Below are 49,804 nucleotides of genomic sequence, written 5' to 3' on the forward strand. Positions count from 1 at the left end.
TAAATTTCCCAATACAATGGACATTTCAAACCCGCAGATGGGAACAATGTCATTCATAACCAACAAAATAGTAGTGAACACGCCAGTTGATGAAGCGATCTTCAAAAAACCGGTAAAATAGCTTTTTCAAATCCCAAGAAAAAAGCGTTGCGCGAGCAGCGCTTTTTTTTTGTGCGTGAATCGTAAATAGTTGTATAATTGCAGAAGGTATTGAAGAAATTATTACGTCGGAATTGAAGAAATAGTACGCATTCCTGCCCTCCTCATAAGCATTCGCGCTCGACAGCCCTAAAACACAGACTTGTCCCTTAGCATAGATGAAGCAGATTTTACTTGTTGAAGATCACGCTATAGTAAGACTGGCTACTAAGTTCCTCATACAGGATCTTCTGAACCCGGTAACAGTACATGAAGCAGCTTCATTTGGCGAAACCCTGGTACAGGTTGCCGCACACCCGCTTGACCTTGTGTTGCTGGATATCAGTATACCTGACGGCGAAGGTTTCAATATGGTACCCCGGATCCGGGAAATCCAGCCTAAGGTTTTGATCCTCGTGTTTTCCAGCCTGGAAGAACAGATTTATGCGCTGCATTACATCAAGGCGGGTGCAAACGGGTTTCTCTCTAAAAATTCCTCCCAGAATGAGATCCGTAAGGCGATTACTTCCATGCTTGAAAATGGACATTATCTGAGTGATGCGGTACAGCAGCAGCTTCTTCGCAATACGCTCGAAAGCAAAGCAAGCTTTGAAAATCCGCTCGAACAACTCTCCCAGCGTGAGCTTGAAGTAATGGATATGCTCATCGACGGCTACTGGACCAAAGAAATCGCGATCCATTTGAACCTGACCGAAAGTTCTGTCAGCACCTACAAAGCGCGGATTTTCGAGAAGCTGAATGTAACTACGTTGATCGAAATGTTTAAAAAAGTGCAGTTCTACAAGGCCCAGCACGCGGGATACTGATACTCTAGCCACCCTCACGCAGCCCATTTTTCTTATAAAGAAATTCATTCTTCTGTTGTATATATCTACGAGACTTTCGTAGATTTACGAAAACCTCGTAACAATGGACAGACTAACACAACAGGAAGAAGATGCCATGCAGGCAATCTGGAAAGTAGGTGAAGGGAGCGTCAAGTCATTTATGTCTGAAATGGCAGCTCCGGTTCCACCTTATACTACACTGGCTTCTACCATTAAAAATCTGGAAAAGAAAGGCTTTGTTGGCAGCCGGCTGGTTGGGAATGTAAATCTGTATGCACCGACAATCACAGAAGAAGCCTACAAGCAACGATTTATGGGAAATGTGGTCAAAGACTATTTTGAAAATTCCTATAAAGAGCTTGTCAGCTTTTTTGTACAAAAAAATAAGATTTCAGCGGAAGATCTTAAAGAAATCATCGGATTGATCGAAAACAAGAAATAGCAGCCTAAACCTTTTCTGCCATGTCGCCTTTATTCGAATATCTCATCAAACTGTCGGCCAGCCTGGCTGTCGTCGCGATTTTCCACTACCTGTTTCTCCGCCGGCTCACTTTTTACAACCTCAACCGCATTTACCTGCGGTTCTATTCCCTGCTCTGCTTTGTTGTTCCATTTATCAGCATTGAAGCAACAGTCGAGCGCATTCCGGCGATAGGTAACGCAAGTGTTTTGAAGCAAATGCCGGTGGTTTCTACAATCCAGCAGCCGCAGGTTACAGCCGGAACCGTGCAGCCGATGAATACTGCAGAATTCGATATTGAAACCTGGATTTTCAGATTGCTGGTCGCTGGTATGGTGGTGATGCTGGGGCGTTTGTTATTGCATATCGTTGCTTATGTGAGAATATTGCGGCAGGCGCAACTGGTTTCAGATGAAGACGTTCGCATTTACCATATAGAGAAGAAAATCAGTCCGTTTTCGTTCGGTAATGCAATTTTCTACAATCCTGAAATGCATAGCGAGGCGGAGCTGGCAGAGATTATTTTACATGAGTATATCCATGTGCGGCAGCGGCATACGCATGATGTGATCTGGGGAGAAATTCTCTGCATTCTCAATTGGTACAATCCATTCGCCTGGCTGATCCGGCACGAGATCCGGCTCAACCTGGAATACATTGCGGACCAATGCGTTCTGGAAAATGACGTGGATGCGAAACAATATCAGTACCTGCTGCTCAAATGCGCCGGCGGGCCGGACTTCCGGATATCCAATGCATTCAACATCTCTTCATTGAAGCAACGGATCGTGATGATGAACAAAAAACGTTCTTCGCGGATCTTCCTGATCAGCTTTGTGTTGGCCATTCCGCTGCTCGTCGGTTTGCTTATCTTTTTCGGGCCGGGCAAGGCAACGCAGGAAGAAGATCCGTTTACGATGTTCTTGCAGGACAGCAAGGGAAATTTACGAGAGCCAAGCGTTTTATCAAAGGAGATCCACGCAGCCGGGCTGATCCTGGAAGCACGAACCGGCAAGCCGCTGGCGAATATTCCACTTGAAATATCAAGATATGGAAAGCACATCAAAACAGTGAAGACAGACGCGCAAGGTTACTACTACGCCTTGCTTCCGGCCAAAACCTCGAATGTAGGATTCGACCCGAAGAAGTTTATGCCCAACAGCTATACAATCTCCTATGAGGGCGGCAAGTTCAGTTCGTTTAGCTTATCGGAATTCCCGATTTATGATACTTTCGATATGGGTTCTTTCTGGGTTGTTTTCGAGAAGGAGGGCCTGGGAGGCGTACAGTTTTATTCTGTTAACAAAAAACCACTTCTCACCACGTATAACGGGAACAATATCGAAACAGAAATAAGAGCTTTTATAAAGAGCAGCGTATCGCCTTTTTTAGCCGAGCATAATCTCAGAGCTGAGTTCAAGGAAAAGGTCGCTTATCCCACCGAAGTTCTCACCAAGTATAAAAATGGACTTTTTGACAGAAAGAAAACGCTGGTAGGCTACGACGGGCACATTAAGCTGTACCTGGATGGTAAGCCGGCCACTTACAAGGAAATCAATGAAGCCTTTCAAAACTATCCCTACATGCTTGATGAAACGAAAGAACACCGTGACTGGGAGGAAAACGGACTATATAAATCCATCGCTTACCTGACTTTCGATCTGTATAAAACGCCTCCACCGGCTAAGCTGCTCGCGAACAATGTAGAATGGCATCGCATTGAAGATTTTGATCTGGACAAACTAGAAAAGGAAGCTTACTTCCTGGATGGATTCCGTCAGATTTTTGGAGTGGGCAGCAACCTGAGGCCGCTCAAAAAAGAAATCCGCAGAATCGCGTTGTTCAAAGGTAGGTTGGCCAAATACTACGACCCAAAACTGGAACGTGTCTGGTGGATTGAGACGCGGCCAGAGGCGGAAGTTTTTGAGAGGCCTGATTTGGCGTTAGCTCCTTAGTTATGCCACGAATGCGCGATTGAGTTTCGTGAACATTCGCGCATTTGTGGCATTCAAAGATCAATTAAGGCATACCAGGAAGCTTCAAACCCGAACTCCTCAGTCCTTCCATAATCTGCTCCTGGATTTCCATTTTGGTATCAACAAAACCGTGTGCATTGAGCCACACGTTGATCATTACCTTGTATCCGTCCGGCTCAATGGAGGATATTCCAATGCGTCTTTCGGGGATTTTCAGGGCACTTTGAGCACGATCCAGTACATCGTTGATCGTATTTTTAACTGTCTGGAACTCGATTGCATTGCTGAATTTAAGCTCCACATCCAGCCGCCTGCTCCCCGATCCGCTGATATTGATGATCACTTCATTTGAAAGCTTGCTGTTTGGAATTACAACCATCCGGTTATCAAAAGTGTTGACGATCGTGTAAAAGATCTTGATCGCCTGCACGGTACCCTCCTGCCCCTGCGCCAGTATGTTATCCCCCACTTTAAAGGGTTTCAGAAGTAAAATGAGGATACCACTTGTAAAATTCTGCAACGTACCCGATAACGCCAGACCAGCCGCCACACCAACCGCACCGATAATGGCGGCGAAAACGGTCATCTGTATACCGATAATCTGCATTACGGAAATGATCAGCAGCACACGTAACACCGTGACCGTCAGACTGAGCAGAAATGGCGTAAGCGATGGATCTACTTTGCGGCGATGGAGGTGATTGGTCATCCATCGTGACAGCACTTTAATCAGCCAAAAACCGATAATCAAAACAGCGATCCCCAGCAGGAAAGAAGGGCCCGTGCGCAAAATCCAGGCATAAGCCTGATTATAGAATTGTTGAAGCTTCATTGTTTATAGTGGGTTCTTTTCACAGATAAGCCGAAACTTAAAAATCCGTTCCAAGCCCGCATTCTGCCTTTTCAAATGCCCGTACGTTTCTGCATGGCATATTTTTTGAAATAATAAATAAGCATTGACGAACATGAATCGGCAATGCTTCAACTTTAAACTAACAGAGCAGAATATGGAACCCGACAGAAAAAAAGGAAAGATTGGAACATACATCATCGTTGCATTACTGATTGCAGCGACTACTGGCCTGGCCATTCATTTCTTTACACCGGAGCCTGTGGATGTTGCTTCCAATGAAAATATGACGCTATTTATCAAAAATAAAATCATTGATATTGACCAGAAGCTAAGCAAAGGTGAGGATGAAACGGATATCGCGACAAGACTTTCATGGCACAAATCCAACACCGCACTTTACAATGAAGTGAAAGACGTTAAAGACGAAACGATCAATGCAGAAAAAGAAGAGTTGAAGCAGAAGATTGTGAAAATACAGACAAAAGAATTTCCCGAATTACGCAATGCGTATGTGGATTCCAAAAAGGAAGTATTAGGTCAGGAGCACATTGACATTTCATTGTCCGGTGAAAAGAACGACGTGCTTACTTTTACCGGCGAAATGTTTGAGCCGAAGAAAACCCAGAAGGATTTCATGAAAAACATCCGGGATATCGTATACGATCTGCGATTCAAGAAAGTGGTTTACAAATGGTCTGAAAATAAGAGCGACATTGCAGACTATGAGATAGCGTCAAAAAGCGACACTGAAATTTAGGAGTAATTCAAACCGGCAAAAGCCGACTCAGTTTTTAGCTGCGTCGGCTTTTTGCATTTCAGAAGTTTCGCCGAATTCGGTTTTATATATTTTGATCAAAAGCAAAAGGATACTGATCATCAGCGGGCCGAAGATAAATCCCCAGAAGCCAAAAAGACGCAAACCCACAATTAACCCTAATATCGTCGTGACCGGATGCACATCCCCGATCTTTTTCAGGAAACTAACCCGGGCGAGATAATCAATATTACCTACTACAACACCGCAGTAAATAGCCAAGCCGATCGCTTTCCCATTATCGCCTGTTGAAAACATAAAAATCACAACGGGTAACCAGATCAATGCGGTACCTATTACAGGGAAGAATGCACAAATGCCAGTTACCAATCCGAGCAAGACAAAATCTTCTACCCCAAAAATCCAGTAACCCAGCACAGCGACAACGCCCTGTATGATCGAAACAAGCGGAATCCCGATCGCATTCGCCCGCACCATACTGATCGTTTCGTCTGCCAGCAGGTCTATGTTTTTACGGTTTAAAGGAATGAACTTCCGCACATTCTTTTCCATCGTATGACCATTGGTGAACATAAAAAATGCCAGGAACAAAATCATTAGCAAATTTCCGAGCATTGTAGCAGAGCTGTTCAGGACGCCGGGAATAATGCCACCTACTTTTTCCCTTACATTGGAGATTGCATTCTTCGTAAGCAGGTCCTGCCCGGTCCATTCTTTCAGCTGCTTGGAAACCGCGTCGAACGCCTGGTTCACTTGCGTCGGATCTTTAATGATTGCCTCGACTTTGGTATAAACCATTTGAAGGGAAAAGTAAATGGGCGCTACAATGCAGGCAAAGAACAAAGTCATGAAAAGCAGCGCAGTCAGGCTTTTGTTCCAATTCTTCCTGACGGTTAAATAGAAATAATACTTCCTGCAAAGAATATAAAGCGTAAGCGCGCCGAGGAATCCCGGGAAGAAGATGTAAAGCTCTTTGAAAATAGTGATGGCAAGCGCAATTACAATGATTAAATAGAAAACCTGCCTCAACCTGAAATTAAAATCGGGAACCATGTACTTTGAATTTAGTTACTGCAAATACCTTTCTATTACGCGTGTTAAAGCAGCGAATCAAAATGGATAGGTAACTGGTTGATCCGCTTGCCCGTGGCGTGGTAAATCGCATTGGCGATGGCAGGCGGCATTGCCACAAGACCGATTTCGCCGACTCCCTTGACCCCCAATGCGTTTACAATCTCATCATTTTCTTCAACAAAAATCACATCCAGCTCATGAATATCCGCGTGTACCGGTATATGATATTCGGCGAGGTTCTGGTTCATGTATTTACCCAGGTTGTAATCCTGGATCGTTTCTTCACGAAGCGCCTTGCTGATTCCCCATATCATCCCGCCGAGGATCTGGCTGCGCGCTGTTTTCGGATTGATGATTTTGCCGGCAGCAACAGCCGTTATCGCCCGGGTCACATTCACGATCCCGAGCTGCTCGTCCACTTCCACCTCCACGAATGCGGCACTGTGGGTAGCACGTGAGTATTTCTTTTGTTTCAAAAGCGAGGGCACCGAAAACTTCGAAACCTTGATCGGCTTCCCTCCATTCGCTTCAATAATTTCCAGGAAAGATACCGACTTGGAGCGGTCGCTTTGCAGAAAGATCCGGCTGTTTTCAAACACAAGGTCCTTAAAATCAGCTTTACTTAGCGCTGAATCCTTCATTTTTTTAGTGATCGAAAATAGCTTTTTCTTCAAAGCAGCGACTGCAACTTTCACCGCCGATCCTACTGTTGAAACCGTAAAAGAACCGCCCTGAATGGGCGCAAAAGGCTTTTTACTATCTCCGTACAGGAATTCAACGTCTTCCATTTTCATCCCGAGCTCGTCTGCGGCGATCTGCGTCATGACGGTCAAGGTACCTGTCCCAATATCTGTGACGGCGCTGTTCACTCTCAGCTTCCCGTCGGTAGTAAGGATCGCATCCGCATTGGCTGGCAGCTGATTAGCCTCCCAAATGCCCGTCGCCATTCCGTACCCGACCAGCTTATTGCCGCGTCGCATACTGCGCGGCTCCGGGCTGCGCTTGTCCCAGCCGAATTTCTCGGCTCCCTGCAAGTAGCATTGCCGAAGCTCTTTGCTGCTGTAAGGCCGGTTGAGGCTCACATCATCGTCCGAGTAGTTGATCAGGCGGAGTTGCAGTGGGTCGATTTTAGTCTTGTACGCCAGCTCATCCATCGTACCTTCGATCGCGTGCATTCCCGTGCTTCCACCGGGCGATCGCATATCGAGCGGACTGTATACATCCAGCTCCACAAGTTTGTATTGCATCAGGGTATTTGCCGCCGGGTAAAGCATGTGCGACCAGTTCACCACCACTTCGGTATAATCCTCAAAACGCGACGTTTCTCCTATCGCCAGGTGGTTCATTGCAGTCACCTTACCGTCCATATCTGCGGCAAACCGCGTGTGCTGAATGGTAGGCGGCCGATGACCGAAAGTAAACATCTGCTGCCTGTCCAAAGTCACCAGTACCGATCTTTTCAGTTCCAATGCCGCCATTACAGACAAGAAAAGCTGGTACTGCGGCCGCAAAGCCGAACCGAACGCCCCGCCTACGTAAGGCGATATCACACGCACGTTCTTGTATTTCAAGCCAAAAATATTGGAAACATAGAGCTGGCTGTTGATCGTACCCTGCGTTTTATCGTAAATGGTCAACTTGCCTTCGCCTTCATAAATGGTGGTTGTGGCAAACAGTTCCAGGGGATTGTGGTGTTCGGTACCGTGGTAATATTCAGCTGACACCTGCGCAGGCGACTCCTGATAAGCTTTCTCAAATTTGCCTTTAGGCTTTGCCGGAAGTGGTTTCAGCATTGTTGCCATTCCGATCTTAGGAGCGCGCGCCTTCGAAGCTTCTTTCTTCAAATCTGTTTCAAATGCCTCTTGCTCATAGACTATATCAACAAGCGTAGCCCCGTACCGTGCCAACTCGAAAGTTTCGGCAACTACCAGTCCGATCGGTTGTCCGTTGTACAATATCTCTTCATCCTGCAAAGGCCGGAACGGCGAACCCGGAGGCGCATCCATATCTGCATACTGCAGGTCAAACCACGCCAGCGATGGCCGGTTTTCGTACGTAAACACTTCCAGTATCCCTGGTACCGCTTTGGCGCGGCTTGTGTCCAGGCGCGTGATCTTGCCTTTGGTGATTGTGCTGTTGATTACGTATCCATATAGCAGACCGGGCGCCTGATAATCGCCTGAATATTTGGCTGTGCCGGTTACCTTAAGTTGGCCTTCCAGCCGGTTCAGCGGCTGGCCAACTTGTTTTTGAGATGGTTCCATTGTTGATGTATAAGGTTAAGCAGAAGGCAACGCGCCTGGTACTTGCGTTTCAGGATGCAGCGCCATCATTCCATTTCGCATAATGGCCCTTTTCGCTAGCTCAATTTTAAAGTCATTGTATTGGTAACCCTGCGCGCCGCTGAGTATAATATCGGCTGCCTGGGCGAAATTTGCTTCCGTAGCTGCTTTACCAACCAGAAAATCCTCGGCCTCGGGCACGCGCCAGGGCTTATGTGCTACCCCGCCGAGCGCAATCCTCGCGCTGCTGATCACATCTCCTTCCATTTCCAGACCGGTTGCTACCGAAACCAATGCAAATGCGTAAGAATTACGGTCTCGCAGTTTGAGGTAAGAATAGTTTTGTGAAAAACCCAGCGGCGGCAGGTCGATGCTGGTGATGATCTCGCCGGGCAAGAGGTTGTTGTCCAGCTCGGGTGTATCTTCCGGCAAACGGTGAAAGTCAGCGAACGCGATACTTCTGGGACCACCTGGTCCTTCTACATTGACGATCGCTCCCAGCGCAGCAAGCCCGATGCACATATCCGAAGGGAAAACGGCAATGCAATGCTCGCTCGTTCCGAGGATCGCCATAATGCGGTTATACCCCGGAATTGCCGAGCAGCCTGAGCCTGGCTCGCGTTTGTTGCAAGGTACATTGGCGTCATAAAAATAATAGCAGCGCGTGCGTTGCAGCAGGTTACCTCCATTGGTAGCCATATTCCTGATCTGCGCGGATGCGCCTGCGAGTATTGCCTTTGAAAGCAATGGGTATCGCTGTTCAACCAATGGGTGCCAGGCAGTATCGGCATTCGTGGCGAATGCGCTCAGGCGGAGCCCGCCATCTTCTGTATCGGTGACCGGGTCCTGGCTTCCTGCCTTGTTGATATCTATAAGTGTAGTCGGGTGGGCAAGGTCGTACTTCATGAGATCCAGCAGGTTTGTGCCGCCTGCGATGTATGAAGATTGATCGCTTCCTTCGGATTTGCCGATCGCATCCTGGATGTCCTCAGCTTTAAGAAAATCGAAGTTATTCATGAGCGCCCTGGTTTTGAACCTCCATAATGGCGTCGATGATATTGGTGTTGGCGCCGCAGCGACAGAGGTTTCCGCTCATCAGCTCTTTGACCTCCTCGCGCGTTTTGGCTTTTCCTTCCTTCATCATGCCGATCGCACTGCATATCTGTCCGGGCGTACAGTACCCGCATTGAAATGCGTCGTGCTCGATGAATGCTTTCTGTAAGGGGTGCAAATCGCCTTCCGGCGCGACGCCTTCGATCGTGGTGATCTCCGAACCGTCTTTCATCATTGCGAGTGTCAGGCAGCTGACAATCCGCTTTCCATCGCATATCACAGTACACGCACCGCATTGTCCGTGGTCGCACCCCTTTTTCGTGCCTGTAAGCCCCGCGTAATCCCGTATTGCATCCAGTAAACTGACCCAGGGAAGCAGGTTTAATTGTACCGGACTGCCATTTACTTTCAAGCTGACCTGTCCACTTTTGATCAAACCTGGCTTTTCTACAATTTCAGTTAACATGGTGAGTTAGCATTAGTAAACACCAATGCTGGTTATAAGAATTATGCCAAGTAACTGCTTACAGCCAGCAGCTATGAAGACATGTAATGCAGCCGCCTTACATTTTAATTGCGAGATTTACTGAATCTTCTCTCCAACAAACTATTGTTCGAATTGCATTCAAACGGAATAGGATAGCTGTAAAAAAAGAAATCCATTTCCTTGCAGAAAATGGATTCAATTACCTGTAATAAAAACTTGTTGTTCCAGAATTAATGAAGCTTATTCAGCTGCAACATCCTTTTTAGGCTTGCGGCCGCGCGGCTTTCCGGTATACTCCGGCTTTGGCTCGGCAGTACCTAATGCGAGCTCGTAACCCACTACGCCTTCTTCGTAATTGAAGATCGTGATTTCAAATGTATATTTTGTCTTTTCGAAATCCACTCCACCTTTTTTCAGAATTACGTCCAGCGGAATTGAGAAACCGCGGCCGCTTTTTGTCATTGCAAAAGTGCCTTCCGTTTCCGAGCTAGGTATCAGATAAAGATATTTCAAAGTTCTTTTGCCATCCGGAGCACCTATTTTGAAACGGGTAGTCAAAGGTTCAACGCCCAATTCTTCAAGAGTTTTAGGAGGTAAAACCAACTTACCTGTTCCCGAAATGTAACCGGTAGGTTTAGTTTGTGCCTTCGCTTTCTTTGTAACCGGCGCATTCTCTTCCGGAGAAAAGAACTTGATAGTGTTTGCTTTCATAAAATTAATCTCTGGGTTATTGTGATTGTTACCTGCAAAAATAACAACGAAATGTTCTTATTAAAACCTTTCTCATTAATTATATCAAATTGAAAATAGCCACTCTCTGTATTACCTCAACGCAATTAAATTTAAATTAAAAATCAGCTGTTTTTCAGGTTCAATTTCCCTAGGAATTAACGTTCAACTTTCGCGTAAATGCAACCGTTTGTTAATTAATAAAAACATTTAAAACACTGATGCTAAATAGCTTAATAAAACCGAAAAATAATTGACTGTTAGAAAACCTGATTGATACTGCCGCTTAATGGTCAGACAAAAGCAATGTGTCTTTGTGATACTTATACGCAAATGTAAACCCAAGCTCCGTGTCGGATAAAAGCCGGCGAAGACGAATGAACGCGCACTTTTTTCAGGAAATAACATTATGCATTCCCATCGCACAAGAACTGGTAGCTTTTCAAACCGGGTAAATAATTACCTCGCAAAATCAATCGTGGCAGACGATTATTCCAATATGGAATGCAGTTCGTCCAGGAACGCGGCTTGTTTCTCGTTTATCTTTTCACGCGCTTTTTCGATCGTAAACCATTCTGCTTTATCAATTTCGGGAAAAGTTTGCCGCTTGCCTGAACGCGGCGGCCACTCTATTTCGAAAATATTACTCACGATTTTCTGCGTGTCAATATCTCCTTCCACCGCCCAGGCCTTTACTTCTTTTCCACCTTTTTGTTTGATCGGTGTCAATGCTTTTGCTTCTCCATTTACCGCATAACCCGTTTCTTCCAGAAATTCCCTGCGGGCTGCATCGAGCGGATCTTCGCCATTTTCATATTCACCTTTTGGAATGGACCAGCTGCCCAGATCTTTCCTGCTGAAAAACGGCCCGCCGGGATGTACAAGCAAAACCTCAATTGCTTCTCTCAACCGGTACATCAAAATACCCGCACTTTTATTAGCCATAGTTTATTCGATTTTAGAAATACACTGGTGTTACGATACGCAAAAGGAATTAGAAAAATAAGAAGCTGTCAGTTTTTTATCAGAATATTGCTATATTACCATTATACCATTTCCTGTTAATTTATGACCAGACGTTTCCCACTGATTACCGGCGCCGGTCGGTTTCTTACCAACATCTCCAAAATGACACTGCTCTTCGGAGTAGCTGCATTTACATTCCAGGATAGTCCGCCCAAGCCTGACGACAGCCGCTTTACCCCCATTGTTGTGTCCGACAATCTCGACGAGCCGATGGTTTTTGAGGTACTTACAGACGGTTCTGTTTTCATCGCAGAAAGAAAAGGGGCTTTAAAAAAATACAATCCTTCCACCAAATCCACCGACCTGATTGCCACCATTCCGGTAAATACCAAATATACAAGCGCAGAAGGTGTGGTACGTGAAGCGGAAGAAGGATTAATGGGTCTGACAATGGACCCGAACTATGACAAAAACCATTGGATTTACCTGTACTACGCACATCCGACCGAGAAAAAACACATTCTGGCCCGCTGGGAAGTGAAAGACGAGCAGCTGGTAGAAAGTACAAAAAAGGTCGTGCTCGAAGTGGATACGCAGCGCGAAGTCTGCTGCCACACTGGCGGCGGAATGACCTGGGACAAAGCAGGCAACTTATATCTGACCATCGGCAACAATACCGGTAACCAAAAAGCCGCACAGACCGACGAAAGACCAGGAAGAGCCAGCTGGGACGACCAGGGACATGCTGGAAATACGAATGATTTGCGAGGTAAAATCCTTAAAATCCATCCTGAACCAGATGGTACCTACACCATCCCGAACGGAAACCTTTACCCAAAGGGAACACCGAAAACACGTCCGGAAATTTATTCAATGGGACATAGAAATCCGTGGCGCATTGCGGTTGATAGCAAAACAGGCTACTTGTACTGGGGCGAAGTGGGGCCGGATGCAAGTGAGGATTCGGAGATCGGTCCAATGGGCTACGACGAGCTGAACCAGGCGCGCAAGCCGGGCAATTTTGGCTGGCCGTGGTTTGTAGGAAATGATCAGGCTTTCCCTGTTTACGACTATGCAGCCAACAAGCCGCTCGACAAGAAGGACCCAAAAAATCTTGTGAATACATCACCGAACAACACCGGTTTGCGCGAATTGTTGCCCACTGCGCCGAGCTTCATTTACTATCCTTATGGTATCTCCGAGAAATTCCCGCTCGTAGGTTCCGGCTCGCGCAGTGCTACCGGTGGACCGATTTATCACCGTGCAGACTTCAAGGCACCAAAACGTCCGTGGCCGGCTTATTACGAAGGCAAATGGATCGCCGCCGACTTCTCCCGCGGCTGGATTATGGCTATATCAATTGATGAAAAAGGTGATTATGCAGGAATGGAGCGCGTTGCACCTAACTACCACCCTGTTCAGCCCATTGACATTAAATTCGGTCCAAATGGCGACTTGTATGTACTGGAATACGGCAGCAACTGGTTCAAGAAAAGTGACAATTCGCGCCTGATCCGCATTGAGTATAATGGCGGAAACCGCAAGCCGGTTGTGCAGGTATCTACGGACAAAAAAGGCGGAACTGTTCCGTTCAAAGCGACCCTATCGGCCGAGGGTACCAAGGATTTTGACGGGGATGCATTGAAATACAGCTGGAAAGTAATGGGCCCGGGCGGCGTTGTGAAGAGCTATAACACTGCAAATCCGACTGCAAGCTTTGACAAACCCGGCATTTACACCGCAAACCTGACCGTAACCGATTCCAAAGGCGCCACAAACAGCCAGTCACTGAAAATCGTCGCAGGCAACGAGCCGCCGAAAGTGGCGGTGAATATCGAAGGCAATAAAACCTTCTTTTTTGCAGGAAAAGCAATCCCATATTCCATCGATGTGAGCGACAAGGAAGACGGCAGTCTTTCCGACGGGAAGATCAGCGCTGATCAGGTTGCGGTGAGCATTGACTATGCTTCCGAAGGTTTCGATTACGCAGAAATCATTCAGGGACAGCGCAGTGTAGATGCTTCCACACAGTTTGCTGTCGCCAATGTACTGATTAATAAAAGCGATTGCAAAGTGTGCCACCAGCCGGAAACCAAGTCAGTCGGACCTTCTTTTGCTGACATTTCGAATAAATACGAAGGTCAGCCCGGCGTTACCGAAAAGCTCGTGAAGAAAGTACTTGAAGGTGGCTCCGGTGTGTGGGGCGAAGTAGCGATGGCGGCCCACCCTGCCCTGCCGGTTGCTGATGCAGAAGTGATTGTTAAATACATTCTGAACAGTACTGACAAAACGCTCAGCACCCTGCCGGTAAAAGGGGAATACACACCCAAGATCCCGGCCCAGGATAATGGAAGAGGAACTGTACTGATCCGGGCGGCATTCACAGATCGTGCGGTAAGCGGCAGTAAGGCGGTTCCTTCACAAACAACGGAAGAGATGATCGTACTCCGCAGCCCTGAGCTTACGGTGTCGGATGCAGCTGTGGTGAAAGGCGCTGACATGAAGGCAATAGGTTCACAAGGCGCAGGTTTCCTGGCAATGCCTTTTGCAAACAGCTTCCTGGCATTCAACAACATCGATCTGACCAGCATTGATAAGCTGGAAATTACCGCGACTGCTCAGAAACGGGAAGGCGCCGTAGGCGGAACAATCGAGCTGAGACTTGGCTCGCCCACCGGAACGATGATCGGCAAAAAAGAGGTAGAGCTTGCTCCGGAAGTAGATATGGCCAAAATAATGGCGGAACTCGAAAATCAGAACAAGAACCTGAAACCGGGCGAAAAGCCGAAAACCTTTTCACGCCCGGCACGCAAGCCAGTGGAAATCGACATTGAACCGACCAAGGGTAAACACGATATTTACCTGGTATTCAAAAATGACAGCGCACAGCCCATTCAGCCGTTGATGTCACTGACGAAAATCAAGTTCATTCAATAACAAATGGAGTCTACACCAGCATAGAAAAGTGATCAGCCAGGTCGGCGTTAATACCCGGCCGGCTGCGCTTTTCGTGTGGTAAGGTGTAAAAATTCACCCGGACCCCTATATTCCCCTGCTTTCTCTCCAAAGTCACTTTCAGAAATCCGTGCTTGGTATCGCAATGGTTTTCGAGCGCTACGCCTTCAAATAGCTTGTGTTTTTCCGTAAATCGCGTGTCATAAGTGGTAGCCACGGGATGCAGCTCATCGTAACCGCCGCCGCCTGCTACAATGAACGGAACGGTCTTGCCGTCCGAATAGGTTTTGGTAAAACGCTGGTAATTATGGACGTGCCCGCTGAAAACAATATCCGGACGCACACCAGCTTCTGCAAATGCTTTATCCAGAAAATCGATCATATACAAGCTTGATCCGTGGTTAACATCCGCTGAATAAGGCGCGTGGTGGACAGTGAGCAAAATGGCTTTTCCGGGCCGCTGCTGGTCTGCGCTGCGGAGTTCGCTGATCAGCCACTCACGTTGCTCGGGTGTGATTATTCCAAACTTTGTCACATTCCCATACATACCAATGACGGACGCAATGGGCGTTTCGAGTGTCCAGTACACATTCGGCTGTACCATACTTTTACGTTCCGCGCCATTGCTGAATGGAACTGCGGCCGGTTTTGGTGTACAAAAAACGGTAGTGAACGGATCAAGGCTTTTATACCTGACTCTGGAATCGGGATTTACATCACTGTCATGGTTGCCGGGAATAGCAAAAACAGGTCCGGGATACTTTTGAAAAGGTTCGAAAAACTGTCGGCTATATTGACTTGCCTCGCCGTAGTTGTAGACAATGTCGCCCAAATGATACAAAAACCTGGGTTTATCTTCCATATCGTCCTGCGCCTCATACTGCTTCACCATTTCAGCTACGACCAGCTTCTGGTAATCAGGGTTATGTACGCTGCCGGTATCGCCCAGCATGTGAAAAACCAGTTTGTCGGGATCAACTTCGGGCAGTACCGTTTCGAGCGCCAGGTGGTAGGGGTACTCGCCGGTAGGTTTTGGAAGAGGCTGGAATTTGTAGGAATCGTCGGGTTGGTTTTTCTTCAAAACCGGTGTGGTGTGCTTCTGAGGCCAGTAAGATTTCATCATGAGTAACGGAGTTCGCTCACAATTTCAACACAATTTCCCGGATTTTAGTTGAAAGAATAAAACACAAATGCCGGCACTATCACCGGCATTTATCTAAAACTACTCAAAAGCTGCTCTTTGCCAGTAATCTAGCTACTGCTCAAAATACATCCAGTCGATATGGAATAATGGGCCTTTTACTTTTTCATTTTTGAAAATAAAGTACAGATCACGCAGGCCCGGTGTCCCTTTCACGGGCACAACAATCTCCTTCCAGCCAATTTTCAGATCTTCCAGAAATCCCCCGGCAATCTGAGTTTGTCCGACCAGCAATCCATCTTTCGAACCCTGGCGGATTTCAATGGTACCCCCTCCCCCATGTTCCTGCACCCGCAAGCGGATCGCTTTCACATCTTGAAGGTCGATATCCGTGAAGCGGACGAATTTTCCGTTGGTGATATTAGCGATGTAGGAGTTGAAGCCGGTATTCAATGTAGCCACAACCACACCGGCATTGCCTTCGTAGTAATCTTCCATTTGTATCAATGGATTTTTAAGTACCAGGTGACTGGATGTACTGAGCGGCGCGATTCCATTTGCGCCAAGGTCTGTATAACTAGCCAGCAGTACATAGGCGCCTTCATTTCCTTTTCCCTGATGTTCGTCCAGCTTGATCTTGCCGCTTAGCGGCCGGCTCGCCTGCTGGCGCGCGAGGGAAAGAATGTAATCCGCAATCTCCCGCGCATCTTTTTTCGGGAGATCGGCGTGTGGCGGCATCGGGTAAGATCCCCAATTGCCGCTGCCGCCCGAAATGATCTTGGTAGCCAGCATATCCCCTGCTTTCTCGTCCGTTGCGTACCGTTTTGAGATGTCCTTCAACGCAGGTCCGATCGACTTGGTCTCCATGGTATGGCAGGATTTACAATCCAGCGACGCGTAAAGCTTTTCAGTGGCGGCAAACTGCATATTACCGGCAGGCGAGCTCAATGCACCGGCAAGATCTTTTCCGAAAGGCAGATAACTGAATGTCACCGTCACCTTTTCAGGCTTAATCTGCCCATCCTCTTTGTCTTTAACATTTACCTTATAACTGAGCTCACTGTCTTCCCAGTAGAAACTCCTGTTTCCGGAAGTCCCGATTGCTACTACCGGCGGCGTGTTGCCGATCCGGAACTCGGTTGTGGCAGTACTTTGCCCGCCATGCTGGTCCGTTACGGTAAGCACCACATTGTAAGTGCCAGGCTTTGTAAAAGTGTGCTTGATGTCCATTCCGGTCACCTTTTTGTTGCCGATCTTCCATTCATAGGTAAGCTTGTCACCGGGATCGTAGTCCCTTGAACCATTTGCTGAAAGTGTGGCTGTAAATGGCGCAGCGCCAATCCTGCTGCCCGTTGCGACTGCCGCCACGGGCTTTCTGTTGCCTTCCGAATATTCCACGCGGATAATGCCGGAGTTAGTATTTCTTGCAAACCAGTTGGTACCGTAAGCAAGCAGGTAAATGGCGCCGTCCGGTGCAATCTGCATATCAATGGGCGCCACAACCTGCAACTGCGGCAAGAAAGGCTCCATGCTTTTGTAATCTCCATCTTCGTCCATTGTTACCGCCATGATCCATTTCCGGATCCAATCAAAAATGAAGAGCTTTCCATTGTAGTAATCAGGCAGCTTGTAAGGTGCATTCGGATATTGATCACTGTAAAATACCGGCCCCGCCATCGCGCTCGCTCCGCCTTTGCCAACCTGCGGCCACTTTTTGGATGGACCTTTTCCGTACCAGATGAATGCAGGCTGAGCCGGTGGCAGCTCTCTTACACCCGTGTTGTTGGGTGAATCGTTGATCGGTTTCAACGGATTTTTTCCAGGACCTTCTTTCTTTGTCTCAAAATCATAATCGGGGAAAACTTCATTATCGCCCAGGAAATAGGGATAGCCGAAAAAGCCCGGCTTTCGGGCCTGGTTGATTTCGTCGTAGCTCAGCTTTCCCTCGCTTGCCGCTATTTCCGTATCAGGTCCCACGTCTCCCCAGTATACATATTTTGTTTTTGGATCAATCGACACCCGAAATGGGTTTCGCAATCCCATTGCATAAATCTCAGGCTTGCCTTTTGAACCATCTTTTGGAAAAAGGTTACCGTTGGGAATGCTGTAAGTCCCGTCCGCCTCGGGCTTGATCCGCAGGATCTTACCTCTGAAATCATTGCTATTGGCTGTCGAAGCCTGGTCATCGGCCAGCTCACGTCCGGGGCGCTCGTCTATCGGATTGTGACCTTCGATCTCTTCCGCGTTCGTATTGTCTCCGATGGACAGATATAACAAACTGTCCGCATCGAATGTAATATAACCGGCTGAATGACAGCAGTACTTACGCTGCGTGGGCACTTCCAGCAATACCTTTTTTGATTCAGTGACAAGCTTCCTGTTACGGAGCTCAAAGCGCACCAGCTGACTCACCGGCTTATCGCCTGCCACACCATAATAGAAGTACAGCCAGTTGTTGTTCCTAAAATCCGGGTCCGCCGCGACACCCAGCAAACCGTCTTCAATGCCGCTGAAAACATTGAACTGTGCGATAGTAGATAACTCTTTGGTCGTATTATCAAAATACCGGACTGCCCCTTTCCGCTCCGCAACGATAATGTCATAATTCGGCAGTATTGCCATTTCCATTGGCTCGTCGAGACCGGATACCAATGTGTTGTAGCTAAACCGGCTCGTATCCGGGCCGCTCTGCGGATTGATATTGACGCGAATAGCCTCCTGTTTGATACCGGCATCTGGTACCGCACGAAAAAGAGGAGCCCGGTAACCGGGATTGGACGCAACGGAAATTACAGCCGTCGCAATGAAAGTTGCGAGAGAGAAAAGTCTATTCAATGTTTAGTCTGGTTTAGGATTCGGACGGGGACATTCAAGTCGGAGGACCGCCTGTTGCAATTTCCAAAAATTGCCGGAGATGTGGGCTGCTTCTGCTCAAATGTTTTTCAGGCATTTAAGTAACCATTTTAACATTATTTAACACAATGCGAACAGCCTCAATGCGTTACCCAACTATGTTCCACCTTTACCATCTCAACAATGAAAATTGTATCCTTGCTTGCCGCATTCCTGCTGGTAACTTCTCAAATCAGTTTCGGACAGAATAACGACCAGAAAATCGGGTATGTCGACCAGCAGCACATTCTCGAAAATATGCCGGAGTTCAAGAAATTAAACCAGGAAATTGTTGTCAAAGGCGAACAATACGACAAGATCCTGAAAGGTAAGTACGACGAGTTCAAGACGAAATCTGACGCCCTGGAAAAGCTTGCCGCTTCGAAGGCTGATCAGGCAATTCTGCGCGACAAGGCTATCGAACTGGAAAACCTGAAAAAATCATATGAGGATTTCGAAGCCAATTCAATGGCCGAACTCCGGAATTTCTATTCCAAAAAGTTTGAGCCTATTAAGCAAAAAGTCAATGAAGCGATCATTTTCGCGGGCAGGCAAAAGGGATATGCATTTCTTTTAAGAATGGATTTGAATCCGAATGGAGGCGATATCTGGCCGGTTGTGTTATATGCAAGGGATTCTACCAGTAATCTCACAACCGATATCATGAAAAATCTGGGAATTAATGCAGCAGCAGCTTCAACACGTAAAACGGGATTACCACAAGTGTTACAGCAGAAATAAAAGCCGTTTGGTCAGCAAAATGTCCTTCACATAGATTGAGAAGGACATTTTGTTTGTTCGTTATTTTTAAATTCAATCAACCAAGCTCAGGCTCCGGTCCGTGCAGTGATTGATTGGTTGCAGTTGAATTAATCTTCACAGGCTTCCCTTCTTTTGCGGATTGATAAATGGCTTCCATTAATATATGGTCCTGCAAACCTTCTTCTCCAGGTGTAAATGGTCGCTTGTTTTTGATAATACAATCTGAAAAATGATCCATTTCCAGTGCAAACTGGTTTTTCTCGGCCAATCCAATATTCTGCTGCAATTCCATCAGCCCGTCTGCCTTAGCCGACATCAGATCCTGGCCTTTGTAGGCGTAAGCTTTGTTCATATCCAGCCAGCCGCGTTCGCACATCACGCGGTAGCGTCTGCTTTCGTGGACATTGTAATGCGTTGCACAACTCGCCACGACGCCGGACGGAAACCGCATTTGCCAGGAAACCATTTCCTCTACTTCTTTGAACAATGGATTCCCCGGGGTACTGTACTGGTAAGCGAAAACCTCCGTTGGCTCCTCGCCTAAAACAAACCGCGTGGTGTTCAGGCAGTACAAGCCGATATCCGGCAGTGCACCTCCACCGGCCAATGCCTTTTTATGCCGCCAGTGATCCGGATTTGCGCTGCTCTGACAATTGAATGCATCCACGAATTTGACAGGCCCGAATTCCTTCTTCTGAACCAGCTCCCGCAGCTTGCGATTGTGCGGCTGGTACTGAATGCGGTACGCGACCATTAATTTAACTCTCGCTTTATTGCAAGCATCAATCATTTCCCTGCATTCTGCCGGACTGACCGCCATTGGTTTTTCACACAAAATGTGCTTCCCTGCCGCGGCGCCCCTCACTGTATATTCTTTATGCATACTGTTGGGCAGCACGATATAGATTACGTCCACGTCCTTATTGTCTTTCAGCTTGTCATAGGTTTGATAACTGTAACAATTTGATTCAGCAATCCCGTACTGCGCCGCAACTTTCTTCATTTTATCCGGCGTGCCGCTTACCAATGCAACCAGCTTCGACTTCTTGCACGAGCCCAATGCAGGTAAAATTTCCTCCAATGATAAATGCCCCAGTCCCACTACCGCGTAGCCAATGCGGCGGTCTGGCGGCAGTGGCGTAGGTACCGGCCCGCTTTGCTGGTCGTATTCCGACTTCCACTTTTCAAGAACAATGGGATCTTCGACGTCTTTGGGAATATTGACGGTAGTCTGCGCCTGGGCCTGATCGGCTTTAATGGAAGCGGCGATGGTCCCGATAGCTCCTGCCGCGAGGTATTTACCAGTCGCGGACAGGAATTTCTTTCGGGAAAAATGATCGGTATTCTTGTTTGTGTACGGTGTAGCTGAATGCATCTCTTTCGTTTGTTGATGATAATATTGAAAGAGACTTGGCAATTACTGTGCCTCAGCAATCACTTGATGGTATACCAGTCGCGCAAACGCACGTCGATGGACTTGTTGCCTTCATTTACCAGTTTCTTGAAAGCTTCCGTATCGCTTAGTCCATTCTGGCCGCGGTAGTGATATGGATAAACGATTTTGGGCTTGAAGTCGAGCACCGCAGAGGCCGCCTCCTTGATGTCCATCGTATAAGGCAAATTCATGCAGACGAAAGCTACGTCGATGTTTTTCAACGCGCGCATTTCAGGAATGCCCGAAGTATCCCCGCTGATGTAAATGGTTTTGTCACCAAACTTCAACACATACCCATTGCCCCGCCCTTTGGTGTGCCGCGAGTCAGCCGATTCAGGCAGGTTATACATGGGAATAGCCGTAATGGAGATATCCAGTTTGTTGATCGTCTGGCCGTTGGCTACGCTCACAGCCTTCGCCTTCATTGTTTCCGACATTTTTTCAATCACTGCGGGAGGCGCGATGATGATTGCTTTATTCAGGTCAATCGCGTCTAAAGTAGCCGGATCAAAATGGTCGCCGTGAATATCTGATATCAATACCAAATCGGGCGCGGCGATTCCCTGGAAAGTTTTGGCACCACCGTATGGGTCTGCATAAATGGTCTTTCCATTCCACGTCAGTGCCATTGTTGCGTGGTTCAAAGGCTGCACTTTCAACGGACCTTTGGAGGTTTTCAGATCATCAGCCGCAGGAAGCTGCGACCATGCAGCTGTGCCGATCAGGAGCAGTAAAAAGCTTAAAACTGTTTTCATTTCAGTAGTATTTGAGTTACCGCGGAAAGTACTGGTTTAAGCTTGTATTTACAATTTTCCATTGAGCAACCGGCTGATAAATGGGAGGCAGGTATTCTGCAGAAGTTTATAGATTTAGACTTGGAAATTCACGAAAATCCATACTTTTGTTCACTATTAGTAAACTTACATGTTTAACATCATTGCCCGACACACACTATTGACCTATTGTGAACTACATCCTAACGCCACAAATGCATTAAGAGAATGGTACAGCCAAAAGATAAAGAGCGATTTTACAAACTTCCATCAGGTGAAGGCTCTATTTGGAAATGCTAGTCTTGTAGGTGACAATCGGGTCGTATTTAATATTATGGGAAATCATTACCGGCTTGTAGTCAGAATTGTTTTTGAATACAAAACCATCCAGATTAAATGGTTCGGGACACATGCCGAGTACGACAAAATTGATGTAAAAACGATTAACTACAAACCTTAAAGTGAACTATGGAATTGAGACCAATCGAAACCAAGGAACAACATGAACAAATGTTGGAATGGGTTGACCGCCAGTTTGATATTGCCCCAGACCCGAACAGTCCTGAAGGAATTAAGTTGCAAATCGCATTAATTCTTATCAAAGCGTTTGAGGATGTACACTACCCTATATCTGCTCCTGATCCGATTGAGGTTGTGAAGCAAAAAATGGACGAGAAAGGTTTGAAGAGTAAGGATCTCGTAATTTGGATCGGGAGCAAAAGTTATGTTTCAGCTCTTTTAAACCGAAAAAAACCTCTTACCCTCAAAATTGCCCGCATTCTCCACGAGAAGCTCGGGATTCCAGCGAAGGTATTTTTAGGTTAGCCGTTTTGCCTTTCTAAAAACTCGTTTACCACATAAGCTGTGAATTCCGGCAATCTGCTGCCTTGCTGGAACGTGCAGATCTCGCCAATACATTCGCCATGCACGCCTGGCATAACGAGCAGCTCCGCATTTGGAATAAGTTCCGAGATTTCCGTAGTATGCGCAACGGTCACTACGTCCCGGTTGCCGGTCATGATCAAAGCAGGAACGTCAATGGCGCGCAGACTTTCATCCGGCCAATCCTTGAATGCACGCATTCTGTCACGGTCTTTATCGTGCATGACCTGCAAACCTTCCTTGTTTTCTGCTACCGCCAGGTAAGCTTCCTGCAAAGGCGCCGGCATATTGTCGAGTGACGCAGTTTCCATGAATTCGAAAAACCCTGGCATCAATCCGGCACGTTTTGTACACGCAGCTACTGCGATCAGCTTGCGTACCAATCCGGGATGCCGGATCGCAACTTGAAGTACCGAGCTGCCGCCATTGCTGAATCCCATAAAATCAGCCTGACCGAAACCCAGGTTGCTCAGAAGCGCTGCTACATCATCTGCATCCTGAGCAAAAGTGACACCCGCTTCCCTATCGCCCGTGCGGCCGTGGGCTTGCAAATCGACACCAATTAACATTCTGTTAGCTGCAAGAAAAGGTATGATGTTGGAAAATGTGGTTTCGATCGTCGACCCGCCGCCATGCACCAATACAAGTGGAATAGCTCCCGATCCGTAAATCTGATAATACATTTTCAATCCATTAACAATCGAGTAACCACTTTCAAATTGCATTGTCCATCTTGATTTACATCTCTTACTAAACCAGCAGCGGCTTCACCACTTTTCCATGAACATCCGTAAGCCGGTACCTGCGCCCCTGGTGCTTAAATATCAATTGTTCGTGGTCAATACCCATTAAATGCATGACCGTCGCCTGAAAGTCATGAACGTGCACGGGATCTTTGATCACATTATAACCGAAATCATCTGTTTGTCCATACACAAATCCCTTTTTGACACCTGCGCCCGCCATCCAGATTGTGAAGCTGCGCGGGTGGTGGTCGCGACCGTAGTTATCTCTTGTTAATTTCCCTTGTGAATAAGCGCCCCGGCCGAATTCACCGCCCCAAACCACCAGCGTTTCGTCAAGCAAACCTCGCTGTTTTAAATCGGTGATCAAAGCTGCGGAGGCTTGGTCTACGCTTTTGGCCATGATTTTAATATCATTTGGAAGGTTCCCGTGCTGGTCCCAGCCCTGGTGATACAGCTGGACAAACTTCACATCTTTTTCGATGAGCTTGCGCGCGAGCAGGCAGTTAGCCGCGAATGTGCCCGGCTTGCGGGACTCTTCTCCGTACAGGTCAAAAATGTAGTCGGGTTCTTTGGAAATATCCATTGTTTCCGGCACGGCAGTCTGCATGCGATACGCCATTTCATACTGCGCCATCCGGTAGTTAATTTCGGGATCGAGTATTTTCTCAAATTGTCCTTGTTGCAGCTTGGCCAGCGAATTCAGCATTCTTCTGCGACTGCTTTTGTCAATTCCTTCTGGATTATTGAGGTAAAAAACGGGATCCGGACCGGAGCGGAAAACGACACCCTGGTGAATGGAAGGCAAGAATCCATTGCTCCACAACTTGGCATAAAGCGGCTGGTCCCCCGCCCTGCCTTTTGAAAGCAGCACCACAAACGAAGGCATATTCTTGTTATCAGACCCCAATCCATAGCTTACCCACGAACCCCAAGAAGGCCGCCCGCCCTGCTGACTGCCCGTTTGAAAAAAAGTAACCGCAGGATCGTGATTGATCGCCTCGGTAAACATCGATCGGATGAAAGTGACATCGTTGACAATGCTGGAAGTGTACGGCATCAACTCACTGATCATCATATCATTGTCGCCGTGCCGCTGGAATTTGTATTTGGAAGCCGCCAGCGGAAAACTGCTTTGTCCCGCTGTCATTCCGGTAAGCCGCTGACCTTTTCGCACAGATTCAGGCAGGTCCTGGCCCCACATTTCTTCCAGCTTGGGCTTATAGTCGAACAATTCAAGCTGCGAAGGCGCGCCGCTTTGGAAAAGGTAGATCACACGCTTCGCTTTCGGTGCAAAATGCGGGTGCCCGAGCGGTAAGCCTGCTGCTTCTGCGGCCTGCGCGGGCTTTTTAGCCAGCAGACTGTCAGCATTCAAAAGAGAAGCCATCGCCGCGGCACCTAGTCCCATACTGGTTTTAGAAAGAAAATTCCTCCTGCTCAGCTGTTCATGGACGTGGTTTTCGAATTCGTTATATAAGCTCATGCTGTGATTTTTACCTTTTGATTAAAAATTCATCAAAATTCATGACGGTACTCGCTACAATAGTGCCTGCTGCTACCTGCACAGGATTCAGCGACTTGTCTACCGGGTACTCTCCTGCTGCCAGCACGGATTTCACGCGTTTCGGATTTTTGCTGAAATCGGTATATTCTTCCTGGTACAACTCCTTCAAAATCGCCCGCTCTTTGGCATCAGGCTGCCTGCTGGTCAATGCGGTGAATGCGTAGGTGATCTGTTCGTCAAGCGTTTTGCCTTTTTTAAGCATTTGCTGCGCCAGCACACGCGAAGCTTCTACAAATTGCGGATCGTTCATCACCACCAGCGCTTGCAGTGGCGTACTCGTTTTTTGTCTTTTTGTCACACAAAAATGACGCTCGGCCGCATCGAAGTTGAGCATCATCGGCGGCGGAGAGCTTCTTTTCCAGATCGTGTAAAGACTCCTCCGATACAGGCTGTCGCCATGCTGCTGCTTGTAGGTAACCTCATTCCGGGTCGCCAGTGCTTCCCACAAACCGTCAGGCTGATATGGATAAGCACTCTTCCCCCCAACGCGCCGGGTAAGCAACCCGCTCGAAGCAAGTGCATTGTCCCTGATCTGCTCCGCACTCATGCGGTAGCTGGGGCCGTGTGCATAAAGCCTATTGTCCGGATCAACCTCGGCCGACTTCGGATTCACCCGCGAAGATTGCCGATAGGTAGCCGACATCACGATCAGTTTCTGCATTGCTTTCACGTTCCAGCGCGACTCCCGGAATGTACTTGCCAGATAGTCAAGCAATTCGGGATGTGTCGGCAGCTCTCCCTGGTTCCCGAAATCATCACTCGATACCACCAAACCTTTTCCAAAGTAGTTCATCCAGAAACGGTTCACAGTAACCCTCGTGAAAAGCGGATGGTCTTCGTGGGTCAGCCATTTGGCGAGCCCTAGTCTGTTTTTAGGGAAATTCTTGGGGATTTTGAAAAAGCTGTCGGGCGTATCGGTGGTAACAGGTTTACCTGGCGCGTCGTAAGCGCCGCGGTTGAGTATAAAGGTTTTACGGGAAAATTTGCGCTCCTTCATCACCATTACATCAACTTCTTTGTCCAGAATCTCGGTTTCTTCGCCTATCAGCTTTCGGCTGTCGGCCATCAGCTTTCTGTATTCGGGATCAAAATTGGTGAGGTAATATTCCTTCAATGCAGCCCGCTGATCAGGTTTTAGCTGCGCCTCCGGCGTTTTTAATGCATTTACTACTTCATTCTTAAAACTGTACATACCGAGCATTTCCAGCGGGGTCAATGTTTTTGTGTAGATTTTGAATTCGTCTACCTCGAAATTCTTCGTCCGCTGGTCAGACAGGCGACCGATATTCAGTCTGTCAACATACCAGTTCGTCTTGTTTTTTCCGTAGAGGATACTTTCGGTCAGCTGGTCATTATGTACCGTCACCTTCGCCGGGCGGCCATTTACATACAATTTCAAGCCGGCTGCTTTACTCAGTCCGTCATACGAAAAGCCGATCTGCGTCCATTTGTTCAGCGGAAACTTGTCAACTGTTTGTATTTCAATTGCATTTTCAGGCCAAACGTGGCTCATCGTCAGCTTGATGCGCCCGTCTTTTTCACGAAACACATTCCAGCCGCGGTACCCGTTCATTACTCCATTGGATTTGTGAAATAAAGAACCAGTCACGGAAGAATCGTGCAGATTAAGCCAGATACTCACGCTAAATGCCTGGTTACGTTCAAAAAATGCGAAGTTATCGCCGAACGAAACCGCATTTTCACCAAAGATATACCGCGCTTTCCCTAACCGGCCATTTCTGGACGCTACATTCGACAGGCTATCATCGCCCTCAGCCGTCGCCTTTTGTTTCGGATCCGCCAGGTTTTGGAATTCCTTTCCTTTTGGTTCGTCAAATGTAAAATAACCTACGAGGTCCGCCTTTTCGCCAGTGACTGCTTTTTCAGGGTCAATGCGCGCATTTTTAAGCCAGTTGTTAAAATTTTGCTCCGCCGCCTTGGCGTACGCATTCAGCTGCGACTTTTCTTTTGTCAGATTCTGATGAATATATTTCAGCTTAGCTTCGGCCTCAGGCGTGGGCAGTGTAATTGCCGGGCTGGCTTCTCCATTGTAAGGGATCTGCCCGTTTTCATTGTTATTATTGAAAAACGCGTAAAGTGAGTAATAGTCTTTGTGGCTGATCGGATCATATTTATGATCATGGCAGCGGGCGCATTCGACGGTAATGCCCAGGAATGTTTTGCCAAAAGTATCAGTCCGGTCCGCCACGTAAGCCACGCGATATTCTTCGGGTACAATCCCGCCTTCCTGACTCTGCTGGTGCATGCGGTTGAAGCCGGTTGCTACGAGCTTATCACGCGTGGGATTAGGCAGCATATCCCCAGCCAGCTGCCAGGTTACAAACTGATCGTAAGGTTGATTTTGGTTAAAAGACTTAATTACCCAATCTCGGAAAGGCCAGGCTGTTCGCAAGCCGTCATCCTGATACCCGTGCGTATCTGCATACCGCGAAGCATCCAGCCAGGGTACCGCCATGTGCTCACCATAATGCGGCGAAGCCAGCAGCCTGTCGACCACCTTCTCATACGCACTGGTCGATTTGTCATTCATAAACGCGGCTACTTCCTCGGGAGTCGGCGGCAGGCCGGTTAAGTCCAGGTATACCCTCCGCAGCAGCGTTGTTTTGTCTGCTTCTCTCGCCGGGATCATTCCTTTATCTTCCAGCTTTTTAAGGATGAAAAAGTCGATCGGGTTTTTGGCCCACTTTTCATTTTTAACCTTCGGTACTTTTGGTTTTTCTACTTTGGTAAATGCCCAGTGCGGCTTGTATTCAGCGCCTTCTTCCACCCATTTGATCAAAATCGCTTTTTCTCGGGCAGTTAAGGTAAGGTGTGATTCGGGAGTCGGCATCACAATGTCCGGGTCTGCCGACAGGATGCGGTGGACCAGCTCGCTGCTGCCTGGCTTACCTGGCTTGATCGCCTTCAATCCACTTTCAGCCTCCTTCTTGTAAGCAACTTCCGCCACATCAAGACGCAGGTTAGCCTTCTGGTGATTCGCGTCAGGCCCGTGGCAGGCAAAGCAGCGATCTGACAAAATCGGCTTAACGTCGTAAGTATAATCAACCGGCTGCACAAGCGTGGACATTTCCTGCGCCACGTCGTCCGGCAAATCAATCTGCTTGTCGCAAGAGGCAAAAAGCAGTCCCGCAATGGGAAGTATCCACGTGTATTTCAAAAGGGTTTTAGGCATCAATCGTATTCGTTACCCGGAATAAACAAGTATACTGCTTCCCGGTTTTTACAAACTTATTATAACAATTGTTATACTAATTTAAGCAAAAATGCCGGCATGCCAAGTAAAAAGGCTTTTGGGAAATGCATTTAGCTAATTAACAGCCAGTGTTTTGCAGCTTTTTGACTGTCCCCGGAAGTTTCAAGGCTTTGGATAGTTCTTTGAAGCATCGTCCACTACCAGTACCCAGTCTTTTCCGTAGCCTGAATCGGGCGGGGTAAACTTGTTTACCGCTTTGCTATCTACCTGCCCTGCATCCTTGGTCTTGCCGGTTCTCGGATCGTACCAGAATGCATTCAGCTGGCTTCCGGTGATTTTTCCGGGGTTAATGGAAAAAGGCTTTCCTGTTGCGGTATAAACAAATATGTAATCCTTCCCTCTTGTCGCCTGAATGCGCTCGTACGCTGACAGATCGCCTTCGGCTACAATGGACTGGTCGGGTACGCGGTCGGTAACCGGGCGCGATTCGATCAGTTTTCTTACATACTTCATCTGATTAGCCCCGGGCAGGTCCATTGCCTGCTGCCAGAAAATGTGCGGGTTGTTGACAGCTTCCCGATTTGGCGCATACATCTGCCAAATATCGTGGCAGCCGTAGGTGTGGCCAAATGCGCCTGCAAACAGGTCGAGGTAAGCCGATTTCCGTACATCATAAGCATTGGATGTACCCAGTTCTCTTGCATTGAAACAAACCGGGTGATCTTCGTAAATCGGCTCTCCGTCGATGACCGGCTTGATCAGCTGCCTGTCGTAAGAACCCTTGATATTGTTGTAAACCGCAGCGTCGCGGCAATGCCCGGTTTGAAACATATTGAAATCCAGCCACTCATCCTGGTGAAACCATTCGCTCGCTCCCTCCTTGTTGGGCTGCGGGTGGTAGGTCATCATCACTTTATCAGCTCCGCCGGCACCGGCAGTAATACCAGCTGCCATTGCACGCCATATCTCTGTATCGCGCGTGCCGGGTCTCGGGTTTCTGTCCCCGCCCAGTACCCAGAACATGTTTTTACGCGCTTTATACCGGTTACCGAGCCACTTTCCATACACTTCCGCATTTGATTCATTGAAAACCTCCGGCCCTTTTCCCCAGGTCGATTTGAAAACCTTGTCGCCCCAGGTAGGCAGAAATGCGATGTTGATTCCTATCTCAGCAGCTTTGTCGATAATGTAATCCACGTGCTTGAAATAAGCTTCATTCGGCTTTGTGGGATCATTATTGATAAACGGCCGCTCACCATAGGGATTAGGAACTTCAAGCCCGTCGAACTCGGCCAATGCAACTGCCTGGACCACCGTGAAACCCTGCGCCGCCCGCTTTTTCAGGTAGTACTCCGCTTCCTCCCGATCCAGCCGGTGAAACAGTTCCCAGGCAGTATCTCCGAGCCAGAAGAATGGTTTACCATCTTTCATCAGGTACCTTTTGTTGCTGCTGATCGTGAAAGCCTGTCCGAAAACGCCGAAACAGATGAAGATCAGGAATAATGTCGGGAGAATGCGGGAGAGTCTCATTGGGCTGCTGGCGGAGATATAGTTCAAATGTTTTTTGCTTATGTTTAAACAAAATAAAACCCTTAATCCGGTTTGTTAAAATTTTATATATGAAAACTACATTTTTCGCGGTTTTTTCTTTGCTGCTCGGCACATTCCAGCCACTTTCTTCTACGTTGACCAAAAATCTTGACGAAGAAAAAAGGGTTAGCGAAACTGCCCGCATTGCCGTCGCTCCTAAGGCGGCTCCCCGCATTGCTATTGCCGGACTGGGTATCGAATCCAGCACTTTTTCACCTGCGTTGACAACCGAAGAGGCTTTTCACGCCCGGTACGGCGATCAGGTTTTTGCCGCCTACCCATTCATGTCGCCGGACTCCGGTATCCGCGCGAAAGCTACGTGGCTGCCTGCATTGGTAGGCAAATCGCTCCCTGGCGGTGCTGTCACGCGTGAAGCTTACGAGTCGCTTGTGAAGCAAACGCTCGAATTGTTGAAAAAGAATGCTCCTTATGATGGTCTGTTCTTCGATATCCACGGCGCCATGAGCGTAGTAGGTCTCGACGACCCGGAAGGTGACTTCATTGTGCGTATCAGGGAAATGGTAGGTACAAAGACGCTTATCTCAACTTCAATGGACCTGCACGGTAATGTATCCTGGCGTCTGGCCCAGCATACCGACCTGATTACCTGCTACCGGATGGCGCCCCACGAAGATGCCATGCAAACGAAAAAACGCGCAGTGACGAACCTGCTCGCCAGACTCGAAAGCGGCAAGGGAAAACCTGCCTACAAAGCTTGGATCCCCATTCCCGTTCTGCTGCCGGGTGAAAAAACGTCGACGCGCATTGAGCCTGGAAAACGGATTTACGCAGCAGTGACACCGGCTTCCACGCAAAAAGGGATCATTGACGCAGCAATGTGGGTGGGATACGCCTGGGCCGACGAGCCGCGTAACCACGCCGTGGTTATGGTGACGGGTGACGACAAAAAAGCGGTAACTACCACCGCTGAAAAGCTGGCGAAAAGCTTCTGGGATGTACGGAAGGAATTTGCATTCGTAGCGCCGACAGGCTCCTTGCAAGAGGCTTTGGACAAAGCCGTAAACAGCGACAAAACGCCTTATTTCATCAGTGATTCAGGTGATAACCCAACTGCTGGCGGCGCCGGCGATGTTACGTGGACTATCACAGAAATCCTGAAAAGACCGGAGTTCCAGAACGAAAATGGGAAATCGCTGATCTACGCTTCCATTCCCGGTCCTGAGCTGGTGGCGGAAGCAGTGAAGGTGGGAGTTGGGGGAAAAATAGATGCATTAGCAGGTGCGAAAATGGATGCACGCTTTGCGCCGCCTGTGCGCCTGAAAGGAACTGTGACCGCCATCGAGCACGGCGACCGCAATGCAGAAACCGAAGTAGTGGTGAAAGTAGGGAGCGTGAGTGTCATTGTTACGAAAAAACGCAAGCCTTACCACAAGGAAGCAGATTTCACGCGGCTGGGACTGAATCCGCGCAAGTCCGATATCGTGGTTGTGAAAATAGGCTACCTCGAACCAGAGCTATACAACATGCGCGCAGACTGGACGCTTTCACTTACGCCCGGCGGCGTAGACCAGAACCTGGAAGGATTGGGGTATAAAAGGGTGAAAAGACCGATCTTTCCATTAGATAAGGATATGAAGGAGCCCGACTTGAAAGCCAGGCTTGTTCCCTCTTCTGACAGCAAATAACATTATTGAACCGGAGAATCAGGCGGCGCGATGCGCGCCGGCCTGTCTTCGGTTAATGAGATCACTTCTTTATGCCCGCGGAGCTTGTCAATAATTTGGTCCTCCGCCTCTCCTGTAATTACCCCGAACTCGAAAAGATTCGTAATTGTAAGTCCCTCTTCACAAAGTTCGTCTGCAACAGTCTTCAAACTGCCCAGGTAAGTCTCCGAAATGGTGATTACTACGCTTTTCATACGATCGGGTCGACAGGTGCAATGGATAATCCTACTCCTACATCAATGTTAGAAATCGGCAGTCTTTTTGCCAGGTTACGAAGCTCTGTCATAATCTGGTAGGGTGTTGCATTCGGAAATTTCTCCCATAACAATGCAGTTAACCCGGCTACGTGCGGCGTCGCCATACTTGTTCCTGAAATGGTACGGTAACGCATCGGCATCGGCCAGCTGGAATAAATCTCGACACCCGGACCAGCAATATCCACTTCTCCCCCATTCGGGTTGATTTTACGGTTTGAGAAATCTGCCACATTCAGGCTTGAATCGAGGGCGGCGACGGCCATGATCGACGGACAGTCCGCCGGGCTCCCTACCGGACTGAACTGGTTCATCGAGCGGCGGCTCTCATTCCCGGCAGCTGCTATCACCACGGTACCTTTTGAAAGTGCATACTGCGCGGCCCGCTCGTAAGCTACGTCATAGCTTTGACCTGGAAACACGCGCGAGCCCAACGACATTGAAATTACATTACATCCATTGTCAGCTGCCCAGGTCATTCCATTCAGGATCCACGCCTGGGCGCCGCTGCCTTCGTTGCTGAGCACTTTTCCGGCATATATAGCTGCGTTTTTTGCAACTCCGTATCGCATTCCGTTCGCATCCACATTGCCGCAGGCGCTGCCAATGCAATGCGTGCCGTGGCCGTGCATATCCTCGGCGGATTCCTCCGGTACAAACGAGTTGACGGTAATATTTCTTCCTGCAAAATCAGGGTGATTGGCGTCGAAGCCGGTGTCCAGTACTGCCACTTTTACGCCATTTCCGGTGTATCCCGAAACCATAGCTTGTGTAACATCGATCCCCCAGGTAGAGGGTACATTCAATACAGCAGGTATTTCATCGGGTACATACACTATCTTTTCGGGCACGATCATGTAGCTGGCGCCCGAAGCTTCCAGGATCCTGATCTGCTCTTCTTCTGCACCCACCAATGCGATTCCTAAGTCTTCATAAATCAATGCATCCGCACCGTCAATGCTGTTCTCGCTGATCGGTGCGCGGACGAACTCTCTTGTATTCGCCACGGAAAGTCCGCATTCGGATTTCAGAAAGCTCGCTGCCCGTGAGGAAGCCGCTACGCCTTCTCTGAAAATCACAAAGTACCGGCCCGTGTACAAGGGTTTGTCGTAGCGGTTTTTGTCGTAAACCTCCCTGACGAATTTTTCAAATGCTTCAACCCGCCCGGTGTTGTCGGGCAAGAACGTTTGTTTCCCTAGAACAGGCTTTTTCATTTGTTTTTATAGTTTGTTTGAAGTGTAATGCTTGTTATTTGCTCGACTTCATCGCCTTGACTTTTTTCAGGGAATTGTCGCGGGCAAAGGCTTCGTACTTAGGTGATTCCCTTCCGTAAATTGCTATTTTCCCTTCGGCATCGTTGTGAATGCCCCAGCCGTATCGCTTGGCAAGTGGCGAGGCACGCATGCAGGCCTGGCCTTTTGAGAAGAACATTTGTCTCGCACCTTCCAGCTCAGCTTCGGTCAGGTCATTTTTTTCGGCATAGATGCGGAACAGTACATCGTCAGAGGTGAATTTGTAGGGATTTTTGCTGACGATTTCGAATGCGATATTCGCCACAGTCCGCTTTTCTCCTTTCATCGGCGGCACTTCGCCTTCGACAGCCGGGCAATCCTCGGCTACTTCTATGAAGGTATTTTCGTAGTTTGTCGTATGTACTTTCATGTCGATAATGTGTTTTTACAAATCTAAAAACGTCCGGTGACAACAGTATGTCAGCAGCAGCCGGAATTATCCTTCCAAAAACCAGGAAATGTGCGTGCAGTCGGCGCATACGTAGCAAGTAGCCGATCTGTTGGCCCAGTCAAGACCCAGGAATGTGAGCCCGGGCGTGTTCAGCTGCGCATTTCTTTTCCAGAAAGTTTTATTAAAACAAACCGGGCAAACGAGCGAAGTTCCTTTGATCAACACTTCCTCTGCTTCTTCTGAAAATAGTCCCATTGTTTTTGAGCTTTTAAATCAATTATAAAAACTATTCTTTACGAAAATCAAAGACGCCGCCTCCCTGGCGCAGCAACATTTTCTTCTCTGCCGGAATAAATTCCATGGATAAGCTGCCGGCTTCAAACTTGAACTTGTCTTTATCAGTAGCTTCGAGCGTGAATGCGGGCTGCCCGCTTCCCTGCGCGCTAAGTACATTACCGGCGCGACTCACCGTGATTTTAATCGGGATCTGGTTGCTCGCATACACACCGACATACTTGTCCAGATCGGCCGGATCAGGTGTGTATGTTTTGAATTCTGGAATGTCGACCGGCTTCCCGTAAACCGCGCTGAGCATCGCAATAGCTACATTATTCGGCACCACCACTGCGCCGTTTGTGATATACGAATATGCGATTTTGTCATCAGGAAAATAACCTAACAGTGATCGAAAACCGTCAATGCCGCCCGTATGGCCGAAACTCTTCTTTTCGTAGAAAGGAATTTGAAATAACCCCATTCCAAAATTATCCCGCAGTGTCTTCATTTTGTCCAGACTTTGCGGCGTAACCAGCTTACCTCCGAACAGTGCATCTGCAAACTTTGTCAAATCCGTGGGCGTAGAAACAAGTGCGCCTGCGCCAGCGGGCACGGACATATCTGTTTCAGGCTGCTTCACCCATTTGCCTGCATATTCGTAAGAGTAACTCTCATTCGCCGGATTGATCTTGCCGCCCAAAGCTGTATTCGTAAGTCCGGCAGGTTTGAAGATTTTCTCTGTCAACAATGCACCGAAAGGCTTTTTGTTTACTTTTTCAAGAATGTAGGTGAGCAGCAAATAGTTGGAATTGCTGTAAACCGCTTTGGAATCAGGTTCAAAATCGCTGCCGCCTTTGGTGACGATCTCCACCATTTCGGCTTCGGTTTTCTTTTGCGTGTTCCATTTGACGTAGTCAGCGTTGTCGGTAAAGTTATGGATCCCGCTTCGGTGGGCGAGCAGCTGCGCGATGGTAATCTTCGAAGCGTTTTTAATGCCGGGAAAATATTTGTCGAGCGTCTCGGTAAGGCTCAGCTTTTTTTCTTCAATGGCTTTGAAAACCAGTACTGCCGTAAATGTTTTCGAGATAGAACCAATGCGGTACCGCGTATTCTGATCGGGCTTTTTCCTGGTTTCCACATTAGAGAAGCCCAATGTGCGGGTGTAAATCACATTTCCATTCTGAGAAATGGCGACGCTTCCCATGAATTTGTCATTCTTTTCGAGCGCGTCGAAATATGCGTCAAGCTTTGCTTTATCAATCTGCTGCGCGAATGCGGAGAGGGATACCAGGAAAAAGAATGCAATGTAAAATGCCTTACGGATCATGTGGAAGTGGTTTTGTTGTCGAATTCTACCACTAATAATAGCGAAAGCGATCCAAACGATCAAGAAGTAACTCCGGGATAATATATAATAAACATAGAAAGGCCCGGAATCTCATACACCTCTTTAACAAACCGAATGCAGACGAGAAACGCTCTGATCTGAATTTGTCGAAGGTGCCGTGATTCCGGGCCTGGATGTCTTTTATGAATTATTGTCTGCTCTGCTTTTTCTTCTTCTCATGGTCCACAATCGCGCCGGTACCGAGCCCAACGCCAGCGCCGATGAGGCTGCCGACTAAGGCTCCCTCCGCCCGGTTTTTGTTGACGATCGCGCCGGTTACTGCGCCGGTACCCGCTCCTACCACGGCACCTTTGGCTTTGTGGTTCCATCCAGCTTTACGCCGTGCGGCTGTTTGCGGAGCCTGGTTAGCAGTGGCTACAACCTGCTTTTCTTCCTTTACTTGTTCTTCCTGGCGCGCCTGCTCTTCTCTTTGCTGCGCCATTACATTGTTCATCGAGTCAACAATCGCCTGCTTTTCCATTGCTGTTTTCATCGAGTCAATGGTTTTTTGCTGTGCTCTTAATGCTGCTTCCTGCTGCTTCGAGCTACTGTTGCACGCAGACAGCATTGTGGCTGCGAATAACACTGAAACTAACGATTTCATGTTTTTATTGGATGGTTCTGGCGGTATACCGATCTAAAACCATGCCACCATTGGAAGTGGATCGTCGCGTGTAGCAAGCCGGTATTTTCAGGAATTATTTTGAGTAAATACCCTTCTGACGTGAGTTTCTTAACTAACCTATTTCCTAAAACGTCCCTTTTTGTACAAAAACGCTATGTTTAAGCATCTTAGCCATCTTTTTGCTTTCCTCTTTGTATCTGCTCAACTTTTTGCCCAAAACACAGACGGCAAATTCGCCGAAGCCGAATTACTCCTTAAAAAGGCCAATGGATTTAAGGGTATCTGGTACATGAACCAGCCTTCAAATGACGAATATGTCTACAAATACAGCGGCGGGCTCGCCGTTTACCCTGCCAATCACCGGCCGTTTGCCGTATATTCAAAAGCAGCAAACAAAACCTTTTTCTGCTTCGGCGGTACCGATTCACTCAATTCCACCCTGCTGCACAATGTTTCATTCTATGATCATCAAAGCGGCAAAGTCGCGAACCCGGTTACATTGCTCGACAAACACACCACCGATGCGCATGATAATCCCGTCATTTCAATAGATGACGCAGGATATATCTGGGTTTTCTCCACTTCCCACGGTATTACCCGACCATCGTACATTCACAAGAGTACGAAGCCTTACGACATTTCTGATTTTAAAACAGTACCTGCTACTGAAATCGTAGATGGTAAAGAGCAGCCTTTTAACAACTTCTCCTACTTTCAGGTATATCCTGTCAAAGGAAAAGGATTTATTGCGCTTTTTACCAAATACAACAAAGCGGCGCAACGCGTGATCGGGTTCAATACTTCCGCTGACGGGCAGCATTGGAATGAATGGAAAATCCTGGCGCACATTGAAGACGGACACTACCAGGTAAGTGCCGAGCGCGACGGGAAAGTGGGTGTCGCATTTGACTACCATCCGAAAGGAAAAGGGCTTAATTACCGCACAAACCTGTACTATCTCGAAAGTTCGGATTTTGGTAAAACCTGGCAGACGAACTCGGGTGAGTCGGTGGAACTGCCTCTTACAAGCTCGAAGAACCCCGCGCTTGTGCACGCTTATGATGCGGAAAAGAAGAACTGTTACCTGCTCGATATTGCATTGGACAATAAAGCAAAACCAGCCATACTCATCATTTCAAGTAAGGGATTTGAAGCTGGTCCGGCCAATAATCCGCGCAAATGGACTTTGTACCGCGGTTCCCGTAAAGGTTGGGAAGGGAATGTAGTAACCACGTCGGACAGCAACTACGATATGGGGTCCATTTCCATTGAGTCGAACAAGAAATTGAAGGTAATCGGGCCGACGATCGACGGACCTCAGGCTTATAATCCGGGGGGCGAGGTAGCAATGTGGCTCAGCAGGAATGGGGGCAAGAGCTGGGAGCTGGAAAAGCAACTGACGAAAAACAGTCCGATGAACCATACCTACGTGCGACAGCCTAAAAACGCGAACCCGGGATTTTACACGATCTGGGCTGACGGTCACGGTCGCAAGCCTTCTGAATCTTACCTCTACTTTTCTACCAAAGAAGGCGCAGTTTTTCGCCTGCCGCGTGACAGTAAGGAAGATATGATTACGCCGGAGCCTGTAAAATGATCAGTAAACCCAGAGAATTATTATCTTTAAAGAACCAAGCGCCCCAGGAAAATCCCTTCTTCTGAAAATCGATTACTTAACCATTTCTGGTATGAAAAGGTATGCGCTTATATTACTTCTGGGGCTGATTTTTTCCTGCAAAAAAGAGAAAGCTGATCCTGCAATTCCTGTCGGGAGTTTGTTTGAAATCAATTCTTCCAGCAACGTACAAACCCGCCTGGAATATGGCGACGGCAGAGTTATCCGCATTCTTAACTACAGTTCCTGTGATACACCTTACGCAATCAGCGAGTTTGGCTATTCCCGCGATCGGATTACCTCTATCCGCACGGGCAGCAGGGGCTTATTGTCTTCATGGAGCGGCGCATTGTGCGATCCGAATGAGAAATTTGAATACCAGAACTACACGGTTGAGTATGACGCAGAGGGACGGCAAAGCAAAGTAACAGGTAAAAACCTGACGGCGACCTATGAATATACCGGTAGCAATGCGCTCGTCAATGTGCTTTATCATAAGGAAAACATCAGACGGGTTGATCTGTTCAGGTTCGACGTTAACGGAAACGTTATTGAGCGACAAAATGCTGCGCCAAATAGCTTGGGACCTTCGCGGTACGAATATGATAACCACCCAAATCCCTTTTACGGATTGAACACGAACATCTTTCCTGATCCTTTCACGTCTCCGAACAATGTAATCCGCGCATTTGATTATGCTGGAAATCTGCAATGGGAGCGCAAGTTTACCTACGATGCGTCAGGCCGGCCGCTGACTTGTGATGAGGGCAGCGGGGTGCAGCTGGAATATCATTATCGTTGATCTAACGCACTAAATGCAGTTTCGTTGTAAGTTTGCAGCTCCTCTACAAGCTCAGCGATGAAAAATCTTGTTTACCCGCTTACTTTATTTGCATTCATTTTTTGGCTGATCCAACCTGCCAGTGCGGAGGAAAGCTGGAAGTTTGTGACTGAAAAAGATGGGATCAAGGTTTATTCGAAAGAGGTAGCAGGCTCGCGGATCAAGGCTTTGCAGGTACATTGCAGGATCAATGCACCGATAGCTGAAATTGTTTCCCTGCTCATGGATGTGGATGCTGCGACAGACTGGGTATCCCATACAAAATCCTGCAAACTGGTGCGCCGCGTTTCCCCATCTGAACTTTACTATTACTCCGAAATAAGCCTCCCGTGGCCACTTGAAAACCGCGATTTTGTTGCACGGATCTCGGTCTCGCAAAATCCTGCGACGGGTATAGTTACTGTGGATGCACCCGCTGTCAGCGGATTTGTACCTATCAAAAAGGGCATTGTCAGAATCTCGAAATCCACCGGCGTTTGGGTTCTGACTCCTGTTAGCACCGGGCAAACTCAGGTTCAATATACTTTGCAGCTGGATCCCGGCGGCGCGATTCCTGCCTGGCTGGTTAATTCCCTTTCAGCACAAGGCCCGATCGACAGCTTTATGAATATGAAAAAGCGGCTTGCAAAGTCAGCACCAGCCAAAACTAGCTAAGATACCTGGCAGCAGTTCCTCATTCGCCTTTTCCCGCATTCCCGAACTGCACTTTCCCATCAGCTTCATAAGTACCGAGGATTACACCGGTTGTTGATACCGTATGTTTGGTTAATTTGAAGTTGCCGGGCATTATCCCGTCCTGGAAAAGCTTTTTTCCTTTACCCAGAATGACCGGGTGAATAAAGATATTCATCTGATCGATCAATCCGTTTTGAAGCAACGATTGTATAAAATCCGCGCTGCCCCACATTTGCAGGTCGGGACCGCCCTCTTCCGCTTTAAGGGCTTTAACCTGCTCGACTGCGTCACCGTATAGAAAGACCGTACCTTCCCAGCTACCCTCCTTTCTGGTGCGGCTAGCGACATATTTCTTCACCTGACTGAATTTCTCGGCAATAGGTCCCGTCTGTGCCGGCCAGTACGGTTCCCAGATCTCGTAAGTAAAACGCCCGAGCAGCAGATCGTAAGGCTGTATCATAATGTCCATCAGGATCTTGTCCGAAATTTCATCCGACTTCTTAGCAACCCAGCCGCCCAGGTCAAAACCGTTGGTGGTATCTTCGTTTGGCCCGCCCGGCCCCTGAATTACCCCGTCGAGGGTCATAAACTCATTGATGATGATCTTTCTCATGTTTTCTGGCTGTTCTAGGTTTTCTTCAAACTTGGTAATGCAAAGCTAAATGCACTCTCACCAAAAAGCAGGTGGAGAAAACGACAGCTTTGGGGCGGATTGCGACAAGTTTGGCGTATTCAAGTAAGGTAGAACCTTTCAGTCACGGTAATCTGCGTTGCGTGTTTGTCAATGGTCTTATATTCAGATCACGCGACTCTTTACCAATTTATTCGCAGCAGGTAAGGAATGTCACAGGATTAAAGAAAATTTATATTTTAGAGGTCAATTCTAAATACTACCAAGATGCAAATTGACACCACATATTATGAAAGATGCATTGAGACACTTGAAAAAGCTTACTCGCTGCTTTTGCAAGCAGATCCAGACGAGATAGAAAGAGGCGGAGAATAGCAGATGATAATCAGACAAAAAGATCTTCAATTATTGCGGCAAATTTTTGCCTCTATGGACACCCCGATGGACGTTTGGGCTTACGGAAGTCGCGTAAATGGGACCGCGCACGAAGGCAGCGACCTCGACCTGGTCGTCCGTAGTGAAGATTTGGCAAGATTAGATTCCGATGTTCTCTTTGACCTAAAAGATAAAATTCGCGAAAGCAATATTCCTATTTTGGTAGAGGTTTTGGATTGGGCCAGGATACCTGCAAGTTTTCAGAATAACATCGAACAAAATTATGAAGTAGTTTACGAGGGCATCCCTCTCGCATCCAACCTCAACTCCATTTGAATATTCGCCCGCTCGTATGGCGTAGGCCGGCCGGTCACTTTCTTGAAACCCAACTTATGATACAAGCTGATCGCCGGTTTTAGGATCGTATTACTTTCCAGATATACCCCCTTGGCCCCCATTGACTTCGCTTGTTCAATCGCCGCGTTACCCAGCTTCCAGCCAATGTTCAGTCCCTGCGCCTTCGGTGACACAGCCATTTTGGCCAGCTCGAAATCATATTCAGGATCATCCATTTGAATCAACGCGCAGACACCAACCGGCTCACCTTTGTACAATGCGACGAAAATGTAGCCGCCACGATCCAAGATATACGTCTGCGGGTGGTCGAGTGATTTGTAATCTGCTTCTTCCATTTTGAAGTAAGTCGAAATCCATTCCACATTCAGTTCGCGAAAAGCGGATTGGTACTGCGGTTCGTAGGGCACAATTTCCACGGCGCTGCTTTCGCGGCGTTTTCGCTGCTCCCGAACACGCTGAAAAAGTGATTTTTGTTCGAGCAAAAACTCCCATTCTTCGATGGCCTTCCACAAATCATAATTCGACTGCGCCGACAGTTCCTCCACTGCATTGTTTACGTCTTCATATTGATACTGGATCTTCTCAATAATCTCCTTCCCTGCCGCGGAAAGCTGCACCACATTCCGCCTGCCGTCTGTTGCGTCCTTTTTCTCGATCACCAAACCCTTTGCCGCCATTTCCCGCACGATCTTGCTCACCGAAGGCTGCGAATGCCCGATCTCCGTGGCAATTTCCGTTATCGTCACATCGTCCCGCTCCGACAGCACGTAGAACACCGGGAACCATTTAGGCTGCATATCGATGTTGTATAAGTTATAAATGGAAGAAGCTTCGTCAGTAAACTTTGCAGTCAACATTCTCAGCCGGCTACCCAGCGCAATCTTACCCGTTCTTTTAAATAGATTCATGTTTGCAAATAACCAATTACATAACTAATTATGCAAATGTAAAACTTTGGGCATTTATCAGTATAAACTGCTGTCATATTTTTTATGATTCGTACAAATGCCGCAGAAAAGCCGCAATCAAATCGTATCTTCTGACCTTACATTTGGTGCAAACAACTTCACAGATGAGCACATTAACTATCGCCGATCAGATCAGGGCTTTGCGCAAGAGCAAAGGTCTTTCACAGGAAACACTTGCCGACATTGCCGGTATTAACCTCCGCACATTGCAGCGCATTGAAAGCGGAAATGTTGAACCCCGCGGCGAAACGTAGCGGATGCTGGCACAGGCGTTAAATGTTACAATGGAAGAGCTGATACCCGTTCAAGTTCCAGCCACCGTCCCCATTGAAGAAGATCCGGGATTTTTAAAATTGATGAACCTGTCTGCACTGGCTTTGTGGTTTATCCCATTCGGCAACTTCCTCATTCCGCTTGGACTCTGGATTTACAGGAGAAACAAAATACATGGTGCAAATGAGTTGGGCAAGCGCATTGTCAATTTTCAGCTTACCTGGACAATAGTTACTTACGGACTGGCTTACCTGAGCATTTTCCCCGCACTCTCCGGAAATTTCTTCATCCGTCCATTTACAATGCTGGCGGTAATCCTCGCACTATTCGTGTGCAACACGATTTTCATCATCGTGACGCATAGTAAGATTGTGAGGGGCGACGAGAATGTATATCCATTTAGCCTGAAACTAATCAGCTAAAAAACGAAGTGATGCAGGTACGAGCAACCTGCATCACTTCTAACTTATTTAAACTTTGATCTAAAGCTTAATAAAAAAACTGCTCGGAAATAATCTTTCCATCCTGCACTTCGTACAGCATGATCTGGTTCATCTGAATCCTGCCAAAGTCCTGTAATGTAATATCAGTCTCCCGCGCAACCGCGAAATGGTTTCCTGTTACAATGGGTGCCGAAGTGTAGGCACGGTGCCCCGCTGTAATGGTACTGATAAACTTCTCCCCTATTTGGCGCACAGCTTCCCGACCCTCTGCGTAGCCTAAGTACGGCGAATGCGGCGGATCAATGCTTTTCACATTGTCCGAAAAGAATTCATCCTGAATCTGAAACCATTTTTCCTGTTGTGCCAGTTCGTGGTAGCGAGCTGCAACTTCCTGTGTTGTCATAAGTTCAATTTCGTAGGTTTTGTAAGGGACAAATATAGGTACTGGAATTTTCAGTTAGGGGCGGAAAATGGACGTTGTGAAGGCTCAATAAGACAGTTACATTAATTCCGCAAAGTCTCTAATTTCTTCCGCGTCTCGGGATGCTCTTCCACCGACAAAGACTTCTCATACTGCGTGATTGCGGCAGCTTTATCATTTCTTGAAGCAAAAAAATCTCCATATGAATCAAACGCATTCCAGCTCCGGGGATAGTTGACGGTATTCAACTTGAAAAACGCTTCGGCCATTACTTCATGCTTTTCCTGCATTGCTTGATAGCCGAGTGAGTTGACCATTTGCTCGGGCGGGAGTACCGGATAACCCATTTGCGTAGAAACATGGTTATAGTGCCTCATAATTTTTTCAGGAAATGCAAGGCCGTCTTTTTCAAAATCAGAATCGGTAAATTTTAGATTGTAAAAGTCGAAAATGAATCGAAAACCGTCGTACTCAGTGATCAGCGGCGCGGAACTGTGTGTGTCCTCAGCATAAAACTTGCTTTTATACCGAAGCCCAATTCCCGGGTTCGCTTTAATGTATTTGTCGAGGTCGACAATAGACCGAATATGCCGCGAAAATGGGCTCGGATCTTTTGCCGCATTCGCCAACGTAATGCCCTCGCTCAACGTATTGGCAATGCCTAGGTAAAGCGCAACCCCATTGTATTTGGTCGCACTAAGTGCCTTTTTCGTTGTTTCCAAAAACCTTGCATGATCAAACCACAAGCTCGGGTCAATGCATATGTAAGAATTAAAAAGTTGTGGCCGCGTGATCAGCGCATTCATCACCACCAGTCCGCCCAGCGAATGCCCGATCAGCATTTTATAAGGTGCCGTCGGGTACAGTGAGTCAATCTGCGGCATCAGTTCTTTTTCAATAAAAGCCAGAAACGCAGTACCGCCACCCGTCTGCCGCACAGCCGCACTGTCCATAAAAGGCGGGTCCACCGAAGCTTGGTTCGGCGTCATGTCCAGCCTTCGGTTCTTACTCCGTATCCCCACCACGATCATCTCCGGCACCACCATATTCCCATTCACCGAACTCAGCTGCTGCACCATCCCCACCACCGACTTAAAGTGCGACTCGCCATCCAGCAGATAAATCACCGGGTACCTTTTTTTGGAATACAGTCCATCCCCGGCGTCCGGTACGTGTACCATTACTTCTCGGGTTTGGTTAAGAATTTTGGATTGGATGGTATCCATGTGGCCGATTTGGATCGGGGTTTGAGCTAGTGTTAGAAATGGAAGAAGTAGAAGAAATGCAAATAGAAAGTGTCTCATAACCCGGTTAATGTATCGGTTTCTTACATAAGCGAGATTTTCGTTGAAATACTCAATGATTTTGTTTAAACCCTCCTTTGTCACCCTGAGCGGAGTCGAAGGGCAGGCAGCAAACTACAAACATGTAAGAAGCATTGTGCACGTTGCTTCGACTGCGCTCAGCATGACAAAGGTGGGAACTGGCAAACTTTTATTAACAAGTGCGCCAAACCGACATCACCATGCTTCATCAAAAAACCATCGACGACCTCCTTACCATCCATCAAATCTACATGGAACCCGACGTACCAACGTACGAGCGCGGCCGCGAGATCCTTGCCAAATATCCTGATGCCGAGCGCATTGAAGTGGATTCGCACTGGAAGATACCTGAGCTTTTCGGCTTCGAAGGCTCCGTAGAGGATTGGCTTTGGAATAAAAAGAATGTGCTGATTCTTGGTGCGAAAAAGGGGTTGACCTGTCGGCCCAATACCCGCAGCTCGCATTGGGTGGCGCCTTCGCAGTCCAATGGGTGCACCATGTCGTGCTCATATTGCTACGTGCCGCGGCGGAAAGGTTATGCCAATCCCATTTCCATTTTTGTGAACATCGAGCAGATTATGGGTTACCTCACGCGCCACGCTGCCAAGCAGGGAATCAAAGCCGAGCCCGACGCCATTGATCCTGAATATTGGGTATACGAAATCGGCGAAAACGGCGATTGCTCCGCAGATGCGGCGATTTGCGACAATGTAAGAGACATGATCAACCTGTACAAAACGCTGCCCAACGCCAAGCTGACTTTCGCCACCAAGTTTGTGAACCGCGAAATGCTCAGCTACGATCCGCAGCGCAAAACGCGCATCCGGTTCAGCCTCATGCCGCATCAAATGTCCAAGCTCGTCGACGTCCGCACCACGCCCATCAGTGAGCGCATTGCCGTTATGAACGAATTCCGCGAGGCTGGTTATGAGGTGAATGTAAGTTTCGCACCCGTGATTTATTACGAAGGCTGGCTCGACGACTGGTATGCGCTTTTCGAAGAAATGAACCAAGTCCTCGACGAGCAAACCAAAGCGCAGCTCGCCACCGAAATCATCTTCCTCACCCACAACGACCGCCTCCACGAAGTCAACCTCGGCTGGCACCCCAAAGCCGAAGAAGTCCTCTGGCGGCCGGATATTCAGCAGGTTAAGTATAGCCAGTCCGGGCAGCGGAATGTGCGGTATAAGAATAATATTAAGCGGGAGATTGTTGGTGAGTTGGTGGAGGCGGTCAAGACGCAATTGCCTTACTGTCAGATTCGCTATGCCTTCTAACGTGGTCGCCTGCCCTTCGACTCCGCTCAGGGTGACAAAGCTTTGAGCAACAAAGCAAATTTTACTTTTTGTCATGCTGAGCGCAGTCGAAGCAACATGCACAATGCTTCTTACATGTTAGTACCGTTGTGCCTGCCCTTCGACTGCGCTCAGGGTGACAAATGAGGGTATTTCCAAAGTTGTAGAGAGTAGTTCCAAAGCAACGAAAGCCAAAAACACTTTCTTACCGATTACATTTGGAAGCGAAGCGACCTTTGTCATGCTGAGCGCACCGGGCCGCCGAGCGGTCGAAGCACGCTGCTAACTTGGCAACCCGCCTTGTCATGCTGAGCGCAGTCGAAGCACCGAGCTAGCTCACCAACCATGAACAACACCACCCTCCCCCCAAAACCCCACTACCAAACCCTCGACGGCCTCCGCGGCATCGCCGCAATATAGTAGTCTGCTTCCACCTCACCGAACCCCTAGCCGCCAGCCGGCTCGAAAACGTCGTCAACCACGGCTATCTCGCGGTCGACTTCTTTTTCCTGCTCTCCGGCTATGTCATCGGCTATGCGTACGACGACGGTGGGACAAACTCACCGTCGGCGCTTTCCTTCGCAGGCGGTTCGAGCGGCTGCAACCGCTTGTGGTGCTCGGCATGACGCTCGGCGCCATCGGCTTTTATTACACCGACTCCCCCATCTTGCCTCTCATTCACACCGTGCCCCTCTGGAAGCTGCTCGTCGTGATGCTCATCGGGTGGACGCTCCTGCCCGTCCCGCTTTCGATGGATATCCGCGGCTGGTTCGAAATGCACCCGCTCAACAGCGTCGGTTGGTCGCTCTTTTTCGAATACATCGTCAACATCCTCTACGCCCTCGGCCTGAGGAAGTTATCCAACCGAGCATTGGCCGTTTTCGTCGCCCTGGCTGGCGCGGTGCTTTTGCATTTCGCCGTCACGAGCCCGAACGGAGACGTCACCGGCGGCTGGACATTGAATGCCGAACACATGCGCGTCGGCATCACGCGGACGATATTTCCGTTTTTCGCCGGCCTGCTCCTCTCCCGCGTCGCCCGGCCCGTCCGTATCCCGAATGCCTTTCTCTGGTGCAGCCTCCTCGTCGCGGCCGTTTTGCTCATGCCCCGCATCGGCGGCGCAGATCGGCTACCACCGGCGTGTGGCTATGAAAGAGGCTGAAATAGAAAAACAAGATCGATATTCACAAATAAACATTGCGCAAGCAATGCGAAGAAAACAAGGTGCTCAGGCCCGGCAAAAAAGCGGGGTGTGCGTAGGCCCTGAGCGCAGAAGCATTTTTTTGCCTTGATTTTTGGCGGCCGCCGCGCGGATACTTTTTATCAAGAAAAAGTATCAACCACCGGAGGCAGGCGCCTCCATGATCAATAAAAGCTCGACCCAGCCAAAAAACTATTAAGAAAGACTTTTTGAAGAAGAAGACCGCCTTTTCCGGACAGGCGCAGGTTCCGGCTCCGGCACCGGATTGAGCGTAATCTCCAATTTATTCCCAAAACACCGCACCGTCACCTCATCCCCACATTCAAAACCGGCATCCAGCAGCCACTTCCCACAAAGCCTGATTTCCGGCATCACCACATACTGATGCCAAGCCCGCGGCACATATTTGCTATAAACTGTCAACTGCCTTTCCGAAGGCGAAGAAGAATTTTTCTCGTGTGTCATAGTTTTTCTTTTAAGTTTTTACATTAACTGTTTAGCAAATTTAGCAAATTGTTTGATGTAATACGCTATACTCTGTAAATTTGCATTTTGGAGGTATTGGTTAAAGTTTTAAATAGCATTAGATAGCATGAAATATGCTTCTCATGCCCAAAACACGCATTAATCGGTTGAAGATAGTTCTGGCCGAACAAGGAAAAACGAATAGAGATTTAGCCCGAGATCTGGGCAAAGCTGAATCGACTGTGTCGAGATGGTGTACTAATGATGCTCAGCCTTCTTTGGAAATGCTTTATGATATTTCTGTTGTATTGAAAGTTGATATTCGTGAATTACTTGTGAGTACAGCTAGTTGATCGAGTGTCCACCAGCTATTCGAAAAATCATTTATCGCACTATATCCCGGATACTTATGCAAAATGACGTAAGCGAGGCAATGTTGAAAGATTTGAATGTCCTACTTAAAGATTTACCAAAGGATTGTATTTCAAAAATTGCTGTTAGCTATCAAAAATGCCAAATGCATATTTGGACAGAAATACCAGATGATAGAGAAGACATAGAGGGCGAATTAATTATGCTGGAAGCAAAGATCAACGCTAAATACCATAGTACGGGCTTTTACATGGTTCTAACTATTGTTGAAATTTGCGACCAGCTTCCCGTTCCTGACATTATGAAAATCCTTTGAACATACTTTCATAACACCATACTAACGCCGTAACGTTGCTGGGAAAACGTGGTCAACAATGTCTGAAATTAAACTTCGCAAACCCTCATTAAATTTAGGTTTAGATGAAATCAAGCGGATTTGAGGCGAGTAATTTTGCCCATAAACTATAAGCTCATCCTGCTCTCCGGGAAATATGAGAACTAAACCATCAACCTTTCTATAACGATCATTGGTAAACCCCGTATTCAGAATATATTTAAATATTGAATCGGGTAGATACTTATACTTTACTGTTTGATAACGGGAGTATTTAGAATCCATTACATAACTTAGGGACATACTCGACGAGCTGATTTGAATTATATAATCCGGCTTATAGTATGAGCCAAATCTCTTATCTATGCGTATTTGATCACTTATTGCATTAGGATACTGCATTTCATAATATATATTTACCGAAAACTCTCGATAGGAAAACGAAACTAAATTAGTTATTCCATCCTCCCTAGACGAAGTAAATTCAACGCCAAACATTGACATATTAAGCTTACTAGTAAAACCATGTACGATTTGATGAAGATTATAAACCTCGTACAATTGACTCAGCTTTCTTACATTAAGGAGATTAAATGCTCCATCTAAACGTAGCTTATAGTCATACAAATTTGCTATAACTCTATAAGCTTGACGATAGTGAGCTAAGTGGAAAAAAACGTTTGTTATCTTCGGTCTGCCAATTTTAGCAATTGTATCAGGAAAAATAAACTTATACTTCGTGTATAAACTTTTCAATCTCATTTCCAGCTCCAACGAATCTCTTAGCAGCTTCAAGTACGGAACTTTCCTTAGATCTCGAAAGTCAGCATATTCCTTGGAACCGAATTCCTTTTGTACTGAGACAGTGTTTTGAATACTACTTTTCAGCGTATTCAGGGTTAATATCATATATTTGAACGCACCAAGAATAGTCGCATTTTCGTAAGTATTTTTACTAAAAAATGTTATATCCGAAGCTATATGTCCTATATAGCCATAATCGGATCCAATGGGGATGGAATCTGGGTGGTTTTTATGAGCACCGTCAAATTGCACTTCATCCAAATTTTGCAGCAGCCAGGCTAATGATCTTTCTGATACAGCACTTGGCGTATAATTGACTATCTTCGTCTCCTTGGCCAACTTGAAACGGGCTGATTTATCAAAGGCAGTAAATAATGAGTCAAAGAGCTCTAAAAATGTACGACAAAAAAGGACAAATTTGGAGGTAAGATTGTATGAATCTCCTTCTTTTCCTACACTAGACTTTATACTACTTTTGGAAAAAAAATTATCAAAAATCTTATTATCGTTAGTCCAAAGAAATAATAGGATTTCCTCAATTTCAGCAATCTTAAACTTTTCTATCTGAATGTTAATCTTATAGACGTTACCACGGATTGAAAACGAGGCAGAACCAAAATAATCTTGAAAAAGCTTTGATGGCTTAACTGAATGAAGGCTATCAAATTTTGAAACATAAAGGTTCCTATCCAAAGGAAGATCTTCAATAAATACATCTTCTTCTAATTTACCAAATGTCTTACCCAAAAACTGAAACTCGTAGTCACCAAGTTCCTTTACATTATACGTCTCATCCGTTGGTAAGACTTCAACGATCCCATTGGCCACAACTTCAAAAAGCCTAAACATGTGACAATGTAAGAAAGTAGTTAAAATCATCCTGGAACATCTCACCTTCTTCGCCAATGAGAATAATATCGTTCAAAATCTTAGAAGATATATCGTATTTATTGTCGTCGAGCAAAGCTTTAAGTTCTTTCAACTTTACTTTTGCCCGACTACCTTGTACCTTAATAAGTGGTAATAATCGCTGCGATATACAATAATCCAGCGGTTTATTTTGTTCATACATTAAATTTTTAGCCACTTTACAATATTGCCTGATTGCGATCTGAACTCGGTGGCTGACGAAAATGCGCAACTCTTCAAATTTTTTAATAACCTGGCCAAACCGTTCTTCAAAATCTTCGTCAATTGAAATATCTAATTCCGTTGCGAAATCTAACAATCCAAAAATCTCTCGGCATCGACCGAATGACAATTCCAAATGCTGAATTTCCGAACCGGTCAACTTTGCAATATCAAATGATCGTTGGTTTTCCATCCGAATAATATTCACTCTATCTATGACTCGCGGGGAGAGCTCCTCAGTAGTCTGGTCGTAATTGATAGTCCCTATAAATCGTAAGTTATTGGCATATTCAATTATTTCTGAATTCCCGAGAAAGATTTTCATGCCAGAATCAGAATTTGCAACATTATCAGTCAAATTATAAAATGAAGACCAATAATGTTCAAGTGGACTCAAATTTGCCTCATCTAACAAGATATAAGACATTGGAGAATGATTATATATAATACTCCCAAAAATCTGGACAGCTACTTAAATTTCTATTTTAGTAGTTGACTATGAAAAAGGAACGCAGAAAATTCAGCGCAAGCTTCAAAGCCAAAGTGGCCATTGAAGCTATCAAAGAGGTTCAGACCGTCCAGGAACTAGCCTCCAAGTATGAGATTCATCCAACGCAGATAGCGGCCTGGAAGCGGGAGTTTCTGGAAAAGGCGGAGCTCGTGTTCAGCAAAGAGGTACCGACGGCTGGGAATGACACTGAAAATACAAAGGAGAAAGAATTGTATTCCAAGATCGGAGAACTTCAGGTTCAGGTAGATTTTTTAAAAAAGGTCTT

49 protein-coding genes (1 of these 49 only partly in view) are annotated in these 49,804 nt (G+C 47.3%); 21 read left to right on the forward strand and 28 right to left on the reverse strand.

Translation table 11 applies throughout. The features are described 5' to 3' along the window. The 4 genes from Q369_RS0112335 to Q369_RS0112350 all read left to right on the forward strand — a co-directional run. A protein-coding gene (locus Q369_RS0112335; protein ID WP_031528117.1) for an outer membrane lipoprotein-sorting protein crosses the window boundary here: on the forward strand, window positions 1–121 show its end. The gene continues 596 nt to the left of window position 1, outside the view; 121 of the gene's 717 nt are visible here — the last part of the coding sequence; its start codon lies off the left edge, out of view; the stop codon is at window positions 119–121. Window positions 122–317: 196 nt separating this feature from the next. Then, on the forward strand, window positions 318–965 hold the full coding sequence (locus Q369_RS0112340; protein WP_031528118.1) for a response regulator: 648 nt from the start codon (window positions 318–320) through the stop codon (window positions 963–965). Between the two features lie 103 nt (window positions 966–1,068). Further along, window positions 1,069–1,428, forward strand: a complete 360-nt coding sequence (locus Q369_RS0112345; protein ID WP_031528119.1) for a BlaI/MecI/CopY family transcriptional regulator — start codon at window positions 1,069–1,071, stop codon at window positions 1,426–1,428. A 20-nt stretch (window positions 1,429–1,448) separates the two neighbouring features. Next, complete coding sequence (locus Q369_RS0112350; protein WP_031528120.1) at window positions 1,449–3,401, forward strand: M56 family metallopeptidase; 1,953 nt, start codon at window positions 1,449–1,451, stop codon at window positions 3,399–3,401. 64 nt (window positions 3,402–3,465) lie between these two features. Here Q369_RS0112350 and Q369_RS0112355 read toward each other — a convergent pair whose 3' ends face one another. Continuing rightward, window positions 3,466–4,254, reverse strand: a complete 789-nt coding sequence (locus Q369_RS0112355) for a mechanosensitive ion channel family protein (RefSeq protein WP_031528121.1) — start codon at window positions 4,252–4,254, stop codon at window positions 3,466–3,468. 175 nt (window positions 4,255–4,429) lie between these two features. On the opposite strand from Q369_RS0112355, the gene Q369_RS0112360 reads away from it, so the two are divergent. Further along, window positions 4,430–5,032, forward strand: a complete 603-nt coding sequence (locus Q369_RS0112360) for a hypothetical protein (protein ID WP_031528122.1) — start codon at window positions 4,430–4,432, stop codon at window positions 5,030–5,032. Between the two features lie 27 nt (window positions 5,033–5,059). Here the strand turns inward: Q369_RS0112360 and Q369_RS0112365 are convergent, their stop codons facing one another. The 6 genes from Q369_RS0112365 to Q369_RS0112390 all read right to left on the reverse strand — a co-directional run bounded on the left by Q369_RS0112365 (window position 5,060) and on the right by Q369_RS0112390 (window position 11,620). Continuing rightward, complete coding sequence (locus Q369_RS0112365) at window positions 5,060–6,103, reverse strand: AI-2E family transporter (protein WP_031528123.1); 1,044 nt, start codon at window positions 6,101–6,103, stop codon at window positions 5,060–5,062. A gap of 44 nt (window positions 6,104–6,147) precedes the next feature. Next, window positions 6,148–8,388 (reverse strand): xanthine dehydrogenase family protein molybdopterin-binding subunit, encoded by a 2,241-nt coding sequence (locus Q369_RS0112370; protein ID WP_031528124.1) that lies wholly within the window; start codon window positions 8,386–8,388, stop codon window positions 6,148–6,150. 15 nt (window positions 8,389–8,403) lie between these two features. Next, the gene (locus Q369_RS0112375) at window positions 8,404–9,423 is read right to left on the reverse strand and encodes an FAD binding domain-containing protein (RefSeq protein WP_031528125.1); all 1,020 of its coding nucleotides are present in this window, start codon (window positions 9,421–9,423) and stop codon (window positions 8,404–8,406) included. Next, window positions 9,416–9,925, reverse strand: a complete 510-nt coding sequence (locus Q369_RS0112380) for a (2Fe-2S)-binding protein (protein ID WP_051664038.1) — start codon at window positions 9,923–9,925, stop codon at window positions 9,416–9,418. The genes Q369_RS0112375 and Q369_RS0112380 overlap by 8 nt, the downstream gene beginning before the upstream one ends. A 261-nt stretch (window positions 9,926–10,186) precedes the next feature. Then, on the reverse strand, window positions 10,187–10,657 hold the full coding sequence (locus tag Q369_RS0112385) for a hypothetical protein (RefSeq protein ID WP_031528127.1): 471 nt from the start codon (window positions 10,655–10,657) through the stop codon (window positions 10,187–10,189). Window positions 10,658–11,164: 507 nt separating this feature from the next. After that, window positions 11,165–11,620, reverse strand: a complete 456-nt coding sequence (locus tag Q369_RS0112390; protein WP_031528128.1) for an NUDIX hydrolase — start codon at window positions 11,618–11,620, stop codon at window positions 11,165–11,167. Between the two features lie 123 nt (window positions 11,621–11,743). Between Q369_RS0112390 and Q369_RS0112395 the strand changes: the two genes are divergently transcribed. After that, window positions 11,744–14,578 carry a PQQ-dependent sugar dehydrogenase gene (locus tag Q369_RS0112395; RefSeq protein ID WP_084165730.1) on the forward strand — a complete coding sequence of 945 codons (2,835 nt, stop codon included), beginning with the start codon at window positions 11,744–11,746 and terminating at the stop codon, window positions 14,576–14,578. Between the two features lie 10 nt (window positions 14,579–14,588). Here Q369_RS0112395 and Q369_RS0112400 read toward each other — a convergent pair whose 3' ends face one another. Together Q369_RS0112400 and Q369_RS0112405 are read right to left on the reverse strand one after the other, a co-directional pair. Next, a complete protein-coding gene (locus Q369_RS0112400; RefSeq protein ID WP_229206819.1) occupies window positions 14,589–15,719 on the reverse strand; it encodes a metallophosphoesterase family protein in 1,131 nt (376 codons plus the stop codon). Between the two features lie 132 nt (window positions 15,720–15,851). Continuing rightward, window positions 15,852–18,572, reverse strand: coding sequence for a PQQ-dependent sugar dehydrogenase (locus tag Q369_RS0112405; protein WP_229206820.1), 2,721 nt, complete (start codon window positions 18,570–18,572; stop codon window positions 15,852–15,854). A 201-nt stretch (window positions 18,573–18,773) separates the two neighbouring features. Here Q369_RS0112405 and Q369_RS0112410 point away from each other — a divergent pair, with 201 nt between their 5' ends. Next, entirely contained in the window at window positions 18,774–19,370 is a 597-nt protein-coding gene (locus Q369_RS0112410; protein ID WP_031528132.1) for an OmpH/Skp family outer membrane protein, read from the forward strand. A gap of 76 nt (window positions 19,371–19,446) precedes the next feature. Here Q369_RS0112410 and Q369_RS0112415 read toward each other — a convergent pair whose 3' ends face one another. Next, entirely contained in the window at window positions 19,447–20,766 is a 1,320-nt protein-coding gene (locus Q369_RS0112415) for a Gfo/Idh/MocA family protein (RefSeq protein ID WP_051664039.1), read from the reverse strand. A 59-nt stretch (window positions 20,767–20,825) separates the two neighbouring features. After that, on the reverse strand, window positions 20,826–21,581 hold the full coding sequence (locus tag Q369_RS0112420; RefSeq protein WP_031528134.1) for an MBL fold metallo-hydrolase: 756 nt from the start codon (window positions 21,579–21,581) through the stop codon (window positions 20,826–20,828). 169 nt (window positions 21,582–21,750) lie between these two features. Between Q369_RS0112420 and Q369_RS0112425 the strand changes: the two genes are divergently transcribed. Then, window positions 21,751–22,059 carry a type II toxin-antitoxin system HigB family toxin gene (locus Q369_RS0112425; RefSeq protein WP_031528135.1) on the forward strand — a complete coding sequence of 103 codons (309 nt, stop codon included), beginning with the start codon at window positions 21,751–21,753 and terminating at the stop codon, window positions 22,057–22,059. Window positions 22,060–22,067: 8 nt separating this feature from the next. Then, a complete protein-coding gene (locus tag Q369_RS0112430) occupies window positions 22,068–22,424 on the forward strand; it encodes a helix-turn-helix domain-containing protein (protein WP_031528136.1) in 357 nt (118 codons plus the stop codon). Here the strand turns inward: Q369_RS0112430 and Q369_RS0112435 are convergent. The 4 genes from Q369_RS0112435 to Q369_RS0112450 all read right to left on the reverse strand — a co-directional run bounded on the left by Q369_RS0112435 (window position 22,421) and on the right by Q369_RS0112450 (window position 29,532). Next, window positions 22,421–23,206 carry an alpha/beta fold hydrolase gene (locus Q369_RS0112435; protein ID WP_031528137.1) on the reverse strand — a complete coding sequence of 262 codons (786 nt, stop codon included), beginning with the start codon at window positions 23,204–23,206 and terminating at the stop codon, window positions 22,421–22,423. The genes Q369_RS0112430 and Q369_RS0112435 overlap by 4 nt on opposite strands. 25 nt (window positions 23,207–23,231) lie before the next feature. Continuing rightward, window positions 23,232–24,707, reverse strand: coding sequence for a DUF1501 domain-containing protein (locus tag Q369_RS0112440; protein WP_031528138.1), 1,476 nt, complete (start codon window positions 24,705–24,707; stop codon window positions 23,232–23,234). Between the two features lie 10 nt (window positions 24,708–24,717). Continuing rightward, a complete protein-coding gene (locus tag Q369_RS0112445; RefSeq protein ID WP_031528139.1) occupies window positions 24,718–27,981 on the reverse strand; it encodes a DUF1553 domain-containing protein in 3,264 nt (1,087 codons plus the stop codon). A 183-nt stretch (window positions 27,982–28,164) separates the two neighbouring features. After that, window positions 28,165–29,532 carry a glycoside hydrolase family 140 protein gene (locus tag Q369_RS0112450; protein WP_031528140.1) on the reverse strand — a complete coding sequence of 456 codons (1,368 nt, stop codon included), beginning with the start codon at window positions 29,530–29,532 and terminating at the stop codon, window positions 28,165–28,167. 89 nt (window positions 29,533–29,621) lie between these two features. Here Q369_RS0112450 and Q369_RS0112455 point away from each other — a divergent pair, with 89 nt between their 5' ends. After that, window positions 29,622–31,238, forward strand: coding sequence for a M81 family metallopeptidase (locus Q369_RS0112455; protein ID WP_031528141.1), 1,617 nt, complete (start codon window positions 29,622–29,624; stop codon window positions 31,236–31,238). Window positions 31,239–31,240: 2 nt separating this feature from the next. On the opposite strand, the gene Q369_RS0112460 is transcribed toward Q369_RS0112455, so the two are convergent. The 6 genes from Q369_RS0112460 to Q369_RS0112485 all read right to left on the reverse strand — a co-directional run bounded on the left by Q369_RS0112460 (window position 31,241) and on the right by Q369_RS0112485 (window position 35,481). After that, window positions 31,241–31,471, reverse strand: coding sequence for a hypothetical protein (locus Q369_RS0112460; RefSeq protein ID WP_031528142.1), 231 nt, complete (start codon window positions 31,469–31,471; stop codon window positions 31,241–31,243). Next, window positions 31,468–32,745 carry a S8 family peptidase gene (locus Q369_RS0112465; RefSeq protein WP_051664040.1) on the reverse strand — a complete coding sequence of 426 codons (1,278 nt, stop codon included), beginning with the start codon at window positions 32,743–32,745 and terminating at the stop codon, window positions 31,468–31,470. The genes Q369_RS0112460 and Q369_RS0112465 overlap by 4 nt, the downstream gene beginning before the upstream one ends. 34 nt (window positions 32,746–32,779) lie before the next feature. Further along, on the reverse strand, window positions 32,780–33,193 hold the full coding sequence (locus Q369_RS0112470; RefSeq protein ID WP_031528144.1) for a DUF6157 family protein: 414 nt from the start codon (window positions 33,191–33,193) through the stop codon (window positions 32,780–32,782). A 66-nt stretch (window positions 33,194–33,259) separates the two neighbouring features. Continuing rightward, window positions 33,260–33,469, reverse strand: a complete 210-nt coding sequence (locus tag Q369_RS0112475; protein ID WP_031528145.1) for a hypothetical protein — start codon at window positions 33,467–33,469, stop codon at window positions 33,260–33,262. 31 nt (window positions 33,470–33,500) lie between these two features. Next, window positions 33,501–34,817: a serine hydrolase domain-containing protein gene (locus tag Q369_RS0112480; RefSeq protein ID WP_031528146.1), complete on the reverse strand. Its 1,317-nt coding sequence runs from the start codon at window positions 34,815–34,817 to the stop codon at window positions 33,501–33,503. A 208-nt stretch (window positions 34,818–35,025) separates the two neighbouring features. After that, window positions 35,026–35,481 carry a YMGG-like glycine zipper-containing protein gene (locus tag Q369_RS0112485; protein WP_031528147.1) on the reverse strand — a complete coding sequence of 152 codons (456 nt, stop codon included), beginning with the start codon at window positions 35,479–35,481 and terminating at the stop codon, window positions 35,026–35,028. A 175-nt stretch (window positions 35,482–35,656) separates the two neighbouring features. Here Q369_RS0112485 and Q369_RS0112490 point away from each other — a divergent pair, with 175 nt between their 5' ends. The 3 genes from Q369_RS0112490 to Q369_RS0112500 all read left to right on the forward strand — a co-directional run bounded on the left by Q369_RS0112490 (window position 35,657) and on the right by Q369_RS0112500 (window position 38,612). Beyond that, window positions 35,657–37,099 carry a BNR-4 repeat-containing protein gene (locus tag Q369_RS0112490; protein ID WP_031528148.1) on the forward strand — a complete coding sequence of 481 codons (1,443 nt, stop codon included), beginning with the start codon at window positions 35,657–35,659 and terminating at the stop codon, window positions 37,097–37,099. A 91-nt stretch (window positions 37,100–37,190) separates the two neighbouring features. Then, complete coding sequence (locus Q369_RS0112495; RefSeq protein WP_031528149.1) at window positions 37,191–37,919, forward strand: hypothetical protein; 729 nt, start codon at window positions 37,191–37,193, stop codon at window positions 37,917–37,919. A 57-nt stretch (window positions 37,920–37,976) separates the two neighbouring features. After that, window positions 37,977–38,612 (forward strand): START domain-containing protein, encoded by a 636-nt coding sequence (locus tag Q369_RS0112500; protein ID WP_031528150.1) that lies wholly within the window; start codon window positions 37,977–37,979, stop codon window positions 38,610–38,612. Window positions 38,613–38,631: 19 nt separating this feature from the next. Here the strand turns inward: Q369_RS0112500 and Q369_RS0112505 are convergent, their stop codons facing one another. Next, window positions 38,632–39,246, reverse strand: a complete 615-nt coding sequence (locus Q369_RS0112505; RefSeq protein ID WP_031528151.1) for a dihydrofolate reductase family protein — start codon at window positions 39,244–39,246, stop codon at window positions 38,632–38,634. A 396-nt stretch (window positions 39,247–39,642) separates the two neighbouring features. Here Q369_RS0112505 and Q369_RS0112520 point away from each other — a divergent pair, with 396 nt between their 5' ends. Then, window positions 39,643–39,975, forward strand: a complete 333-nt coding sequence (locus Q369_RS0112520; protein ID WP_084165731.1) for a nucleotidyltransferase family protein — start codon at window positions 39,643–39,645, stop codon at window positions 39,973–39,975. On the opposite strand, the gene Q369_RS0112525 is transcribed toward Q369_RS0112520, so the two are convergent. Next, window positions 39,933–40,904, reverse strand: coding sequence for a bifunctional helix-turn-helix transcriptional regulator/GNAT family N-acetyltransferase (locus Q369_RS0112525; RefSeq protein ID WP_031528153.1), 972 nt, complete (start codon window positions 40,902–40,904; stop codon window positions 39,933–39,935). The genes Q369_RS0112520 and Q369_RS0112525 overlap by 43 nt on opposite strands. 164 nt (window positions 40,905–41,068) lie before the next feature. Here Q369_RS0112525 and Q369_RS29010 point away from each other — a divergent pair, with 164 nt between their 5' ends. Then, the gene (locus tag Q369_RS29010) at window positions 41,069–41,218 is read left to right on the forward strand and encodes a helix-turn-helix domain-containing protein (protein ID WP_157488164.1); all 150 of its coding nucleotides are present in this window, start codon (window positions 41,069–41,071) and stop codon (window positions 41,216–41,218) included. Between the two features lie 30 nt (window positions 41,219–41,248). Then, entirely contained in the window at window positions 41,249–41,659 is a 411-nt protein-coding gene (locus Q369_RS28345) for a DUF4870 domain-containing protein (RefSeq protein WP_169739251.1), read from the forward strand. A gap of 67 nt (window positions 41,660–41,726) precedes the next feature. On the opposite strand, the gene Q369_RS0112540 is transcribed toward Q369_RS28345, so the two are convergent. Beyond that, entirely contained in the window at window positions 41,727–42,083 is a 357-nt protein-coding gene (locus Q369_RS0112540; RefSeq protein WP_031528156.1) for a SnoaL-like domain-containing protein, read from the reverse strand. 101 nt (window positions 42,084–42,184) lie between these two features. Further along, window positions 42,185–43,327, reverse strand: a complete 1,143-nt coding sequence (locus Q369_RS0112545; RefSeq protein ID WP_229206821.1) for an alpha/beta hydrolase-fold protein — start codon at window positions 43,325–43,327, stop codon at window positions 42,185–42,187. 299 nt (window positions 43,328–43,626) lie between these two features. On the opposite strand from Q369_RS0112545, the gene Q369_RS0112550 reads away from it, so the two are divergent. Next, on the forward strand, window positions 43,627–44,703 hold the full coding sequence (locus Q369_RS0112550; protein ID WP_031528158.1) for a spore photoproduct lyase family protein: 1,077 nt from the start codon (window positions 43,627–43,629) through the stop codon (window positions 44,701–44,703). Window positions 44,704–45,319: 616 nt separating this feature from the next. Next, window positions 45,320–45,883: a hypothetical protein gene (locus Q369_RS27680; RefSeq protein ID WP_374754351.1), complete on the forward strand. Its 564-nt coding sequence runs from the start codon at window positions 45,320–45,322 to the stop codon at window positions 45,881–45,883. A gap of 234 nt (window positions 45,884–46,117) precedes the next feature. On the opposite strand, the gene Q369_RS0112565 is transcribed toward Q369_RS27680, so the two are convergent. Further along, entirely contained in the window at window positions 46,118–46,387 is a 270-nt protein-coding gene (locus tag Q369_RS0112565; RefSeq protein ID WP_031528159.1) for a SymE family type I addiction module toxin, read from the reverse strand. Between the two features lie 143 nt (window positions 46,388–46,530). Here Q369_RS0112565 and Q369_RS0112570 point away from each other — a divergent pair, with 143 nt between their 5' ends. Together Q369_RS0112570 and Q369_RS0112575 are read left to right on the forward strand one after the other, a co-directional pair. Continuing rightward, window positions 46,531–46,740 (forward strand): helix-turn-helix transcriptional regulator, encoded by a 210-nt coding sequence (locus Q369_RS0112570; protein WP_031528160.1) that lies wholly within the window; start codon window positions 46,531–46,533, stop codon window positions 46,738–46,740. Window positions 46,741–46,796: 56 nt separating this feature from the next. Next, complete coding sequence (locus tag Q369_RS0112575; protein WP_031528161.1) at window positions 46,797–47,075, forward strand: hypothetical protein; 279 nt, start codon at window positions 46,797–46,799, stop codon at window positions 47,073–47,075. Window positions 47,076–47,096: 21 nt separating this feature from the next. On the opposite strand, the gene Q369_RS0112580 is transcribed toward Q369_RS0112575, so the two are convergent. Further along, entirely contained in the window at window positions 47,097–48,746 is a 1,650-nt protein-coding gene (locus Q369_RS0112580; protein WP_031528162.1) for a hypothetical protein, read from the reverse strand. Further along, the gene (locus Q369_RS0112585) at window positions 48,739–49,455 is read right to left on the reverse strand and encodes a DUF8727 domain-containing protein (RefSeq protein ID WP_031528163.1); all 717 of its coding nucleotides are present in this window, start codon (window positions 49,453–49,455) and stop codon (window positions 48,739–48,741) included. Before Q369_RS0112585 ends, Q369_RS0112580 begins: the two co-directional genes overlap by 8 nt. Before the next feature lie 71 nt (window positions 49,456–49,526). On the opposite strand from Q369_RS0112585, the gene Q369_RS0112590 reads away from it, so the two are divergent. Continuing rightward, window positions 49,527–49,804: transposase (locus Q369_RS0112590; protein ID WP_031528164.1), on the forward strand; the 278-nt coding region annotated here is incomplete at its 3' end.

Origin of the sequence: Dyadobacter crusticola DSM 16708, assembly GCF_000701505.1 — a bacterium.
Lineage (GTDB): Bacteria > Bacteroidota > Bacteroidia > Cytophagales > Spirosomataceae > Dyadobacter > Dyadobacter crusticola.

Bases quoted from the DNA above. Each gene is read 5' to 3' on its own strand.
- Q369_RS0112340 (WP_031528118.1), top strand. From the start codon at position 318: ATGAAGCAGATTTTACTTGTTGAAGATCACGCTATAGTAAGACTGGCT.
- Q369_RS0112345 (WP_031528119.1), top strand. From the start codon at position 1,069: ATGGACAGACTAACACAACAGGAAGAAGATGCCATGCAGGCAATCTGG.
- Q369_RS0112350 (WP_031528120.1), top strand. From the start codon at position 1,449: ATGTCGCCTTTATTCGAATATCTCATCAAACTGTCGGCCAGCCTGGCT.
- Q369_RS0112355 (WP_031528121.1), bottom strand. From the start codon at position 4,254: ATGAAGCTTCAACAATTCTATAATCAGGCTTATGCCTGGATTTTGCGC.
- Q369_RS0112360 (WP_031528122.1), top strand. From the start codon at position 4,430: ATGGAACCCGACAGAAAAAAAGGAAAGATTGGAACATACATCATCGTT.
- Q369_RS0112365 (WP_031528123.1), bottom strand. From the start codon at position 6,103: ATGGTTCCCGATTTTAATTTCAGGTTGAGGCAGGTTTTCTATTTAATC.
- Q369_RS0112370 (WP_031528124.1), bottom strand. From the start codon at position 8,388: ATGGAACCATCTCAAAAACAAGTTGGCCAGCCGCTGAACCGGCTGGAA.
- Q369_RS0112375 (WP_031528125.1), bottom strand. From the start codon at position 9,423: ATGAATAACTTCGATTTTCTTAAAGCTGAGGACATCCAGGATGCGATC.
- Q369_RS0112380 (WP_051664038.1), bottom strand. From the start codon at position 9,925: ATGTTAACTGAAATTGTAGAAAAGCCAGGTTTGATCAAAAGTGGACAG.
- Q369_RS0112385 (WP_031528127.1), bottom strand. From the start codon at position 10,657: ATGAAAGCAAACACTATCAAGTTCTTTTCTCCGGAAGAGAATGCGCCG.
- Q369_RS0112390 (WP_031528128.1), bottom strand. From the start codon at position 11,620: ATGGCTAATAAAAGTGCGGGTATTTTGATGTACCGGTTGAGAGAAGCA.
- Q369_RS0112395 (WP_084165730.1), top strand. From the start codon at position 11,744: ATGACCAGACGTTTCCCACTGATTACCGGCGCCGGTCGGTTTCTTACC.
- Q369_RS0112400 (WP_229206819.1), bottom strand. From the start codon at position 15,719: ATGATGAAATCTTACTGGCCTCAGAAGCACACCACACCGGTTTTGAAG.
- Q369_RS0112410 (WP_031528132.1), top strand. From the start codon at position 18,774: ATGAAAATTGTATCCTTGCTTGCCGCATTCCTGCTGGTAACTTCTCAA.
- Q369_RS0112415 (WP_051664039.1), bottom strand. From the start codon at position 20,766: ATGCATTCAGCTACACCGTACACAAACAAGAATACCGATCATTTTTCC.
- Q369_RS0112420 (WP_031528134.1), bottom strand. From the start codon at position 21,581: ATGAAAACAGTTTTAAGCTTTTTACTGCTCCTGATCGGCACAGCTGCA.
- Q369_RS0112425 (WP_031528135.1), top strand. From the start codon at position 21,751: ATGTTTAACATCATTGCCCGACACACACTATTGACCTATTGTGAACTA.
- Q369_RS0112430 (WP_031528136.1), top strand. From the start codon at position 22,068: ATGGAATTGAGACCAATCGAAACCAAGGAACAACATGAACAAATGTTG.
- Q369_RS0112435 (WP_031528137.1), bottom strand. From the start codon at position 23,206: ATGCAATTTGAAAGTGGTTACTCGATTGTTAATGGATTGAAAATGTAT.
- Q369_RS0112440 (WP_031528138.1), bottom strand. From the start codon at position 24,707: ATGAGCTTATATAACGAATTCGAAAACCACGTCCATGAACAGCTGAGC.
- Q369_RS0112445 (WP_031528139.1), bottom strand. From the start codon at position 27,981: ATGCCTAAAACCCTTTTGAAATACACGTGGATACTTCCCATTGCGGGA.
- Q369_RS0112450 (WP_031528140.1), bottom strand. From the start codon at position 29,532: ATGAGACTCTCCCGCATTCTCCCGACATTATTCCTGATCTTCATCTGT.
- Q369_RS0112455 (WP_031528141.1), top strand. From the start codon at position 29,622: ATGAAAACTACATTTTTCGCGGTTTTTTCTTTGCTGCTCGGCACATTC.
- Q369_RS0112460 (WP_031528142.1), bottom strand. From the start codon at position 31,471: ATGAAAAGCGTAGTAATCACCATTTCGGAGACTTACCTGGGCAGTTTG.
- Q369_RS0112465 (WP_051664040.1), bottom strand. From the start codon at position 32,745: ATGAAAAAGCCTGTTCTAGGGAAACAAACGTTCTTGCCCGACAACACC.
- Q369_RS0112470 (WP_031528144.1), bottom strand. From the start codon at position 33,193: ATGAAAGTACATACGACAAACTACGAAAATACCTTCATAGAAGTAGCC.
- Q369_RS0112475 (WP_031528145.1), bottom strand. From the start codon at position 33,469: ATGGGACTATTTTCAGAAGAAGCAGAGGAAGTGTTGATCAAAGGAACT.
- Q369_RS0112480 (WP_031528146.1), bottom strand. From the start codon at position 34,817: ATGATCCGTAAGGCATTTTACATTGCATTCTTTTTCCTGGTATCCCTC.
- Q369_RS0112485 (WP_031528147.1), bottom strand. From the start codon at position 35,481: ATGAAATCGTTAGTTTCAGTGTTATTCGCAGCCACAATGCTGTCTGCG.
- Q369_RS0112490 (WP_031528148.1), top strand. From the start codon at position 35,657: ATGTTTAAGCATCTTAGCCATCTTTTTGCTTTCCTCTTTGTATCTGCT.
- Q369_RS0112495 (WP_031528149.1), top strand. From the start codon at position 37,191: ATGAAAAGGTATGCGCTTATATTACTTCTGGGGCTGATTTTTTCCTGC.
- Q369_RS0112500 (WP_031528150.1), top strand. From the start codon at position 37,977: ATGAAAAATCTTGTTTACCCGCTTACTTTATTTGCATTCATTTTTTGG.
- Q369_RS0112505 (WP_031528151.1), bottom strand. From the start codon at position 39,246: ATGAGAAAGATCATCATCAATGAGTTTATGACCCTCGACGGGGTAATT.
- Q369_RS0112520 (WP_084165731.1), top strand. From the start codon at position 39,643: ATGATAATCAGACAAAAAGATCTTCAATTATTGCGGCAAATTTTTGCC.
- Q369_RS0112525 (WP_031528153.1), bottom strand. From the start codon at position 40,904: ATGAATCTATTTAAAAGAACGGGTAAGATTGCGCTGGGTAGCCGGCTG.
- Q369_RS29010 (WP_157488164.1), top strand. From the start codon at position 41,069: ATGAGCACATTAACTATCGCCGATCAGATCAGGGCTTTGCGCAAGAGC.
- Q369_RS28345 (WP_169739251.1), top strand. From the start codon at position 41,249: ATGGAAGAGCTGATACCCGTTCAAGTTCCAGCCACCGTCCCCATTGAA.
- Q369_RS0112540 (WP_031528156.1), bottom strand. From the start codon at position 42,083: ATGACAACACAGGAAGTTGCAGCTCGCTACCACGAACTGGCACAACAG.
- Q369_RS0112545 (WP_229206821.1), bottom strand. From the start codon at position 43,327: ATGGATACCATCCAATCCAAAATTCTTAACCAAACCCGAGAAGTAATG.
- Q369_RS0112550 (WP_031528158.1), top strand. From the start codon at position 43,627: ATGCTTCATCAAAAAACCATCGACGACCTCCTTACCATCCATCAAATC.
- Q369_RS0112565 (WP_031528159.1), bottom strand. From the start codon at position 46,387: ATGACACACGAGAAAAATTCTTCTTCGCCTTCGGAAAGGCAGTTGACA.
- Q369_RS0112570 (WP_031528160.1), top strand. From the start codon at position 46,531: ATGCCCAAAACACGCATTAATCGGTTGAAGATAGTTCTGGCCGAACAA.
- Q369_RS0112575 (WP_031528161.1), top strand. From the start codon at position 46,797: ATGCAAAATGACGTAAGCGAGGCAATGTTGAAAGATTTGAATGTCCTA.
- Q369_RS0112580 (WP_031528162.1), bottom strand. From the start codon at position 48,746: ATGTTTAGGCTTTTTGAAGTTGTGGCCAATGGGATCGTTGAAGTCTTA.
- Q369_RS0112585 (WP_031528163.1), bottom strand. From the start codon at position 49,455: ATGTCTTATATCTTGTTAGATGAGGCAAATTTGAGTCCACTTGAACAT.